Genomic DNA, 55,448 nt, shown 5'->3' with positions numbered 1-55,448 from the left:
TCCGGACGGTGGACGTCGTCGCCGCACCCGAGAAGGACCCGCGCGGCGCGGCCCTGAACGCGAGCGTGCTGCCGCTGGCGCTGGCCGGCATGGCCGCGGGCGCGGTGGTGACCCTGCTCGGCCTGCGCGGGATCCGCGCCGCGCTCGCACTGGTCGGTGCCGCCGCCCTGGTGGGCATGGTCGCGGCGGCACTCGCCCACAGCTGGCTCGGCGCGCTCACCGGTGACTGGTGGGCGGAGGCCGCGACGTTCGGCCTGTCGACGCTGGCGGTGAGCGCGGCCGTGGCGGGGGCCGCCGCACTGATCGGCCCGGCGGGCATCGGCCTGACGGCGTTCGTGCTGATGTTCATCGGCAACCCGTTCTCCGGGGCGGCCTCGGCCCCGCAGATGCTGCCCGAGCCGGCCGGCGCGATCGGCCAGTGGCTGCCGCCGGGCGCGGGGACGAGCCTGCTGCGCTCGGTGTCGTTCTTCGACGGCGCGGCGGCGACCGGCCCCGCCCTGACCCTCACCTTGTGGGCCGTGCTGGGCCTCGGGGCGATGCTGCTCGGCAGTGCGATGAAGACACGCGCGAAGAGCCCCGAACCGGACGCCGAGCGTCAGCCCGCACTCGCCGGCTGATCCTCCGGCCCCGGCCGACCGTGCATCCCCGCAGTAGCGGAGGGGGTGCACGGTCTTTCGCGTCCAGGCAGCGCGAGGCGCCCTAGGAGGGGCTCGACCCCCGATGCTCTGCCGCGATCCCGAACCGCTGCCGTTCGCGGGGAGCGGACGCGACCTCACGGACGGCGGAGACCGAGCTGATCACCTGCTCCTCGGCCGGGGCGTCGAGCGCGTCGAGCCGCTCCAGGTCGGCGGCGGAGACGAGGGCGACGAGGGGCTTGCCGTGCCGTGTCACGACGACGCGCTCACCGCCGTACACCACGCGGTTGATCAGGTCGGCGAGTTCAGCCCTGGCTTGCGTCACCGGAATCTCGTAGGCCATGACCCCATTCTAACGTCACGTACATCCTGTACATTTTTTACAGACGCAGAAGGAGGGGGTTCCCATGACCCGACCGTCCGCACGCCACGTCCTGCCCGAGTTCACCGAACGCACGAGTTCCGGGCACCGGACGCTGGATCCGTACTCCAAGCTCCTGGAGGAGCGGATCATCCTGCTGGGGACGCCGATCGACGACATCGCGGCGAACGACGTGATGGCCCAGCTCATGTACCTGGAACACCGCGACCCGGACCGGGACATCTCGCTGTACATCAACTCCCCGGGCGGCTCGTTCAGCGCGATGACGGCCGTCTACGACACGCTCCGGTACGTCACCTGCGACGTGGAGACCCTCTGCCTGGGCCAGGCCGGCTCGCCCGCTGCCGTGCTGCTCGCCGCCGGCACGCCGGGCAAACGGCACATGCTGCCGGGCGCCCGTGTGGTGATCCGCCAGCCGGCACTCCCCGAGCCGATCGAGGGCCAGGCCAGTGACCTGGCCATCCAGGCCGAGGAGTTGCAACGCACCCGCGCCCGCCTGGAGGAGATGCTCGTACGGCACACCGGGCGCGGTCCGGAGCAGGTGAGCGCGGACATCGAGCGCGACCGGATCCTCGACGCGCGGGAGGCCGTGGAGTACGGGCTGGCGGACCGGGTCGTCCCGGACCGCCGGTTCCCGGATGGCGCGCCGGGCGTGAGGTGAGCCGCCGATGCTGCCTCCCGAGCTGCCGCCACTGCCCGCCCTGACGCGGGCCGAGGCCGAGTTGATCGACCGTTATCTGGAGGTGGTCGACCTGCTGGGCCGGATCAACCCCGCCCGCCACGGCGACACCTACCGCGGACTGCGCGCCGCCCAGGCACTGGTCGGCAAGACGATCGCACTGCGGGACGCGCTGACGCTGATGCACCAGCGCGGCGAGAGCGAGCTGCACGCGCCGACGCTCGCGCGGGCGCTGCGCGTCCTGGACGGGGAGCGCCGCACGGCGCGCGTCACGGTGCCGCCGCTCCCCGACAGTTGACGCACGGGCGTCCGGTCCGGACGGTGTTCGCCATGAGCGTGACGTCCGGACCGGAGTTGAAACGGACCGAATGACGTACCCACGTTCGGCGTAGTCGCGGCTTCTTTTTCCAGGCCACAGAGGTTGCGCAATCGGCGTAGCCTGGGCGTGGAATGTGGGGTTCCGGTGCTGGTCCGGGGCCTTTCGTCACCTTGACATCTGACCGAACATCAGGGTGTCCACCCGAACGGGTGAGTGGTGAGTAACCCCACAAATCCCCGGTTGCGTTGGGATTTTCGGACATCGGTGAGCCAAGATCCCTGTCTGACGACAAGCCCCCGCCACAAGCGGCGGGGCGGTCCGGGCGGACGCCGAGTCCTGCCGCCGCCCGGATGACCGGTCGACAGAAGTGCATCGGCAGGAGTGGAGGACCCAAGCACGACGGGTCGCCGGAACGGTCGACTCCTCAGGGAGGCGCCGGGCCGAGCAGCCCTTGGGGTGAAGCCGCAGCAGCGGCCGGGCAACTTTGTCAGCCCGAATCCGACAGGTCATCCTTCACAGGCGGCTGACGAAGGGTTGCGCATGACTGCGCTCAATCGTGTCCCGTCGCTCATGGCCCGGGCCGGTACGGCCTCGGCCTTCGCCATCGCCGCTGTGGGCGGCTCGATCGTGGTCCCGGGTGTCGCCGGCGACGCCGCGGCGGCCACCCCCGCGACGAAGGCGCTCCAGGTCGCGGCCTCCAAGAAGGGCTCCCCGTACAAGTACGGGGCTGCCGGGCCGAGCAGGTTCGACTGCTCCGGGCTCACGCTGTACTCGTACAAGAAGGCGGGCAAGAAGCTGCCCCGTACGGCTGCCCAGCAGTACAACAAGACCCGCCACATCTCGGCGAGCAACCGCAAGGCCGGAGACCTGGTGTTCTTCCACTCGGGGTCGAACGTCTACCACGTCGGGATCTACGCCGGTAAGGGCAAGATCTGGCACTCGCCGAAGACCGGGGACGTGGTCAGGCTGCAGAAGATCTGGACCAAGAGCGTCTGGTACGGCCGGGTCAAGTGACCCTCCGGGGCGATGGCGGCGTTCCTGACGCCACCACCGCCCCGCCCTCTTCCTCGCAGCAGGGTGAGTCTCTGCCGGTGTCAGGGGTCCTGCTGCCCCGTCGTCGCCACCGGCTCCGCCGGTAACGTCCACGGCAGTTCGATGAAGACGGTCTTGCCGCCCTCACGGGTCGGGCGGACGCGAAGTCTTCCTCCGCACTCCGCGGTCAGCCAGCGGATGATCACCATGCCCCGGCCGTTGTCCTGCTGGACGGCGGCCGGCAGGCGTTTGGGGAAGCGCGGGTGGCTGTCGGTGACGCCGATGCGCAGCCGTTCGTCACGGTGGAGCACGAGGTCGACCGTGAAGGTGGGGGACTGCCCGAGGGTGTGCTGTACGGCGTTGGTGGCGAGTTCGGAGACGATCAGCCGGATGGTGTCGGCCACCTCCGTCTCCGCCGGCAGCCCCCACTCCCCCAGGGTGGTCAGTACGAACGCGCGGGCCGTGGACACCGAGGCGGGATCGCTCGGCAGAGTGACGGATGCTTCCAGGTGGTCTGCCATGGCGAGGTCGTCCCTTTCCCACGGGACCGGAGTCCGACACGGTGCGGATGGTTCGAGTACGGTCCCGGACTGGTGCTTCGCCGCCAGACTGCCATCACCGCGCCGGTCACGGCTGGCGATCCTCCAACATGTGCATATATCTGTCGCTCGATGCGGTGAACTCTGCTACGGCAGAGCGTATTTGGACGGCTCGTAGGGAGTAAGGAGCACTCCATGCAGCACGGTCCCGCGGTGCGCCGCCGGAAACTGGGCGCCGAGCTGCGGGCCCTGCGTGCCCGTGCGGGGCTCACCAGCGGCGAGGCGGCCCGGCTCGTGGGCTGGCACCAGTCGAAGGTGAGCCGGATCGAGACCGGCACCAGCAGTACGAAACCGGCCGATGTGCGGTTACTCCTCGACGCCTATGGCGTCACCGATCCCCGACTGCGCGAACTGATGCTGGCGTTGGCGGGATCCGCCGGCAGCGGCGGACGGGACCACTGGGTGCACGCCTATCGCGGGGTTCTGCCGCCCGCCTACCGGGACTTCATCAGCCTGGAGTCGCAGGCGAGCGCGATGCGGACGTTGGAGACGACCGTGGTCCCGGGGCTGCTCCAGACACCGGAGTACGCCCGGGCGGTCACGCGGGCCGCCATGGAAGGCGTCGACGAGGAGCAGCTGGACACGCTGGTGGAGGTGCGGCTGGCCCGCCAGGACGTGCTGCGCGCGCACCCGCCGCTGGAGCTGAACGCGGTGCTGGACGAGGCGGTGCTGCGGCGGGAGGTGGGCGGCCCCGAGGTCATGGCACGGCAGCTGGAACGGCTCATGGAGGCGGCGCGGCTGCCCCAAGTCCGGCTTCAGGTGCTGCCGTTCACGGCCGGTGCGCATATCGGCGTCACCGGCCCTTTCGTTATCTTCTCATTTTCGAGCACTTCTGATCTTGACGTGGTTGTTCTCGACCACTTGACGAGTAGCCTCTACCTCGAGCGGAAAGAAGACCTCCAGGCCTACACGGAGGCCTTCAACGCCCTTCGGGCGCACGCCCTTTCGCCCGAAGACACCCTGGAATACATCGCCGCGACAATCTGACGGCGCGCGTAAGGAGGCACCATGACCGCACTGCCTCGCAACGTTCCTTCCAGCACCGACCTGCACGATCTCCACCACCCGCGGGGTCTGCGGTGGCTGCGCAGCAGCTACAGCACGGGAGCCAACAACTGCGTCGAGACGGCCCGCCCGGCCTCCGGGCCATGGGCCGGTCTGCTCGCCGTACGCGACTCCAAGGACCCGTCCGGACCCGCCCTGCTCTTCTCCCCCGAGAGCTGGTCGGGCTTCACGGCCGCGTTCCGCTGACCCCTGGCCGTCCACCCGTCCACCCGACCGCCGGGTGTACGGCCGTGTCACGCCGACTCATGGGCGTGCCCCGCCGATCACCCGTACAGCGCGTTCGATCTGTGCCTCGGAGAGGTCCGCGCGGGCGGTCAGCCTCAGACGTGAGATGCCGTCGGGCACGGAAGGAGGACGGAAGCAGCCCACGGCCAGGCCTGCCGCACGGCAGTCCGCCGCCCAGCGCACGGCCTGCTCCGGGGACGGAGCCCGCACGGAGACGACCGCGGCGTCCGGACGCACCGCTTCCAGACCCGCGGCCGTCAGACGCGCATGCAGCTCGCCCGCCACCGCACGCGCGCGTGCCGCGCGTTCCGGTTCGCGGCGCAGCAGTCTCAGAGCCGCCAGGGCCGAGCCGGCCGCCGCCGGGGCGAGGCCCGTGTCGAAGATGAACGTCCGGGCCGCGTTGACCAGGTGGTCGACGACGCGCGCGGGACCGAGCACGGCGCCGCCCTGGCTGCCGAGCGACTTGGACAAGGTGACCGTGACGACGACGTCGTCGGCGCCCGCGAGGCCCGCCGCGTACGGCGCGCCCCGGCCGCCGTCCCCCAGGACGCCCAGCCCGTGGGCGTCGTCGACGACCAGCCCGGCGCCGCGCTCCCGGCACGCCTCGGCGAGGGCGGCCAGCGGGGCCGCGTCGCCGTCGACCGAGAAGACCGTGTCGGAGACCGCCACGGCCGGGCCCTCGTGCGTGCCGAGCGCCTTGCGCACGGCGTCCGGGTCGGCGTGTGCGACGACCTGGGTGGCGCCGCGGGCCAGCCGGCAGCCGTCGATGAGCGAGGCGTGGTTGCCCGCGTCGGAGACGATCAGGGAGCCGTGCGGGGCCAGCGTGGTGACCGCGGCGAGGTTGGCCGCGTAGCCGGACGAGAAGACCAGGGCCGCCTCGAAGCCGCAGAAGTCCGCCAGTTCCCGCTCCAGTTCCGCGTGCAGCTCGGTGGTGCCGGTGACGAGCCGGGAGCCGGTCGCGCCGCCGCCCCAGGTCCGGGCGGCCCGGGCCGCGCCCTCGGTGACCTCGGGATGGCGGGCCAGGCCCAGGTAGTCGTTGCTCGCGAGGTCCAGCAGCGGCGAGTCGGCCGGACGGGGGCGCAGGGTCCGTACGAGTCCCGCGCGGCGGCGCAGCTCCGCCTGCTCGTCGATCCAGCCGAACGCCATGGGTCCTCCAGGGCTTTTGTAGGTAGCGGACAGACACTAGCCGGACGACCGGCCACCCATGGTGTGGCAATACCCACACGTCGATGTGGGTGTGTTGTGTGATCCCTACCTTGGCCCGGGGCGGGTCGGTAGGACAGGATCGGCTCTCATGGACCTGCTGAACACGCTGGTGGACAAGGGGCTTCGGCGCGAGCTGCCGACCCGCGAGGAAGCGCTGGCCGTGCTGGCCACCTCCGACGACGACCTGCTCGATGTGGTGGCCGCGGCCGGCAAGGTGCGCCGGCACTGGTTCGGGCGACGGGTGAAGCTCAACTATCTCGTCAACCTCAAGTCGGGGCTGTGCCCCGAGGACTGCTCCTACTGTTCCCAGCGGCTCGGCTCCACGGCCGGGATCCTGAAGTACACCTGGCTCAAGCCCGACGAGGCCTCCCAGGCGGCGGCCGCGGGGCTGGCCGGCGGTGCCAAGCGGGTGTGTCTGGTGGCGAGCGGGCGCGGTCCGACGGACCGGGACGTGGCCCGGGTCTCCGACACCATCAAGGCCATCAAGGAGCAGAACGAGGACGTCGAGGTGTGCGCCTGTCTCGGGCTGCTCTCCGACGGCCAGGCGGAGCGGCTGCGGGAGGCGGGCGCCGACGCCTACAACCACAACCTGAACACGTCCGAGGGGACGTACGCGGACATCACGACCACGCACACGTACGCCGACCGGGTCGACACGGTCCGCAAGGCGCACGCGGCGGGCCTGTCGGCCTGCTCCGGTCTGATCGCCGGGATGGGCGAGAGCGACGAGGACCTGGTGGACGTGGTCTTCTCGCTGCGCGAGCTGGACCCGGACTCGGTGCCGGTCAACTTCCTCATCCCGTTCGAGGGGACCCCGCTGGCCAAGGAGTGGAACCTCACCCCGCAGCGGTGTCTGCGGATCCTGGCGATGGTGCGGTTCGTCTGCCCGGACGTCGAGGTGCGCATCGCGGGCGGGCGCGAGGTCCATCTCCGGACGATGCAGCCGCTCGCGCTGCACCTCGCCAACTCGATCTTCCTCGGGGACTACCTCACCAGCGAGGGCCAGGCGGGCAAGGCGGACCTGGAGATGATCGCGGACGCCGGGTTCGAGGTGGAGGGCGCGGACCAGGTGACGCTGCCGGAGCACCGGGCGGGTGGGGGCTGCGGGTCCCACGAGAGCGCGGGGTGCGGGTCGCGGGAGGGCGGCGGCGCGTGCGGTTCGTCGGCTCCTTCGCCGTCGAGCGAGCCCCGTTCGGACCTGGTCGCCGTCCGGCGCCGGGGTGCCGGGACGGACCTCGCGCCCAATGCCTGAGCCGGCCGTGTCCGAGCTGCTGGACCTCGACCGGCGGCATGTGTGGCATCCGTACGGGCCGATGCCGGGCCGGGTCGAGCCGCTCGTCGTGGAGTCGGCGAGCGGGGTCCGGCTGAAGCTCGCGGACGGCTCGGGCGAGCTGGTCGACGGCATGGCGTCCTGGTGGTCGGCGATCCACGGCTACAACCACCCGGTGCTCAACGAGGCCGCGCGCGAGCAGCTCGGGCGGATGAGCCATGTGATGTTCGGCGGGCTCACCCACGAGCCCGCCGTACGGCTGGCGAAGCTCCTTGTCGACATGTCGCCCGACGGGCTGGAGCATGTGTTCCTCGCCGACTCGGGGTCGGTGTCGGTCGAGGTCGCGGTCAAGATGTGCCTGCAGTACTGGCGTTCGCTGGGCCGCCCCGCCAAGCAGCGGTTGCTGACCTGGCGCGGTGGCTACCACGGCGACACCTGGCAGCCGATGTCCGTGTGCGACCCCGACGGCGGGATGCACGAGCTGTGGACCGGGGTGCTGCCCCGCCAGGTCTTCGTCGACCCGCCTCCGGTCGAGTACGAGGAGGCCTACGCCGAGCAGGTGCGCGCGGCGATCGAGCGGCACGCCGACGAGCTGGCCGCGGTGATCGTCGAGCCGGTGGTGCAGGGCGCGGGCGGGATGCGCTTCCACTCCCCCGCGTATCTGCGGGTGCTGCGCGAGGCGTGCGACGCGCATGACGTGCTGCTCGTCTTCGACGAGATCGCGACCGGGTTCGGGCGCACGGGCGCGCTGTTCGCGGCGGAGCACGCGGCGGTGGCGCCGGACGTGATGTGCGTGGGCAAGGCGCTGACCGGCGGCTACATGACGATGGCGGCGACGCTGTGCACGTCACGGGTGGCCGAGGGGATCTCGCAGGGCGAGGTGCCGGTGCTCGCCCACGGCCCCACCTTCATGGGCAACCCGCTGGCGGCGGCCGTCGCCCGCGCCTCCCTCGAGCTGCTGCTCGGGCAGGACTGGCTCGCGGAGGTCAAGCGGATCGAGGCGGGCCTGCGGGAGGGGCTCGCTGCGGCTCGTGAGGTGCCGGGCGTGAAGGACGTACGGGTCCTCGGGGCCATCGGTGTCGTCCAGCTCGACCACGCCGTCGACATGGCGGCGGCGACGCGGGCGGCCGTACGCGAGGGCGTGTGGCTGCGGCCGTTCCGCGACCTGATCTACACGATGCCGCCGTATGTCACCGGCGACGCGGACGTGGCGCGGATCGCGCGTGCGGTGTGCGCGGCGGCACGGGAAGGATGAGCATGCCGATCCTGGTGATCACGGGGACGGGCACGGAGGTCGGCAAGACCGTCACCACCGCGGCCGTCGCCGCGTCGGCCCGCGCGGCCGGCCGTTCGGTGGCCGTGCTGAAGGCCGCGCAGACGGGTGTACGGCCGGACGAGCGCGGGGACGCCGACGAGGTCGCGCGCCTCGCCGGCGCCGTCACAACGGCCGAACTCGCCCGCTATCCCGACCCGTTGGCCCCGGCGACGGCAGCTCGACGTGCGGGTCGCGAACCGGTGCGCCCCCACGAGATCGCCGAGGCCGCCGCCAAGCTGGCCACCGAGCACGACCTGGTCCTCGTCGAGGGCGCCGGCGGGCTGCTCGTACGGTTCGACGAGGCGGGCGGAACCCTGGCCGACGCGGCGGAGCTGCTGCGGGCGCCGGTGCTGGTGGTGGCCTCGCCGGGCCTGGGCACCCTGAACACCACGGAACTCACGGCTCGTGAACTCCGGTCCCGGAAAGTCGAGTTGCTGGGCGTGGTCATCGGCAGCTGGCCCGACTCCCCTGACCTGGCGATGCGTTGCAACGTCACCGACCTGCCGGATGTCGCCGGGGCGCCCCTGCTGGGGGCGCTGCCGGCCGGTGCCGGTTCACTCACGCCCGCCGACTTCCGTGCCTCGGCACCGGCTTGGCTGGCGCCGCGGCTGGACGGGACGTGGGAGGCGGAGACGTTCCGGAGGAGCACGGCGCCCGGGGCTTGACCGTCGCCGCGCAACCACCGGAAGCCGACCGGCAGCGCTGCCGACGAGAGCCTCAGGTCACGTCCGCCGGCCTCGCCGACGGCGGAGCCCGGTGGAACACAGCCCAGCTGCACCGACCACGGGAAACCGAGCCATGCAGGAGGAGCAAGGCGCCCAAGGCTTGACCGTCGCCGCGAAACCGCCGGCAGCCGGCCGTCCCCGGCCGCCGGCGAGCACCCGAGCGCCCACTCCCGCCGGTCGTCGGTCTCGTCGCAGCCCCGTCGGGCGCAGCCCGGCCGCGCCGGCCCCAGGTGGCCGAGCCCTTGGTGGCCGAGCTCCTGGTGGAGGTCAGCGGCGCCCGGCCTGGCCCTCGTCGGCCTCCGCGAGCAGGCGGACCAGTTCGATGCGGGAGCGGATGCCGAGGCGGGTGAAGACGCCTCGTAGGTGGTGGTCGATGGTGCGGGGGCTGAGGGCGAGGCGGGTGGCGATCTCGCGGTTGGTGGCGCCGTCGGCGGCCATGCGGGCGACTCGGAGTTGCTGGGCGGTCAGGTGGGTCGTGGGACTCTCGGGGGCGCGCCGGGAGGCGGGTGCGCCCAGCGCGCGGAGTTCCGCGCGGGCGCGGTCCGCGCGGTGGGGGGCGCCGAAGGCCTCGAACGCCTCCAGGGCCGCGTGCAGGTGCTCGCGGGCCTCGGTGCGGCGGCGCAGGCGACGCAGGGCGCCACCGAACAGCAGTTCCGTGTGGGCGCGTTCGAAGGCGCGGCCGCCCTGGGCGTGCAGGTCGAGTGCGGTGCGGTAGTGGTCGACGGCGTCGGCGCCCGGGGTGAGCAGGGCGCGGCAGCGGGCGCTGAGCGCCAGGTCGTCCGTGCTGCGGACAGCGCGGGCCCAGCGGTCGTAGTCGGCGTGGGCGGCGCGGGCGACCCGGGTGTCGCCGGTACGGACGGCGGCCTCGACGTAGTGCGGGGTGGCCAGGTGGCGGATGGCCCGGTGGCCGTGGCCGGGGCCGAACCCGGCGAGGGCGCGCAGCCGCGCCGCGGCGGCGTCGTGGCGGCCGTGGCCGAGGTCGAGGAAGGCCAGCGCCCACTGGGCGAGTGCGGCGGGCAGGCCGAGTCCGTGGGCGAGGGCGTAGGAACGGGCGGCTGCGGCCCGTTCGCGGCACAGGTCGGCGTCGCCGGTGAGCGCCGCGAACATCGCGAGGGCGGCCTGCAGATGGCAGGCGCCGTTGTCCTGCCCGGTGGAGTACGCCTGGCGCAGGGCGTCCAGGGCGGCGGCCTCGGCGGCTCGGCTGCGGCCGGTCCAGAAGTCGGCGTAGGCACGGAACTCCATGGCCTGGGACACGACGGGTGTGACGCCTCGGATGCGGGCGGCGGCGGCCGCCCGGACGGTGGCGGTGGCGGCGCGGGTGTGGTCGCCGAGCATCAGGGCGGCGATGGCCCCGTGGACGAGGAGGGTGGGGTCGCCGCCCGGGCCGCACCGTCCGGCGGTCGCCTCCAGGAGGTCCCGCGCGTCCTCGTACCGGCCGTCGACGGCCGCGGCGAGCCCGCCGAGCACGCCCGGCGGCGCGATGCCCAGCCGCACGGCCACACGCACGGCCTCGCGGCAGCGGCGCAGGTCGCCCGTGTAGACGGCGGCTTCTGCGGCGCGGGCGAGGAGGTGGCGGGGGTCCTGGTGGGACCTCGCCGTCACCGCGTGCGTCAGCGCGGCGCTCGCCCCTGGGGGAACCGCTCCCGCAGACGGGGACACGACAAGCCCCTCCAGCGCACCCGCCCCCGCAGACGGGGACACGGCAAGCCCCTCCAGCGCACCCGCCCCCGCAGACGGGGACACGGCAAGCCCCTCCAGCGCACCCGCCCCTGGTGGAGACGCCCCCGCGGACGGCGACGCCACACCCGCGCCCGGCAACATGGCACGCCCGTCGGCATCACCCGCCCCCACAGCCGACGCCCCAGCACACCCGGCCGCACGACCAGCCCCCGCGCACGGCAACGCCACACCCGCGCCCCCCGTTTGAGCCGCCCCCTCCACCAGCGCGTCGAACGCCTCCCCCGCGTGCCCCGTTCGCAGGGCGAGGATCCCGTCCAGGGCCTCGGCGGGGGTGCGGGCGGAGAGAAGGCGGGCGTGGTTGCCGTCGCCGGAGTTCCAGGCGTCGGCGGCGGCCTCGGCGAGGAGGCGGGCTCGTGCGCGGGGGTCCGGGGAGAGGGCGGCGGCGCGTTCGGCGAGGGCGGTGGACAGGGCCGGGTCGCCGGCGGCGCGGGCCTGTGCTGCGGCGGCCGTCAGCTCCGTCGCGAGCCGCCCGCTGGGGCCGAGGGCGCCCGCTCCCCGGTGCCAGGACCGCCGGGGCGCCTCGCCCGCGCCGTGCAGGACGCGGGCGAGCAGCCGGTGGACGTCGCGCCGGTCGGTCGGGCCGGCCGCGTCGTACACGGCGATCCGGGTCCAGGGGTCGACGAAGCCGACCCCGCCGGCAGTGGCGTGGGCGAGGCCCACGGCCTCGGCGGCCTCCAGGGGTCGTGTGTCGAGGCGGGTGGCGGCGACGGCCCGCAGGAAGGCGTGGGTGGCGACCGGGTACTGGTCGGCCGCGGCGAGCAGGAGCAGCAGCCGTGTCTCGTCCGGCAGCGCCCGCACCGCGCGGCGGCGGGCGGCGAGCAACCCGGGGGCGAGCCGGGCGGGTTCGACCGGGAGCGGATCGAGGCCGGCCGCCTGGCGTTCGGTGAGCCGCGCCGCGAGTTCGGCGGCCGCGCGCGGATCGCCGTACACCAGGCGCAGCACCCGTACCCGGACGCGTTCGGGAAGCGCGAAGGCCGGGCGCGGCCACGCGTCGGCGAGCGGCGGTGGCGAAGTGCGGTCAAGAGGTGGGGGGTTCACCGGAGTCACCACACAAGTGACGTTACCGATGGGTTACTTGAACCGTAAAGACCGGCGATTTCGCCGATGCGGCGCGCGTAGACCCCACCGGACACTCCTGGCGACCCCACCCGTTTCAGGAGGCATCATGCAGCGCCACAAGCGTCGCATCGCCGCGGCCCTCTCGGCCGTGGCCTCTTCGCTCCTTCTGGCACTCTCCTTCTCCGCTCCCCCGGCCCAGGCGGCGACCCACAACCCGGTCGTCTTCGTGCACGGCATCAGCAGTTCCTCCAGCAGCTGGACCGACTGGGTCGCGAACTTCAAGGCGGACGGTTACACCGCCGCCGAGCTGGACGCCTGGTCGTACAGCTGGTCCCAGTCGAACGTCACCACCGCCCGGCAGCTGGCCACCGAGATCCAGAACGTGCTCGCGCGGACCGGCGCGAGCAAGGTCGACCTCGTCGTCCACTCCATGGGCGCGCTCAGCTCCCGCTACTACCTCAAGAACCTCGGCGGAACGGCGTACGTGGACGACTTCGTCTCGGTCGCCGGCACCAACCACGGCACGTCGGTCGCCTCGCTGTGCGGGTGGCTGTACACCTCGTGCGCCGAGATGCAGACGGGCAGCTCGTTCCTCACCGCGCTCAACTCCGGCGACGAGACCCCGGGCAGCGTCTCGTACGCCACGTACTGGTCGAACTGCGACGAGGCGATCAACCCCGACTCCTCGGCGCTGCTGAGCGGGGCGACCAACGTCGGCGTCGGCTGCGTCTCGCACACCGACACGAACAACGACTACGGGATCTACGAGCAGGTGCGCGACTTCGTCCAGTGACTCGTCCGGTGACCCGTTCCGTGATGCATTCCGTCGTGCATCCGGTGCGGGGCAGCGGGGGTGCGACGGGTCCGTTCGGGGGAGAATCCCGGTAGGCCCGTCCTTCCCGGGAGGTCGCCATGCCGCCACGGTCCGCCACCGGCTCCGGCAAGGTGCCCGGCGATCCCGTCCACCACCCGCTGTTCGCCCGTTGCTACGCCCGGCTCAGCGTGGCCGCGGAGACCCGTGCCGGTCTGGGCGGTCTGCGCGGCCGGCTGCTCGCCGGGCTCTCCGGCCGGGTCATCGAGATCGGCGCGGGCAACGGCCTGAACTTCGCGCACTACCCGGGTACGGTCTCGGAAGTCGTCGCGATCGAACCGGAGCGCCATCTGCGGCAGTTGGCGCGGGAGGCGGCCGTGCGGGCCGCGCTGCCCGTCGATGTCGCCCCGGGCGCGGCGGAGGCGCTGCCCGTCAAGAGCGAGGCCTTCGACGCGGCGGTGCTGTCGCTGGTGCTGTGCAGCGTGCGGGACGTGCCGCGGGCCCTCGCGGAGCTGCGGCGGGTGCTGCGGCCCGGGGGCGAGGTGCGGTTCCTGGAGCACGGCCTGGGCGGCGGGCCGGCGATGACCTTCACCCAGCGCGCGCTGGACCGGACGGTGTGGCCGCACCTGAGCGGTGGCTGCCATCTGTCCCGCGACCCGGTGCGCGCGCTGCGCGACGCCGGGTTCGAACTCGGCCCGTACCGCAGGCTGGTGCTGCCGGAGAGGGGACCGAGGCTGCCGGTGTCCTACTGCGTGCTGGGCACGGCGTGGCGGCCGGTCACGGACGGGAGCTGAGCCTCACAGGCTCCGGCCGAAACCTCCCAGGCCCCGAGCCGAGCCTCACAGGCTCCACTGGCGCAGCTCCTGCGCGATGTCGTGTACCGACGCCTCGCCGCTCTTGACCAGGCGGGCCAGGTCACGGACCTGTTCGGGTGAGGTGACGACCTTCGCCCCGCTGGCCACGAGGTAGGCGTAGGCGACGGAGCAGGCGAAGAGGGCGTTCGAGCGCTCCAACGCGGGGACGTGGAGGAGCAACTGCAGCAGCGATGCCGCTCGGGCGTGCGGGGTGTCGTAGACGGGGACGTCGAAGATCTCGGCTTGATGGCGTGCCACAGCCGCCACCAGGGCTCCCCAGTCGGTGACTTGGGGATCTCCCGGTGTCTTCTGTTCGGCGAGCATCAGGAGCCAGGCGAGGTCGATGCTGAGGTTGTCCAAGGGTTCAGCGGCGACCTTCGCGCGTGCCGGGGTGCGTGCCCTCGCGTGCCGGGCCGAACTCCTCGGCGAAGACGTTCTCGTACTGCTTCATGAAGTCGGCGGCGGCCTCCACGAAGGTGCGGCCCGCCTCCCCGGTGTCCTGTCGGACCAGTTCCTCGATGTAGCGGTTGACGCTCATGCCGCGCGCGGTGGCACGCTCGCGGGCGGCCCGGGCCGTGCCCTCGTCGACGCGTACGTTCAGCTGGGTCTTCGCCATACCTCGACGCTAGCGCCGCGCCGCTAGCACCGGCAAGGGCGGCCTCGTACCGAAAAGGGATACCGAGTGTGGGCCCGGTCACATTACTCTCGGCCGGACAGGCATGTCGGCACGTCCACGCGAGCCAGGAGGCACCTTGTCCCCATCAGCTGCGCAGCCCGCCCCGGACCTGGCCCCGGCCGACGGCGTGGCGGCCCGCGCCCGCGGCCTGACCAAGGCGTACGGCTCGGGCGAGACCACCGTGCTCGCCCTGGACTCGGTGGACGTGGGCATCGTGCGCGGGCGTTTCACCGCGGTCATGGGGCCGTCGGGCTCCGGGAAGTCCACGCTGATGCACTGCCTGGCCGGGCTCGACACCGTCTCGGCCGGACAGGTGTGGCTCGGCGACACCGAGATCACCGGGCTGAAGGAGCGGGAGCTGACCCGGCTCAGGCGGGACCGGATCGGGTTCATGTTCCAGTCGTTCAATCTGATCCCGACGCTGAACGCGCTCGAGAACATCACCCTGCCCATGGACATCGCGGGGCAGAAACCCGACCAGAAGTGGCTGGACCAGGTGATCGACACCCTCGGGCTGCGGAACCGCCTCAAGCACCGGCCGTCCCAGCTCTCCGGCGGCCAGCAGCAGCGTGTGGCCTGTGCCCGGGCGCTCGCCTCCCGCCCGGAGCTGATCTTCGCGGACGAGCCGACCGGCAACCTGGACTCGCGGGCCGGCCTGGAGGTGCTCGCCTTCCTGCGCGAGGCCGTCGACAGTCTGGGCCAGACCGTCGTCATGGTCACCCACGACCCCGGCGCCGCCGCCCACTCCGACCTGGTGCTCTTCCTGGCGGACGGGCGGATCGTGGACGAGATGGGGCAGCCGACGGCGGAGGCGGTCCTGGAGCGCATGCGCCTTTTCACCGGGGGGAGCCCCCAGGTCTCCGACGCCGACGCGGTCCGCGGGCAGGCCGGCCCCGCCACCGAGGAGGACTGAGCCGGTGCTCAAGGCGACGCTGCGGAGTTTCCTCGCCCACAAGGGCCGTCTGCTGCTGTCCGCCCTCGCGGTCGTGCTGTCGGTGGCGTTCGTGGCGGGCAGTCTGATCTTCTCCGACACGGTGACGCGCACCTTCGACCGTCTCTTCGCCTCCACGTCCGCCGATGTGACGGTGCAGCCGAAGGAGGATCTGAACGCCTCCGTGCCGACCGGCGCGGTCCAGACCGTGCCCGCCGCCCTCGTCGACCGGGTGGCCCGCGTCGAGGGGGTGGCCTCGGCCCACGCGGACGTGGGCGTGGAGAACATCACGGTCGTCGACATCAAGAACAAGTCCGTCGGACCGACCACCGGCGCACCCACCATCGCCGCCGACTGGTACGTCACCGACCGCAGCTCGGTGGAGCTGACCTCCGGCGCCGCCCCGCGCGGCGCCGGCGAGGCCGTGCTCGACGCCGACACCGCCGACAAGAAGGGTGTGGAGATCGGTGACACCCTGACCGTGATGGCCCAGCCGGGTTCGTTCAAGGTCAGGATCGTCGGCATCGCCACCTTCAAGACCACCAACCCGGGCGCGGCCCTGGTCTTCCTCGACCCCGAGGTCGCCGCCGGACAGCTCCTGGGCTCGGCCGACAAGGCCACGGGCGTCTCCGTCGAGGCGGCGCGGGGCGTGACCGACGCCGAGCTGAAGCGCCGGGTCGCCGCCGCGCTCGGCTCCGGCCCCTACGACGTGAAGACGGCCGACGAGCAGGCGAAGTCGGCGGCGGAGCAACTCGGCGGGTTCCTCGACATCATCAAGTACGTGATGCTGGGCTTCGCCGGGATCGCCGTCCTGGTGGGCGTGTTCCTGATCGTCAACACCTTCTCGATGCTGATCGCCCAGCGCACACGCGAACTGGGCCTGCTGCGCGCCCTGGGCGCCGACCGCCGCCAGGTGCGTCGCTCGGTCCTCACCGAGGCGGTGCTGCTCGGTCTCGTCGGCTCGACGCTGGGTCTCGCGGCCGGGATCGGCCTGGCGGCCGGCCTGATCCGGCTGATGAGCGCGTTCGGCATGAACCTGAAGACCACGGAGATGGCCGTCGGCTGGGTCACCCCGGTGACGGCGTACGTCGTCGGCGTCGGCGTCACCTTCGTCGCCGCCTATCTCCCCGCCCGGCGTGCGGCGGCCGTGTCCCCGATGGCGGCCCTGGCGGACGCGGACATCGCGGGCGTGGGACGGCCGCTGAAGGTGCGCGCGGTGGTCGGGGCGGTCGTCGGCGCCCTCGGTGTGGCCGCGCTCGTGGGCTGCGTGACCGCGTCGGCGACGGCGTCCGCGGCCTCCCTGCTGGGCCTCGGCGTCGTCCTCACCCTGATCGCGACCGTCATCGCGGGACCCCTGCTGGTGCGCCCGGTGATCCGGGTGCTCGGGGCGGCCTTCCCGGCCCTGTTCGGCTCGATCGGCCGGATGAGCCAGCGCAACGCCCTGCGCAACCCCCGCCGCACCGGCGCCACCGCCGCCGCCCTCATGGTCGGCCTCGCCCTGGTGGGCGGCATGTCGGTGGCGAGCGCCTCCATGTCGAAGTCCTTCGACCAGCAGATCGACAAGACACTCGGCGCCGACTTCGTCATCCAGAACACCAACTTCACCCCGTTCTCCCAGGAGGTCACCGACCGGGTCCACGCCACCGGGGGTGTCGGCACCGTCGTACGGCAGCGGTTCGCGCCGGTCGCCGTACGGCTGCCGGACGGCAGACGGATCGAGACGACGGCCGCCGGGTACGACGACCAGGTCGACGAGGTCGCGCATGTGACGTACGCGCAGGGCGACACGGCGGCCGCGCTGGCCGGCGGTGCGCTCGGCATGGACGTGGACTTCGCGAAGGATCACGGCGTGCGGGTCGGCAGTGTGCTCCCGGTCGAGTTCCCCGGCGACCGGACCCTCTCGCTGAAGGTCGGCGCGCTCACCGACCAGGACGCCGCCGAGGGCTTCGGCATGCAGGGCGGGCTGTTCCTCGGTATCGCGACCGTCGAGAAGTACGTGCCCGGCGGGCAGGACTCCGTGCTGTACGTCAACACGGACCCCGGCGTGAACGCCGACGGCCTGCGGCCCCGGCTGGAGAAGGCGCTCGACCCGTATCCGCAGGTGCAGGTGCGCGACCAGGCCGACTACAAGGACCTGGTCCACGACCAGATCGCGGTGCTGCTGTACCTGGTGTACGCGCTGCTCGGGCTCGCGATCGTCATCGCGGTGCTCGGTGTGGTCAACACGCTGGCGCTGTCGGTGGTGGAGCGGACCCGGGAGATCGGGCTGCTGCGGGCCATCGGGCTGGCCCGGCGGCAGTTGCGCCGGATGATCCGGCTGGAGTCGGTGGTGATCGCGGTGTTCGGCGCGGTCCTCGGGCTGGCGCTCGGGCTGGTGTGGGGCGTGTGCACCCAGCAGGTGCTCGCCCTGCAGGGCATGAAGGCGCTCGCGATCCCGTGGGGCACGATCGTCGCGGTCGTCGTCGGGTCGGCGGTGGTCGGCGTCGTGGCGGCGCTGCTTCCGGCGTTGCGTGCCTCCCGCATGAATGTGCTGGCGGCCATCGCGCACGAGTGATGGAATCACGGCGGAAACTCGAGTCGCTTCCAGCTGAGGAGAGTTCATGCCGCGCCCGTTCCGCTTCGGAGCCAGCCTGATCGAGCCCGCGCCCGCCGAGGAGTGGCGCGCCAAGTGCCGCCGGGTCGAGGAACTCGGCTACGACGTGCTGCTCGTCCCCGACCACCTGGGGATGCCGGCGCCGTTCCCCGCCCTGGTCGCGGCCGCCGAGGCCACCGAGCGGCCGCGTCTGGGCACGTTCGTGCTCAACGCCGGTTTCTGGAACCCGGCGTTGCTCGCGCGTGAGGTGGCCACGACGGACGCGCTGACGGGCGGGCGTCTGGAGCTCGGGCTCGGCACCGGGTACGTACGGGCGGAGCACGAGACGGCGGGGCTGCCGTGGGGCTCGCCCGGTGAACGGGTGGCGCATCTGCGGCGCACGATCGAGGAGCTGGACCGGCTGCTGGGTTCGCAGGAACACAGACCCGGGCCGGTGCAACAGCCGCGGGTGCCGCTGCTGATCGGGGCCAACGGCGACCGGATGCTCGAGCTCACCGCCGAGCACGCGGACATCGCGGCCTTCACGGGTGCGCGACCGGCGGCGCAGAGTCCGACGGGCCTGACGCCGATCACGGCCGACGAGCTCGACGAGCGCGTGGGGCGCTACCGGGAGCTGGCGCAGGGCCGCGAGGAACCGGCGGAGCTCAACCTGCTCATCCAGATGGTGATCGTCACCGAGGACCGCGAGGCGGCCGTCCGGCCCCTCCTGGAGCGGGCGCCGCACCTGACCCTGGCGCAGGCGCTGGAGCTGCCCCTGCTGCTGATCGGCACGTTCGAGGAGATCGTCACGCAGGTGCTCGCGCAGCGGGAGCGGTACGGATTCTCGTATCTGACGGTGCTGGAGCCGTACATCGAGGCGTTCGCGCCCGTGATCGCGGAGTTGAAGGGACGCTGACCGGGGCCGGGGAACGGGACGCTTGTCCGGATGCTGGAATTCCGCCTCCGGACGCACCGCCCGTGATGGGATCGACCCATGTCTGATCTGCGGATATGGGCCGCGACGCCCGACGACCTCGACACCGTGCTGGCCTTCTGGAAGACCGCCGCCGAAGGGACGAGCATCAGCGACGACCGGGACGGCGTGGAGCGGCTGGTCGCCCGCGACCCCGAGGCGCTGATCCTGGCGGAGAAGGACGGCGAGCTGGTCGGCACGGTGATCGCCGGGTTCGACGGCTGGCGCTGCCATCTGTACCGGCTGGCCGTGCACCCGGAGCGCCGTCGGCAGGGGATCGGTTCGGCGCTGCTGGCCGCCGCGGAGGAGCGGTTCGCGCGGCTCGGCGGGCGGCGCGGGGACGCGATGGTGCTGACGCACAACGAGACGGCGCACCATGCGTGGCGCGCGGCGGGGTACACGCCTCAGGAGCAATGGCGGCGCTGGGTGAAGCCGTTCACCGGCTGAGCCGGCCCGCCGACCGTCCGCTTTGCCGATCCTTTACCATTGGGGGACCGTACGGACAGTACGGTCCTCCTATCGGTTCATGAAAGGTGTGAGCGTCCGCCCATGGGCGAGCCTCCCAGTACGCGACATCGCGCGCTCCTCCCTGCCCTGTCCGACCATGGGACGGAGGTGACCCGATGATGGAAGTGCTCCTGCTGCTGGTGGCGATCCTGTTGTCGCTCGCGTGCGGCGCCTTCGTCGCGGCCGAGTTCTCGCTGACCACGGTGGAGCGTGGCGAACTGGAGCGGGCCGTCGCGCGGGGCGAGCGCGGCGCGGCCGGCGCCCTCAAGGCCGTCCGCAACCTCACCTTCCAGCTCTCCGGCGCCCAGCTCGGCATCACCGTCACCAACCTGGTGGTCGGCATGCTCGCCGAGCCGTCGATCGCCAAGCTGATCTCCGGGCCGCTGGAGTCGGTCGGCTTCTCGCCCGCCGCGGCGAGCTCGGTCGCGCTGGTGCTGGGTACGGCCCTGTCGACCGTGTTCCTGATGGTCGTCGGCGAGCTGGTGCCGAAGAACTGGGCGATCTCCGCCCCGTTGATGATGGCCAAGCGGGTGGGCAACGCGCAGCGCTGGTTCAGCGCCGCCTTCCGCCCCTTCATCACCCATCTGAACAACACCGCGAACCGTGTGGTGCGCCGCTTCGGTCTGGAGCCCGCCGAGGAGCTGGCCTCTGCCCGCAGCCCCCAGGAGCTGGCGGCGCTGGCCCGGCACTCCGCCAAGCAGGGCGCCCTGGAGGCGGACACCGCCGAGCTGTTCGTGCGCACGCTGAACCTGGCCGACCTCACCGCGGAGAACGTGATGACCCCGCGCGTGCAGGTCATCGCCCTGGAGGCCCTGGCGACCTGCGAGGACGTGGCGAACGCCACCCGGGCGACGGGCCTGTCCCGCTTCCCCGTCTACCGCGGCAACCTGGACACGGTGGTCGGCACCGCCCACATCAAGGACGTCCTGGCGGTCCCCGCGGAGCGCCGCACCCGGGTGTCCGTCGCGGAGATCATGCGCGAACCGCTGCTGGTGCCCGAGTCGCTGACCGTGGACCGGCTGCTGGACCGGCTGTCCGGCAAGCGGACGATGGCCGTGGTCATCGACGAGTACGGCGGTACGGCGGGCGTGGCGACACTGGAGGACATCGTCGAGGAGGTCGTCGGCGAGGTCCGTGACGAGCACGACCCGCACGAGACGCCCGACCTGGCCCCCGCGGGCACGGACGACGACGGCCGTGTCCTGTACTCGGCCGACGGCGCCGCCCGCACCGACCAGCTCACGCGCGTGGGTCTGCACACCCCCGAAGGCCCGTACGAGACGCTCGCCGGCCTGGTCGCCACCGAGCTGGGCCGCATCCCGGCCGTCGGTGACAGCGTCGAGATCGCCGGCTGGCGCATGGACGTGGTGGACGCGTCCGGCCGCAGGGCCGCGCGGGTGCTGCTGCACGCGCCGCTCGAGGACCCGTCCGGACAGGAGGTCGGCAAGTGACCGCCGTCCAGTTGCTGATCGGCCTGGCGACCCTGGTCGTCAACGCCTTCTTCGTCGGCGCGGAGTTCGCACTGATCTCCGTACGCCGCTCCCAGATCGAGCCGTACGCCGAGCGGGGCGACCGGCGCGCCAAGAGCGTGCTGTGGGGCCTGGAGCATGTGTCCGCGCTGATGGCGGCGGCGCAGCTCGGCATCACCCTGTGCACCCTGGTCCTCGGTGTCGTGGCGGAACCGGCGATCGAACACCTGCTGGAGCCGGTGTTCCACGCGATCGGCGTGCCCGAGGGCGCCGGCCACGCGGTCTCCTTCGTGATCGCGCTGACCCTGGCGACGTATCTGCACATGCTGCTGGGCGAGATGGTGCCGAAGAACATCGCGCTCGCCGAGCCGGTGCGCAGCGCACTGCTGCTCGGACCGCCGCTGGTCGCGCTCTCCCGGGGGCTGCGCCCGGTGATCTTCGCGATCAACGCCTTCGCGAACGGCCTGCTGAAGCTGATGCGGATCGAGGCCAAGAACGAGGTCACGGCCACGTTCTCGGACGCGGAGCTGGCACAGATCGTCAAGGACGCCGGCGAGGCGGGGCTCCTCGACGACCGCGCCCAGGAGCGGCTGCACGACGCCCTGGAGCTGGGGCGCCGCCCGGTGCGGGACGTCGTCCTTCCCCTGGAACGCGTCGTCTACGCGCGCGTGGGCGTCACGCCGGAGGAACTGGAGCGGCTCGCGGGCGAGTCCGGGTTCTCCCGCTTCCCCGTCGTCGACGAGGGGGACCGGATCGTCGGCTACCTGCATGTCAAGGACGCGCTGGACGCCTCGCCCCGACACGTGCCGTTCCGGCTGCGGGATCTGCGGCCCATCGCGCGCGTGCGGGAGACGACGCCCCTGGACGACGTCCTCACCGCCATGCGGGGCAGCCGTACGCATCTGGCGGCCGTGCTGGGCGCCGACGGGCGGCTCGCGGGGCTGGTGACCATGGAGGACGTGCTGCGGGAGCTGTTCGGGCAGCGGGCGTGAGCGGACGCGGGGGCGCGGAGGGCGACCGACCGGCGGGTATGTGAAGGGGTTACCATCGCTGACGCCATGCAGACGAACACCACACCCCCGTACACCAGCCACACCAGCCTCGTCGCGGTCGGCGACTCCTTCACCGAGGGCATGTCGGACCTGCTGCCCGACGGCACCTACCGGGGCTGGGCGGACCTCCTCGCGGGACGGATGGCCGCCCGCACGCCCGGCTTCCGGTACGCCAACCTCGCCGTGCGCGGCAAGCTGATCAGGCAGATCGTCGAGGAACAGGTGCCCGTGGCGGCCGCGATGGGCGCCGACGTGATCACCCTCGTCGGCGGCCTCAACGACACGCTGCGCCCCAAGTGCGACATGGGCCGCGTCAAGGGCCTGCTGACGGAGGCGGTGGAGCAGCTGGCCCCGTCCTGCAAGCAGCTCGTGCTGATGCGCAGCCCCGGCCGGCAGGGCCCGGTCCTGGAACGATTCCGGCCGCGCATGGAGGAACTGTTCGCCTGCGTCGACGACCTCGCCGCCCGGCACGGCGCCCTGGTCGTCGACCTGTACGGCGCCCCGTCCCTGGGCGACCCGCGCCTGTGGGACGTGGACCGGCTGCACCTCACGGCCGAGGGCCACCGCCGCGTCGCCGAGGCGGTCTGGCAGACCCTCGGCCACGACCCCGAGGACACCGAGTGGCACACACCGATACCGGCGACCCTGCCGCCGGGCTGGGTGATGCGCCGCGTGGCGGACGTCCGGTTCGCCCGGCAACACCTGCTGCCGTGGATCGGGCGACGCCTGACCGGCCGCTCGTCGGGCGACGGCCTTCCGCCGAAGCGGCCGGAACTGCTGCCGTACGAGGGCCCCGCGGTCTAGGTGTACTGACCCGCAGCGTTGTTCACACGGCTGATCGGGAGTCGGCCTCCGAGGGCGGTGTGGCAGCGGTGGTGGTTGTAGGTGTGCAGGAAGTCTGCCAGGGCGCCGGTGCGTTCATCGTCGCTGTTGCAGGGCCGCAGGTGGGCCCATTCATCGAGCAGAGTGCGCGCCGGAACTCTGTCACGCGGACGTCCTGGCCGAGCTCGCGGAGTGCGGACGGTGACGCGGGTCTCGTAGGTTCCGCCGAATGGCCCCGCGGCGCTGGCCTGCAGGAATCGCCAGTAGAATCCGTACACGTGACTTCCGCTCCCGCCAAGCCCCGCATCCCGAACGTCCTCGCCGGACGCTACGCCTCCGCCGAGCTCGCCACGCTCTGGTCGCCCGAGCAGAAGGTGAGGCTGGAGCGTCAGCTCTGGCTCGCCGTGCTCCGGGCGCAGAAGGACCTCGGGATCGAGGTGCCGGACGCGGCGATCGCCGACTACGAGCGCGTCCTCGACCAGGTCGACCTGGCCTCGATCGCCCAGCGTGAGAAGGTCACGCGGCACGACGTGAAGGCGCGGATCGAGGAGTTCAACGACCTCGCCGGGCACGAGCACGTGCACAAGGGCATGACCTCGCGCGACCTGACGGAGAACGTCGAGCAGCTGCAGATCCGTCTCTCGCTGGAGCTGATGCGCGACCGCACGGTGGCCGTCCTCGCCCGGCTGGGCAAGCTGGCCGGGGAGTACGCCGAGCTGGTCATGGCCGGCCGCTCGCACAACGTGGCCGCGCAGGCCACCACGCTCGGCAAGCGTTTCGCGACCGCCGCCGACGAGCTGCTCGTGGCCTACGGGCGGGTCGAGGAGCTGCTCGGCCGCTACCCGCTGCGCGGCATCAAGGGCCCGGTCGGCACCGCGCAGGACATGCTCGACCTGCTCGGCGGGGACGCCACGAAGCTGGCCGAGCTGGAGGACCGGATCGCGCGACACCTGGGCTTCTCGCAGGCGTTCACCTCCGTCGGCCAGGTCTATCCGCGCTCGCTGGACTACGAGGTCGTCACCGCGCTGGTGCAGTTGGCGGCGGCGCCGTCGTCGCTGGCGAAGACGATCCGGCTGATGGCCGGGCACGAGCTGGTGACCGAGGGCTTCAAGCCGGGCCAGGTCGGCTCCTCGGCGATGCCGCACAAGATGAACACCCGCTCCTGCGAGCGCGTCAACGGCCTGATGGTCATCCTGCGCGGCTACGCGTCGATGACGGGCGAACTGGCGGGCGACCAGTGGAACGAGGGTGACGTGTCCTGCTCGGTGGTGCGCCGGGTCGCGCTGCCGGACGCGTTCTTCGCGCTGGACGGCCTGCTGGAGACGTTCCTGACGGTGCTCGACGAGTTCGGGGCCTTCCCGGCGGTCGTGTCGCGCGAGCTGGACCGCTATCTGCCGTTCCTCGCCACCACCAAGGTGCTGATGGGCGCGGTGCGCGCGGGCGTGGGCCGTGAGGTCGCGCACGAGACGATCAAGGAGAACGCCGTGGCCTCCGCGCTGGCGATGCGCGAGCAGGGTGCCGAGCGCAACGAGCTGCTGGACAAGCTCGCCGCCGACGAACGCATCCCGCTGGACCGTGCGCAGCTCGACGCGCTGATGGCCGACAAGCTGTCCTTCACGGGCGCCGCCGCCGACCAGGTGGCCGTCGTCGTCGGCCGGATCGAGGAGATCGTGAAGCAGCGGCCGGAGGCCGCCGGCTACACCCCCGGAGCGATCCTCTGACCCGCTTCACCCAGGCGGAACTGGAGGCCGCCCGCGACCGGCTCGTCCCGGACGTGGTCGCGGGCGGTCTCCGTGTGCTGTTCTGCGGCATCAACCCGGGGTTGATGACGGCGGCGACCGGTCATCACTTCGCCCGCCCGGGCAACCGTTTCTGGCCGGTGCTGCACCTGTCCGGTTTCACGCCGAGGCTGATGAAGCCGGCCGAGCAGCGGGAGCTGCTGTCGCACGGGCTCGGCATCACGAACGTGGTGGCGCGGGCGACCGCGCGGGCCGACGAGCTGACGGCGGAGGAGTACCGCGAGGGCGGGCGGCTGCTGGCGGAGAAGGTGGTCCGGCTGCGGCCCCGCTGGCTGGCGGTGGTGGGGGTGACCGCCTACCGGGCCGCGTTCGACGACCGCAGGGCCCGGGTGGGCCCGCAGGAGCGGGTCATCGGGGACACGCGCGTGTGGGTACTGCCGAACCCCAGTGGGCTCAACGCCCATTGGACGGCGGCGACGATGGCGGAGGAGTTCGCGCGGCTGCGGGTGGCGGCGGAGACGCCTCCGGCGGTCACGGGGGAGCCGTCTCGGTGACGACGGCGAGGAGCTGGAACGGCAGTTCCTTGTCCCACTGGGAGACGCCCAGGGCCATCCAGCGTGCCGTGCCCGGCAGTTGCCACAGGTGGACGTCCGGCACGTGCGCGCTGAGCGAACCCCAGGGCTCGGGTATGTCCTCGCCGTCCATGGAGCGTTCCAGAATGCTCGCCAGGCTGATGCGGTGCGGTGGGCCCCAGCGGTCGGTCAGCCGCTCCGTGAGACCGTCCCGGTCGGCGTCGTACTGTGCCTCCGTCTCCTCCCCCTGTGTCCCGTCGTCCTCCCAGAAGTCGTCGCTGGTCTGTAACTCGGCGACGAGATGACCGGGACCTCCCGTGCCCACGTCCGTCCTGCCGTACTCCGCGGGGAAGTCCCGGGTGCACAGCAGGTCGATGGTGTCGAGCCATCGCGCGATGTCCATGTGATCCAGTGAACCGGCCGCCACCGACAATTGGCCGGGCGTCAGGGACCGGGCGGCTCAGGCGTCCCGGCGTCGTATCCGCCACGCCCCCGCGGCGAGCGCCGCCGCCGTCCACAGGGCGGTCACCGCCAGGCCGGTCCACGGCCCCAGGGCGCCGTCCGGCGTGCTGTGCAGGACCACTTGGCCGGCCCGGTCGGGCAGGAGGTCCGCGATGCCGCCCGACATGTCGCCGACGACGAAGGACACGATCAGCAGGAAGGGGATGAGGATGCTGAGCGCGGCCACTCCGCTGCGCAGGACGGCCGTCAGGCCGGCGGCGAGCAGGGACATGAGCGTGAGGTAGATCCCGCAGCCGACGGCGGCGCGCAGACCGTCGGCCGTGCCGAAGCCGTCGGCCTTCTCCCCCAGCACCGCGCTGCCCACCGCCAGGGTCACGAAGCCCGTGGTCAGTCCGGCGGCCAGGACCGGCAGTGCGATCGCCGTCAGTTTCGCGGCGAACCAGCGCCCACGCTGCGGCACCGCGGCCAGTGACACCCTCAGTGCGCCGCCCTGGAACTCAGCCGCCACGGCTGTTGTCCCGAACGCGATCGCCGCGATCTGCCCGAAGCTGACGCCGAAGAAGGCGGAGAAGAGCGGATCGAAGTCCTCGCCGTCCGTGTCGGCGGCGGCGAGCGTGGCGAAGGCGACGGTGGCGAGCAGGATCGCGCCCAGGCCGCCGATCTGCGAGCGCAGCGTACGGATCTTGATCCACTCGGCGTGGAGAGCGGGCTGGAATGCCATGGTCAGGCCTCCTGCGGCTGGGCCGCGAACTCGGCGTCGGCGGCGGTCAGATCGAGGTAGGCCTGCTCCAGCGTGCCTTCCTCGGCGGTCAGTTCGAGCAGGGGGACTTCGGCTTGGGACGCGAGGCGGCCGATGTCGTCCACGCGCGCGTGGTGCACGGTCCAGTGCCCGTCGTCATGGACGACGGCGTCGTGGCCGTGGCGGGCCAGGGCCTTGCCGAGGGCGGTGGGGTCGGTGGTGCGGATCCGTACGCGGGGCTGCACGCGCGCGTCGATGAAGTCCCGCATGGGGGTGTCGGCCAGCAGGCGGCCCCGGCCGAGGACGACGAGGTGGTCGGCGAAGGAGGCGGTCTCGTTCATCAGATGGCTGGAGACCAGCACGGTGCGCCCCTCCCCCGCCAGTCGGCGCAGCAACGCGCGGATCCAGACGATGCCTTCGGGGTCCAGGCCGTTGGACGGTTCGTCGAGCACCACCACCTCGGGGTCACCGAGCAGGGCCGCGGCGATGCCCAGTCGCTGGCGCATGCCCAGGGAGTACGTCTTCACCCGGCGGCGCGCGGCCGGGGCGAGCCCGGTCTCCTCCAGCACCTCGTCGACCCGGCGGACGGGGATGCGGTTGCTCGCGGCCAGGGCGCGCAGGTGGTCGCGGCCGGTGCGGGAGCCGTGCGGGGCCTGCGCGTCGAGCAGGGCGCCGACGTGCCGCAGGGGTTCGCGCAGGGTGGCGTAGGCCCTGCCGTCGAGGGTGGCGGTGCCGGACGTCGGGCGGTCGAGGCCGAGGAGGAGGCGCAGCGTGGTGGACTTGCCGGCGCCGTTGGGGCCGAGGAAGCCGGTGACGCGGCCGGGCAGGACGCGGAAGGTGAGTCCGTCCACGGCCCGTCGGCGGCCGTACTCCTTGGTGAGGTCGCGGAGGTCGATGCTGCTCATGGCCCCAGCCTGGCGACCGACCCGGTGCACGGGCCTCCCCCGCCGGTGGAGTCCGTCTCCCCCGCTCGGGGGAGGCCCGTTGTCAGTGGCGGCTGTCACGATGGGTGCATGGGCCGCTTCCTGCGCCCGCTGCTGCGGGGGACGACGTACACACGACTGCTGCACCTGTGGGTGCCGGTGCTGGTCGTGAGTGTCTGGATGTACATCGACCCGAGGCGCCCGTGGGTGCCCCTGCTCCTGCTGATCCCGGTCGGGCTGATCCCGGCGGTGCGCAGGGGTGAGGGGGTGCAGGCGCACCTGCTGCTGACGCCCGGCGAGCCGGATGCGGGGTTCTCCGTGGCCCCGGCGACGGCCTGGCGGGACCGGCTGCGGACGGTGCTGTGGCTGGAAGTGCGCATGGCGCTGGGGGCGGTGGTCGCGGTCGGCTGTGTGTGGCTGCCGATCCTCGCGTTCGAGCTCGCCGCGACCGCGTGGGGGCGCGTGCCCGACGACATTCCCGGCCTCGCCGGCGTGGCATCGAAAGGGTGGTCGGCCCTCCTGGTGCCGCTTCCCCTCCTCGCGTTGTACGGACTCGTCGTCGGCCTGGGCGAGTTGGTCACGGTCCTCGCGCGACGGCTTCTCGGCCCGTCCGCCGCCGAACGGCTCGCCGCCCTGGAGGAGCGCACGGAGCAGCTCCTGGAGCGCAACCGCATCGCGCGGGAGCTGCACGACTCCATCGGTCACGCGCTGACCGTCGCCGTCGTCCAGGCGGGCGCGGCACGGGCGGCAGGAGATCCCGCGTTCACCGACCGGGCCCTGGACGCGATCGAGGAGACGGGCCGGGCCGCCCTGGAGGACCTGGAGCGCGTCCTCGGCATCCTGCGCGAGTCGGAGCAGCCGGTCAGCACTCGGCCGACGCTCACGCACGCCGACCGGCTGCTGGAGTCCGCCCGTGCCTCCGGGGCGAAGGTCGACGCCGAGCTGTCGGGGCCCGTGGACGCCGTGCCCGGCCCGGTCTCCCGCGAGGGCTACCGCATCCTCCAGGAGGCGCTGACCAACGTGCTGCGGCACGCGGGGTCCGTCCCGGTCCGGGTCCGCATCGACGTCGCGGACGACTCCCTCGCCCTCGAGGTCCGCAATCCGCTCACCGCCGACATACGCGGGCCCGGCCGGGGCAGCGGTCTGCGCGGGATACGCGAGCGCGCGGCGCTCCTCGGCGGCCACGCGCACACCGGCCCGCACGAGGGCGACTGGCAGGTGCGTGCGGAGCTGCCGCTGCGCTGATCCGGGCCTGCCCGGCGGACCAGGTCGGAGCAAAGCAGCGGCGCCTGTTGCGGGGGCGATGGGGGTGCCCCCGCGCGAGCGAAGCCGAGCGTGGGGGAGTCGGCAACCGACGGCAACCGACGACAACGCGGCAGAGGTGCGTGCCAGACCCCGCGTCTTGGTCCGCCGGGGAGGCCCTAGGCTGGCCGGATGCCGGTCACCGTACTCCTCGTCGACGACGAACCCCTGGTCCGCGCGGGTCTGCGGGCGGTGTTGGAGGCACAGCCCGACATCGAGGTCGTCGGGGAGGCGGCGGACGGGGCGGCGGTGATTCCGCTGGTGCGGCAGCTGCGGCCGGACGTGGTCGCCATGGACGTACGGATGCCGTTGATGGACGGGATCGAGGCCACGCGGGCGGTGCTGCGGACGGTGGCGGAGCCGCCGAAGATCCTCGTGGTGACGACCTTCGAGAACGACGAGTACGTGTACGAGGCGCTGCGCGCGGGCGCGGACGGGTTTCTGCTGAAGCGGGCCCGGCCCGCCGAGATCGTGCACGCGGTGCGGCTGGTCGCCGAGGGCGAGTCGCTGCTGTTCCCGGCGTCGGTGCGGCGGCTCGCCGCCGAGTACGGCGACGGGGAGCGGGGGAACCGCGCGGCGCGGGACGTGCTGGAGCGGGCCCGGCTCACCGACCGGGAGGCCGAGGTGCTGCGGCTGATGGCGCGCGGGCTGTCGAACGCGGAGATCGCCGCCCAGCTGGTCGTCGGGGCGGAGACGGTCAAGTCGCATGTGAGCGCGGTGCTGGCGAAGCTGGGGGCGCGGGACCGCACGCAGGCGGTGATCACGGCGTACGAGTCCGGGTTCGTGGGGGCGGGCTGAGCCGGTGCGGGAGGCCTGCCCCGGTGCGCGACGCCTGCGGCGCGCCGAGCCGGGGCCGGACGCCCGACCCAGCGCGGCGCTCAGCGGCACTCAGCGGCACTCACCGGGGCTCAGCGGCATGCCGATCCGGCGAGGGGCACACGACCGCGCACGGCACCCGGCGGCAGCGGAAGTCCCTTCGTGGCCATTCCGCACTCGCCGGGCTGAGCCGCGCCGAGTACGATCCGCCCCACACGCCCACGAGCTGGGAGGACGGACGTTGGGACGGCTGACCGGCGGGGATCCCTCGCTGCTGCGAAGGATCAACTCCGCGGTGGTGCTGCACGCGCTGCGCGCGGCGGACTGCGCGACGCTGACGGAGATCACCGGGGTGACCGGTCTGTCCCGGCCGACGGTAGAGGGGGTCGTGGAGGATCTCATCGGGGCCGGGCTCGTCGTCGAGAAGGCAGCCGACGAGAGTGTCGCCCGACGGCAGGGGCGGCCGGCACGGCGGTTCCGGTTCCGTGCGGAGGCCGGTCATCTGCTGGGCCTGGAGATCGGGGCGCACCGGGTGGCCGCGCTCCTCGCCGACCTGGACGGGCGGGTGCTGGGCGCACAGGCCAAGGACGTCGACGAGACGGCGCCGGCGGACGAGCGGCTGGAGCGGCTGCGTACCGCGGTCGCCGAACTGTTGCGCCGGGCGGGCGTCGCGCGCAGCTCGCTGCGGGCCGTGGGCGTCGGCACCCCCGGGATCGTCGAGGCCGACGGGACCGTACGGCTGGGCACGGCGCTGCCCGAGTGGACGGGGCTGCGGCTGGGTGAGCGGCTGAGCCGCTCCTTCAAGTGCCCGGTGCTGGTCGAGAACGACGCCAACGCGGCGGCCGTGGCCGAGCACTGGAAGGGGTCGGCCACGGAGTCCGACGACGTCGTGTTCGTGCTGGCGGGGCTGAGCCCCGGCGCCGGTTCGCTGATCGGCGGCCGGCTGCACCGCGGGTACGGCGGGGCCGCCGGGGAGATCGGCGCGCTGCACCTGCTGGGCCGGGAGGTGACCCCCGAGACGCTGCTGTCCACGACGGACGAGCCACTGCATCCGCTGGACGAGCAGGCGGTCGCCGACGTGTTCGCGCAGGCGCGCGAAGGTGACCAGCGGGCCCGGGCGGCCGTGGACCGCTTCCTCCAGCGGCTCGTCCACGACGTGGCCGCGCTGGTGCTGGCCCTCGACCCCGAGCTGGTGGTGGTCGGCGGCTGGGCGGCCGGGCTGGACGGCGTACTGGAGCCGCTGCGGCGGGAGTTGGAGCGGTACTGTCTGCGGCCGCCGAAGGTGGCGCTGTCACTGCTCGGCGAGGCGGCCGTGGCGACGGGGGCGTTGCGGCTGGCTCTCGACCATGTCGAGGAGCAACTCTTCGCGGTGGAGACGACGGTGACGGGGCGCTCGGCGGTGGGGCGTCCGTGAAACGCGCCGCGCCCCGGAGAAGTGGAGAAGTTCCGGGGCGCGGCGGACATGCGCGCTCGGTCGCGGCCTCGGTGGCTGGGTGCAGACCGTTCAGGAGCGTCGCTGATCGGGCTGGTGATCCCTGGTGCTGCTCAGGGAGGTGAGCCCATCGCCTTCGTGCCCTGGTGCTCAATGGCGGGAGCCGTCAGCCCTCGGGGCACGTCCCTCCTGAGGCTGGTCGGTGAGGTATCGCGACCTCACTGAGGAGGGTGCCCGACGTCGCCTGGACGCCGGGCGTGCACGTGACGGCCTGCCACCGGTTCGCCACGGATCGCTGAGCCGGCCGGTGAGCCTCAGGACGCCTGGCGCTCCTGACCGTGGTGGATCTCGACACCGCCCGACGCGCCGAACGTCAGCCGGCAGGTGTCCGCGCGGTAGGTGGCGACGGAGAGCGCAGCGGTGCGGCCCTCGGCGAAGAAGCGGGTCGTGACGACGAGCACCGGGGCACCGGGCAGCCGGTCGAGTTCCTTCGCGTCGTCCGCGCGGGCCGAGCCCAGCTCCACGGCACGGTCCTGCCCCTCCAGGGCCAGGTGCTGCAGCTCGCGCAGCACCGCACGCGCGCGTGCCGTACCGGACGGGGCGTCGATCGCGGTCAGGTCGGGCACCGACGACTGCGGGACGTAGAGGAGCTCGGCGGCGACGGGCCGGCCGTGGGACACCCGCGAGCGGCGCACGATGTGCACGGGCTCGTCGCGGTCGATGCCCAGGGCGTCGGCGACGGCCGCCGGCGGGGCGTCCACCGTGCAGTCGACGAGCTGCCACGTGTCACCACTGGCGCCCGGCCAGGTCCTGCGCTCCGTGCCCACGTCGACGCCCACGCGGGGCGGCGCGACGGTGGTGCCGACGCCGCGACGGCGCTGCAGCCGCCCCTCCAGTTCGAGCTGCTCCAGGGCCTGACGGAGCGTGGCGCGTGCGACACCGAAACGGGCGGCCAGTTCACGCTCGTTGGGCAGGATCTCGCCCACGGTGAACTCCGAGTCGAGTGCCTCACTGAGCACGGTCTTGAGATGCCAGTACTTCGGTTCCGGCACCGATTCCAGTTGCGTGGTCCCCACCCTGTCCTCCGCAATCGCCGTGGTCCGGCGGCGTTTTCGCGCCCTTGTTTATTAAAGGTTGTTGTACTTCTCTGCGACGATAGGACGGCCCCCACCCTTGGTCAAGACCAATCCTCGAACCCTCGCGGCGCCGAGGGACACCGGACAGAAAAGCGTTCACGAAGCGTTCGTAAGAGACCGTTTTCCCGACATGACGGCAAAGCCCCCGTCGTGAAACGGGGGCCGCGGTACCGGAGTTGGCGCTACGCGGTCAGCGTGCGCAGCTTGTCGGGATTGCGAATGACATAGACGGCCTGGACGCGGCCCTCGGCCACGTCGAGCTGGAAGACGGCGTCCGGTTTGTCCCCGGACAGGGCCAGCAAGGCGAGGCCGCCGTTGACCTCCAGGAAGCGGAAGGACAGGTCCGGGACGCTCTTGCGGGCCGCCCCGACGAGGAACCGGCCCACATGGTCGGCGCTCTCCAGGACCCGCAGCGGCGCCTTCGCCTTGCCGCCGCTGTCGCCGACGAGACGGGCGTCCGGAGCGAGCAGCGCCATCAGGCCCTCCAGGTCGCCCTCCGCCGCGGCGGCGAGGAACCGCTCGGTGAGCTCACGACGCTGGACGGGGTCGACCTCGTAGCGGGGGCGCCGCTCCTCGACGTGCCGGCGGGCGCGGCCGGCCAGTTGGCGCACCGCGGGCTCCGCCCGGTCGAGGACGGTGGCGATCTCGGCGTACGGGTAGCCGAAGGCCTCGCGCAGGACGAACACCGCGCGCTCCAGCGGGGACAGCGACTCCAGGACGACGAGGACGGCGAGGGAGACGGAGTCGGCCAGTACGGCCTGCTCGGCGCTGTCCTGGACGGTGTCGCCGAAGTGGGTGACGTACGGTTCGGGCAGCCAGGGGCCGACGTACGCCTCGTTGCGGGCCTTGACGCGGGCGAGGCGGTCGAGGGCGAGGCGGGTGGTGATGCGGACCAAGTAGGCGCGGGGTTCCCGCACGTCGGCGCGGTCGGCCGCCGACCAGCGCAGCCAGGCGTCCTGCACCACGTCCTCCGCGTCGGCGACGCGCCCTAGCATGCGGTAGGCGACGCCCAGCAGGAGCGGGCGGTGGTCTTCGAAGACGTCGGTCGCGGTGTCTGTGGTCACGGTGCCATCCCATCCGACACCTCTGCCGGTGTCCAGACGGCGCGCGAACAGGGGCTACCCGCGGGTAGCAATTGCTGACAAGCTGTCTACGCGGCGTCGGCCGGTCGCCCGGACCCCGTCAGCCCGTCAGCCCGTACAGACGAGGAGCACCCCCATGTCCGCCACCGTCTCCTTCACGGTCCCCACCCCCCGTGGCCCGCAGCCCGTCACCGTCTCCTACGCGCGCGCGGGGCGCGGCGAGCCGCTGCTCCTGCTGCACGGCATCGGGCACCACCGCCAGGCCTGGGACCCCGTGGTGGACATCCTCGCCACCGAGCGGGACGTGATCGCCGTGGACCTCCCCGGCTTCGGCGCGTCCCCGGCCCTGCCCGACGGGCTCGCCTACGACCTGCCCACGACGACCTCGGTGTTCGGCGCCTTCTGCGAGGCACTGGAGCTCGAACGGCCCCATGTCGCCGGCAACTCGCTGGGCGGGCTGCTGGCCCTGGAACTCGGCCGCGAGAAGCACGTACGGTCCGTCACCGCCCTGTCCCCGGCCGGGTTCTGGTCGGAGGCCGAGCGGCGGTACGCCTTCGGCGTCCTGCTCACCATGCGTCAGATCTCCCAGCGGCTGCCGCTGCCCCTGGTCGAGCGCCTGTCGCGCACGGCGGCCGGCCGCACGGCCCTGACCAGCACCATCTACGCCCGCCCGGGCCGCCGTTCCCCCGAGGCCGTGGTCGCCGAGACGCTCGCGCTGGCCCAGGCGACCGGCTTCGACCAGACCCTGCGGGCCGGTACGACCGTCAAGTTCACCGACGACATCCCCGGAATCCCGGTCACCGTGGCCTGGGGCACCCGGGACTGGCTCCTGGTACGCCGTCAGGGCGTCCGCGCCAAGCAGATCATCCCCCGGGCCCGCCTGGTCCGCCTGCCCGGCTGCGGCCACTGCCCGATGAACGACGACCCGGCGCTGGTGGCGCGGGTGCTTCTGGACGGGAGCCGCTGAGGAGGCAGCGACTCCCCTTTTTCCGCCAAGGCGACTCCGGCCTTGAGGGCGTCCGGCGTTCCGGCCGGGCTGGGAGGGACACGGTGCACGCGGTGGCGGCAGGGGGACGGGCCTCAGAGCCGGCCGCCGCGCGCCGCAGCGCTCCGCCGTATACCGCCCCGGACAGCCGCCCGGGCAAGACCCGCACGTCCGCGCCTCGACGGCGACGCCGCTCGCCTCGCCCTCCGGTGCGCCCACCCCGCGGCGGTTCCGCGACGGCATGCCGGCGACGACGGAGGAGAGCAGCGCCGGGGTCGGGCTACGTGCCTGCCTCGACGCCCCGTCGGCCCGCTCCTGGCCCCGTCCCCCGATCCGCCCAGCCCCTGCGCGTCCTTCTCCCCTCCTCACTCGCCCAGTTGTTCACTTGAGGTTTCCGTGTGCGCTGCGGCGTACCAGTAGTTGTGGCTGTGCACACCGGCCGGTTCGCGTCACAGGAGGCCCTTCCATGTCACTTCGTCCGCTCCCCGGGCGCCGCAGCGTCCTGCGCGGCTCGTTGGCCGCGTCGGCGGCCCTGACCCTGCCGACCGGTCTCGGCGCGGCGCCGGCCTTCGCCCTGTCCGGACGTCCCAAGGCGGGCTGGGGCGTGCAGACGGGGGACGTGACCTCCGACTCCGGGCTGGTGTGGGTGCGCTCCGACCGGCCGGCCCGGATGATCGTCGAGACGTCGGCCACCGAGTCGTTCCGCAATCCGCGCAGATGGCACGGTCCGCTGCTCGGCCCGGACACGGACTTCACCGGCACGACAGGGCTGCGGGGGCTGCCGCCGGGCGAGCAGATCCACTACCGGGTGCTGCTCGCCGACCCGGACGACCCGCGCCGCACCGGCGAGCCGGTCACCGGCACGTTCCGTACGGCCTCGGTCCGGCGGCGTTCCGGCGTGCGCTTCGTGTGGTCGGGCGACCTGGCCGGTCAGGGCTGGGGCATCAACCCCGACTTCGGCGGTTACCAGATCTACAACGCGATGGCCGCGCTGGACCCGGACTTCTTCCTCTGCAGCGGTGACAACATCTACGCCGACGGCCCGCTCTCGGCGTCGGTCACCCTGCCCGACGGCAGCACCTGGCGGAACATCACCACCGAGGAGAAGTCGAAGGTCGCCGAGACCCTGGCCGAGTTCCGCGGCAACTTCCGTTACAACCTGATCGACGAGAACCTGAAGCGGTTCAACGCGCAGGTCCCCTCCATCATCCAGTGGGACGACCACGAGGTGACCAACAACTGGTTCCCCGGCGAGATCTTCGCCGACAGCCGTTACACGGAGAAGAACATCGACGTCCTGGCCGCACGCGCCCGTCAGGCCTTCTCGGAGTACTTCCCGATCTCGACCCTGCGCCGCCCCGACGGCCGGGTGTACCGGACCGTTCATCACGGCCCGCTCCTCGACGTCTTCGTCCTGGACATGCGGACGTATCGCAACGCGAACTCGCCCGACGACCAGACCACCGACCCGCAGGGCATCCTCGGCCGTGAGCAGCTGGAGTGGCTCAAGCGCGAGCTGGCCCGCTCCCGGGCGGTGTGGAAGGTGATCGCCTCCGACATGCCGCTGGGCCTGGTCGTGCCGGACACCGGCGACGGGAAGCCGAACCTCGAGGCGGTCGCGCAGGGCGATCCCGGCGCGCCGCTCGGCCGTGAGCTGCAGATCGCCGAACTGCTGCGGTTCATCAAGCACCGGCGGATCACCGGCACGGTGTGGCTGACGGCCGACGTCCACCACACCTCGGCCCAGCACTACGACCCGTCACGGGCCGCGTTCAAGGACTTCGCGCCGTTCTGGGAGTTCGTCTCCGGACCGCTCAACGCGGGCGCGTTCCCGGCGAACACGCTGGACCGCACCTTCGGCCCGGACCGCGTCTTCGTCAAGGCGCCGACCACGGCCAACGTTTCCCCGGCGGGCGGCTACCAGTTCTTCGGCGAGGTCGACATCGACGACGACAGCGGGGAGCTGACGGTGCGGCTGCGTGAGCAGGACGGCACGGTGCTGTTCACCCAGGTGCTCCAGCCGGGCCGGGTCGGCCAGTAACTCCCGTACCCTCGAAGGGTGCTCCGCGCACCGGCGTCATCTCCCGGTGCGCGGTGCGGCCCCTGCACGACCTGCGGCTTCGCAGCCGTACCGAACCACGGCCCCGTAGCCGTAGAAGAGTGAACAAAACGGTCAAATGCATGCTTTACCCATCAGTCACAAAGCGTTCGTGATCACGCAACACCGTTCCTTCACAGTGGCTGCATGACTCGAGACATGTCTGATGTGACGCGCCGTAAACACGGGCGCCCGGTGCACCACTGGCGGCGGGACGTGGTGGAGCTCGCCGCCCTCTTCACGGCGGTCGCGGTGGCCGACGTGGTCGCGAACCTCGTGGGGCACGGCCCCGACGGCCCCGGACTGCTGGCCGTCTCCGCGGCCGGCCTGATCGCCACCGCGGGATTCCACGTCTGGTGGTCACGGCGCCACGGCCACGCACCGCCCACGAGTGATACCGATGCCCGGCCGCCCTCCCGCGAGGGGCAGGCCGGGCCGTCCGAACTCCCCGCCGGCGTCGCCGCGCAGAGCGCCCTGTGGCGGATGCGGACGACGGTGAGGGACGCGCCGGGGTCGCTGGCCGCGCTGTGCACGGCGCTGGCCGACCACCGGGTCGACATCCTCAGCCTGCAGACACATCCACTGGGTGAGGACACGGTGGACGAGTTCCTGCTGCGGGCCCCGGGCGCGCTCGCGGCGGCCGACATCACCCGGGCCGTGGCGCGGGCCGGCGGCGCGGGCACCTGGATCGAGCGGGCCGACGCCCACGATCTGGTGGACGCCCCGACCCGGGTCCTGGGCCTGGCCACCCGTACGGCGCTGGACGCGGCCGAACTGCCACTCGCGCTACGGCAGTTGCTGGGCCGGTGCACGATCCGCTCCCTGCCCGCCGCCACGAAGGGCGGCGGACGTGGGCCGGAGGCCGTGCCGGTGGAAGGGGTCCTGGAGGACACCATGATGCGCCTGCGGGCGCCGGAAGGCGGAGTGATCACCGTGGAGCGGCCGTATCTGCCGTTCACACCGACCGAGTTCGCGCGGGCACGGGCGCTGGTGGAGCTGGACGCCCGGCTGGGCCCGCGGGTCCCGGCCGGGCAGGACGTGCTGACGCTGCCCGAGGGCAACGCCATCACCGTGCGCCGGGCCGACACCGGTGACCTGGAGGCGGCGAAGGCCATGCACGAGCGGTGCTCGGCGCGCACGCTCGGCATGCGCTACCACGGGCCGGTCGGCGACGCCGACCGCTACCTCAACCACCTGCTCAGCCCGCGCTTCGGCCGCACCCTCGCCGTGCAGGCCCCCTCCGGGCGCATCGTCGGCCTCGGGCACCTGCTGTGGGACGGCGACGAGACGGAGGTGGCGCTGCTCGTCGAGGACGAGTGGCAGCGGCGCGGCATCGGCGCCGAACTGCTCGGCCGGCTGGTCGCGCTGGCCGTCGAGGCGGACTGCGAGAGCGTGTACGCGGTGACGCAGTCCTCCAACACCGGCATGGTCGCCGCCATGCGCGGCCTGGGTCTGCCCCTCGACTACCAGATCGAGGAGGGCACCCTCGTCATCACCGCCCGCCTCGAGAAGGCGGGGGCGCGAGTGGCACCGGGTGGGGACGGCGAGCGCATCGCTCGGGACTGATCCGCGCACACCGGACGGCCCGGCGGTGTCACACCGCCGGGCCGTCGTTTCGTACGGTGACAGGCCGTCGCGTCATACGGAGGCAGGCTGTCGCCTCATACGGGGCAGGCCGTCGCGTCATACGGAGGCAGGCCGTCGCGTCATACGGTGGCAGGCCGTCGCCTCACATGGTGGCAGGCCGTCGCCTCATACGGTCACAGGTCCCCGCTTCATACGGTGGCAGCTCCCCGCCCGGACAGGGGAACCGTTTCTCCCGCGCCGAGGGCCCCGTCCAGATCCCCCCAGAGATCCTCGACGTCCTCCAGTCCCACCGACAGCCGCAGCAGCCGGTCGCTCACCCCGGCGCCCCGCCGTTCCTCCGCGTCCACGATGCGGTGGCTGATGGACGCCGGGTGCTGGATGAGCGTGTCGACGCTGCCGAGGCTCACGGCGGGGGTGATCAGGCGGACGCCCGCGATCACCTCGTGCGGGTCGCCGTGGACCTCGAAGGCGATCATCGCGCCGCCGATGCGGGGGTAGTGGACACGGGCGACGCGCGGGTCGGCGGCCAGCCGGCGGGCCAGTTCGGCGGCGTTCGCGGAGGCGGCCCGCACCCGCACCGGCAGCGTCGACAGGCCCCGCAGCAGCAGATAGCCGGCCAGCGGATGCAGCACCCCGCCGGTGGCGAACCGTATCTGCCGCAGCCGTCCGGCGAACTCCTCGTCGCAGGCCACCACACCGGCCAGCACGTCCCCGTGTCCGCCTAGGTACTTGGTGGCGCTGTGCAGCACCAGCCGGGCCCCCTGCTGCGCCGGGCGCTGGAGGACGGGCGTGGCGAAGGTGTTGTCGACGAGCAGCGGGACGGAGCCGCAGGCGTGGGCGACCGCGCGCACGTCGACCTCGGCGAGGGTCGGATTGGCCGGGGACTCGACCATGACCAGGCCGGTGTCGGGGCGCAGCGCGTCGGCGATCCCGGCGGGGTCGGTCCACGTGACCTCGGAGCCGAGCAGTCCGGCGGTCAGCAGGTGGTCGCTGCAGCCGTAGAGCGGGCGGACGGCCACGACGTGCCGCAGGCCCATGGAAGCCCGTGCCAGCAGCACCGCGCTCAGCGCGGCCATGCCGCTGGCGAACGCGACCGCGCTCTCGGTGCCCTCCAGACGGGCCAGGGCGGTCTCGAAGCGGGCGACCGTCGGATTGCCCAGCCGCCCGTAGACGGGCGGTCCCTCCGGTTCGGTGCCGGTCGTGGCGAACGCGTCGATGCGGGCGGCCTCGGCGCGGCTGTCGTACGAGGGATAGGTGGTGGACAGGTCGATCGGCGGGGCGTGCAGGCCCTGCCGGGCCAGGTCGTCCCGCCCGGCGTGCACGGCCTCGGTGGCCAGTGCGCGGGGCGCTCCAGACGTGCGTACGTCGTCATACGCGTGCGTGCTCGCTGAGGCTGAGTCCATGGACCGCAGGGTGAACACCGAACGGGTGAGTCGGGGAGAGGTCCGTGCTACGTTCGGCGAATGACCGAATCCGTCGTACTGGACCCGGTGGATCTCCAGCTGCTGCGGCTGCTGCAGAACGACGCCCGGATCACCTACCGCGATCTCGCGGCGCAGGTCGGGCTCGCGCCGTCCACGTGCCTGGACCGGGTGACACGGCTGCGCCGGTCCGGGGTGATCCTCGGGCATCGGCTGCAGCTCGATCCGGCCAAACTGGGCCGGGGTCTGCAGGCGCTGCTGTCCGTGCAGGTCAGGCCGCATCGGCGGGAGCTGGTGGGGCCGTTCGTGGAGCGGATCCGGGCGTTGCCGGAGGCGCTGACCGTCTTCCACCTCACCGGGCCCGACGACTACCTGGTGCATGTCGCGGTGGCGGACATGGCCGATCTTCAGCGGCTGGTCCTGGACGAGTTCACGGCACGGCGGGAGGTGGCCCGGGTGGAGACACGGCTGATCTTCCAGCAGTGGGACTGCGGACCACTGCTGCCGTCGGCCACTTCGCCACAAACGCCGTGACGTGCGGCACCGCCTCGTACAGGATGGTGCGCATGTCACAGACCAAGAACCCGCTGCCCCGCGAGGTCGCCGACGCCTACGTCGACGAGCTCGTCGCCCTCGACCCGGTCACCGGTACCTACCTCGGCGTGAAGGAGAGTTCGAGCCGCCTGCCCGACCTCTCACCGGCGGGCCAGGAGGCGCTCGCGCAGCTCGCGCGGGACACCTTGGCGAAGCTGGACGAGGCGGAGCGACGGCCCGGCGCGGAAAGTGACATCGAGCGCCGGTGCGCGCGCCTGCTGCGCGAGCGCCTCACCGCCGAACTCGCCGTGCACGACGCCGAGGAGGGCCTGCGCGCGGTCGGCAATCTGGCCACGCCGGCGCACACGGTGCGCGAGGTGTTCACCGTGACGCCGACGGAGACCGACGAGGACTGGGCGGCGATCGCCGAACGGCTGCGCGCGGTGCCGACGGCGCTGGCCGGCTACCGGGAGTCCCTGGCGCTCGGCCTGGAGCGCAAGCTGTACGCGGCGCCGCGGCCGACCGCCACCTTCGTCGGGCAGCTCACCGAGTGGGCGGAGACGGACGGCTCGGGCCGCGGCTGGTTCGAGGACTTCGCCGCCGAGGGGCCCGAGGCGCTGCGCACGGAGCTGGACGAGGCGGCCCGGGCGGCGACCGCGGCGGTCGTCGAGCTGCGGGACTGGATGCGGGACGTGTACGCGCCGACCCTCGAGGGCGCCCCGAACACCGTCGGCCGGGAGCGCTACGCCCGCTGGTCGCGCTACTTCAACGGCACCGACCTCGACCTGGACGAGGCGTACGCGTACGGCTGGGCCGAGTACCACCGCCTCCTCGCCGAGATGAGGCAGGAGGCCGAGAAGATCCTGCCGGGCGCCGAGACGCCGTGGGTGGCGCTCGCGCACCTCGACCAGCACGGCAAGCACATCGAGGGCGTCGAGGAGGTCCGCGACTGGCTGCAGGGCCTGATGGACCAGGCGATCGACGCCCTGGACGGCACCCACTTCGAACTCGCCGAGCGGGTACGGAAGGTGGAGTCGCGCATCGCGCCGCCCGGCGGCGCGGCGGCACCGTACTACTCGCCCCCGTCGGAGGACTTCTCGCGGCCGGGCCGCACCTGGCTGCCGACGATGGGCGAGACCCGCTTCCCGGTCTACGACCTCGTCTCCACCTGGTACCACGAGGGTGTCCCCGGCCATCACCTCCAGCTCGCGCAGTGGGTGCACGTGGCCGAGAACCTCTCCCGCTACCAGGCCACCGTCGGCATCGTCAGCGCCAACGCCGAGGGGTGGGCACTGTACGCGGAGCGCCTGATGGACGAGCTGGGCTTCCTCACGGACGCGGAGCAGCGGCTCGGCTACCTGGACGCGCAGATGATGCGCGCGGTCCGGGTCATCGTCGACATCGGCATGCATCTGGAGCTCGAGATCCCGGCGGACTCGCCGTTCCACCCGGGCGAGCGCTGGACTCCGGAGCTGGCCGAGGAGTTCTTCAACGCGCACAGCAGCCGTCCGGCGGACTACGTGGAGAGCGAACTGACCCGCTACCTGACCATCCCCGGCCAGGCCATCGGCTACAAGCTCGGTGAACGGGCCTGGCTGCTGGGCCGCGAGAAGGCCCGCAAGCGGCACGGCGACGCCTTCGACCTGAAGTCCTGGCACATGGCGGCCCTCTCGCAGGGGTCGCTGGGGCTCGACGACCTGGTGGACGAGCTGGCGCGGCTCTGATCCGCGCGTGGGGCGGGCCCCGGAAATTCACTGTCGTCCGGGCCCGCCCGTGCGCCACCCTCGTCTGCCATGACCACCCGAACACTCTTTCTCTCCCCGCGCGTCACCGCGACCGGCCACGCCCTCGCGGACGCGGCCCGGCGGCGCGGGGCGCACGTGGAGACGCTGCGCGACTGGCGGGTGCCCGAGCAGTGGCGCCGCGCGGCGGGGGCCTCGCTGTACGCCGGTCCGCTGTTCGCGGACGCGGTCGCGCGGGAACTGGGGGTCGGGCTGCTGGAGGCACCGGAGGACTGGCTGGCCCGGCTGCCGTACGAACTCACCCTGCGGAACGTGGAGTTCACCACGATCGAGGAGGCGCGCCTGCTGCGGCGCCCGGCGTTCGTGAAGCCGCCGAACGACAAGAGCTTCCCGGCCCGGGTCTACCCGGACGGCAGCGGGCTGCCGGGGCCGGACGCGGTCGAGGGCGGGGAACCGGTGCTGGTGAGCGACATCGTGACGTTCGCCGTGGAGTACCGGCTGTTCGTGCTGGACGGTGAGGTGCGCACCGGCAGCCGGTACGCGACCCGGGGTGACCTCGATGTCGCCCCGCTGGCGGAGGACCCGCGCCGCGGCGAGGTGCTGGGGTTCGCCGAGCGGCTGGCCGGGACGGGGCTGCCGAGCGCCGTCGTCGTGGACGTCGGTCTGGTGGACGGTTCCGGGTGGGCGGTGGTGGAGGCCAACGCCGCCTGGGCCAGCGGGCATTACGCGTGCGACGCGGACGCCGCGCTCGACGTGGTGCTGCGCGCGGCCCGCCCCGAGGGGGAGTTCGGGGCGGCGGACCACCGCTTCCTGCGTCCCGTGCCGGAGGTCGTGCGGGACTGATGGGGCGACCTGGCTGTCAGCAGCCGCAGTTCTCGGCGTCCACGGGGGCGGTCAGCGGGTCGGCCGCGCGCCGCTCGCGGCCCTCCCAGGTCTCGTACGCGAAGCCCTCGCGCGCCCAGTACTCGAAGCCGCCGAGCATCTCCTTGACCCGGTAGCCGAGTTCGGCGAGGGCGAGGGCGGCGCGGGTGGCGCCGTTGCAGCCGGGGCCCCAGCAGTACGTCACGACCGGCACGTCCTTGTCGAGGAGCTGCTCGGCCTGCTCGGGGATGAGCGCGGTGGGCAGGTGGATCGCGCCGGGGATGTGGCCCTGGTCCCAGGCCTCGGTGGAGCGGGAGTCCAGGACGACGAAGCCGGGGTCGCCGCCGGCCGCGAGCGCCGCGGCCACGTCGGAGACGTCGGCGTGGAAGACGAGGCTCGCCCGGAAGTAGGCGGCGGCCTCGGCCGGGGCGGCGGGGGCGACGCGCAGGACGGGGTTCACCGCGGTGGCGGGGGTGGCGGTCATGGCTGGGCCTTTCCGTGGCTGTTGCGACCGGGGTCCGGCTGTTTCCCGATGACCAGAAATCTACGGTCGTTGATCCGCTCCCTGAAGGGGAATTCCACGGCCTGGATCTTGCTCCGCCGGGGATTCCCCTGCTATCCCTCGGACATGACCGCGTATTCCCCGGACGCCACCGACTGGCGCATCCTCGAGGTCCTCCAGCGTGAGGGCCGGGCCAGCTTCGCCGACCTGGCGCGGGCCGTGTCGATGTCGGCGAGCGCCGTGACCGAGCGGGTGCGGCGGCTGGAGGAGGCGGGTGTCATCCAGGGGTACGCGGCCGTCGTGGACCCCGAGCGGCTGGGGCTGCCGATCCTGGCGTTCGTGCGGCTGCGCTATCCCAACGGCAACTACAAGCCGTTCCACGACCTGGTGGCCGTGACGCCGGAGATCCTGGAGGCGCACCATGTCACGGGCGACGACTGCTTCGTGATCAAGGTCGCCGCCCGTTCGATGCGGCACCTGGAGGAGGTGTCGGGCAAGATCGGCGCACTGGGGTCGGTCACGACGAGCGTCGTCTACTCCTCACCACTCCCCCGGCGCCCACTGGGCCGGTAGCCCCGCTGCCGCACCACCGACCCCGATCTGCCCTTCACGACCTCCAGCTGCGCGTGGATCCGCCGCCGCAGATCGGCCACATGACTGACGATGCCGACGCTGCGGTCGCGCTCGCGCAGGGAGTCCAGGACGTCGAGGACCTCGTCCAGCGTCTGGTCGTCGAGGCTGCCGAACCCCTCGTCGATGAAGAGCGTGTCCAGCCGGACCCCGCCCGCCTCGTCGGTGACGACGTCGGCGAGGCCCAGGGCGAGGGCGAGTGAGGCGAAGAAGGTCTCGCCGCCCGACAACGTGGCCGTGTCCCGCTCCCGCCCGGTCCAGGCGTCGACGACGTGCAGTCCGAGCCCGCTGCGGCCGCGTCCGCTCCGGTCGTCGGAGTGGACGAGGGTGTACCGCCCGGAGGACATGCGCTGCAGACGGACGGTCGCGGCGGCGGCCACCTGTTCCAGGCGGGCGGCCAGGACGTACGACTCCAGGCGCATCTTGCGTTCGTTGTCGGCCGAGGTGCCCGCGGTGAGGCCGGCCAGGCGGGCCACCCGGTCGTACTCCTCGCGCAGCGGCGCGAGCCGCCGTACGCCGTCGGCCGCGCGCGCGGAGAGGCGGTCGAGTTCGGCGCAGCGGCGGGCGGCCGCGTCCTGGGCGGAGGTGGCCCGGCGCAGCCGTTCGGCCGCCCGGTCGGCGGCCTCCTCGGCCGCCGCGAGGTCGGCGGACGGCTGCTGAGCCGCGGCCACGGTGTCGGACTCGGCGAGGACGGCCCGTACGGCGGCCTCCTCGGCCTGCCAGGCGTCCAGGCGTCGTTGCAGCTCGCGGTGGGCGGCATCGTCGAGGAGGGCGTCGGCGGCGGCCTGGGGGGTGTCGAAGCCGGCCCGGAAGGCGGCCTCGTCGAGGCGTCCGTCGGCGGCCTTGAGACGTTCGGCGCTCTCCTCGGCGGCGCGGGCGGCGTCGGCCGCGTCGGTGAGCAGGGTGGTCTGCCGCTCCAGCTGTGCGGCCCGCGCGGCCACGCTCTCCGACGCGCCGCGGGCCTGCGTCAGCTCCTCCTCCAGCGCGGCCCGCTCACGCTCCAGCCGCTCCCGGTGGCCCACGCGGGACGCTGCCCGGACCTGGGCCTCGCGCTGCGCGGCCGTCCGCCGCTCGTGCTCCTGCTCGGCGCGGCGCAGCTCCTCGCGGGCGGGATGCAGCGCGGAGGCGTCCCGACGGGCCTGGGTGCAGGTCCGCTCCAGCTCGTCGGCCTCGGCGGCGAGCCGGTCCGTCGGCCCGTCGCCGGCCTCGGCGGTGGCGGCGGCGAGCGCCTCCCGGACGAGACCGAGGTCCCGCTCGGCATCCGCCCGTTTCCGCTCCGCGCTCTGGTAGGCGGCGAGGGCCCGCTCCTCGGCCTCGCGGTCGACGTGTCCGGCGACCTTGCGGGCGGGGGCGGGGTGGTCGGTGGCGCCGCAGACGGCGCAGGGCTCGCCGTCCTTCAGTGTGGCGGCCAGTTCGGCGGCGATGCCGTCGAGGCGCTGCTCCTTGAGGTCCAGCCAGTGCGTACGGGCCTCCAGCGCCCGCTCGCCCGAGGCGAGGACCCGCTGCTGGGCGTCCTCGGTGTCGCGGGCCAGCTGGTCGCGCAGCCGGGCCGCCGTCAACCGGCGCCGGGCGGGCTCGCGTTGCACGGCGAGCTGTTCGGCGCGGGTGGCGGCCTCCTGGGCGGACTCGATACGGGCCTGGAGTCCCGCGCGGGTGGCGTCCCACTCCGCGAACCAGCCCTCGGTCTCCGCCAGTACGTCCTCGTCGGCGCGCTCCTGCCGGTCCAGGCCGGCACGCTCCGCGAGCAGTTCGGCCAGCCGGCGTTCACCGCGGCGGGCCGACTCCAGCCCGCCCAGCTCCTCCGCGGCCCGGCGCGCGGCGGCGGCGAGACCGGCGGCATCGGCCTCTGCGAACCGCTGCGGCAACAGCGCACGCGCGTGTGTCTCGGCGGCGGCCGCCCTGCGGTGCTCGGCCTCGGCGGCCTCCCGCAGCTCCAGCGCCGGCGCCACCACCTCCGCCTTGCGCGCCCGCTCCATCCGCGCCTGCGCCTCCCGATGCGCCCCGGCCCGCTCCTCGAGCACCCGGGCCCGCTCCCGCGCCTCAGCGAACCGCCGCTGCAACCTCGCCAGTTCCCGTACGTCGGACAGGGCGCGCTCGGCGGCGGCCCGGGCGGACTCGGCGGCGAGGCAGCCGCACTCGGCGATCGCCAGCTGCTCGCGCGCGGTGCTGCGGGCGACGGCCGCGGCGGTCAGCACGGTCTCGGCCAGGCCCGGCTCGCCCGGTGCCAGCTCGGGCAGCTCCATGGCGTCGCCGGCGGCCTGCTGCATGCGGTGCGCGTCGGCGAGCAGCGCGGCGTCGCCCTCACGCACGCGTGCCTCGGCCGTACGCCGCCGCTCGGCGAGCCGCTTCTCGACCTCGGCGAACCGCTGGGTGTCGAAGAGGCGGCCGAGCAGCCGGCCGCGCGCCTCGGCGTCGGCGCGCAGGAAGCGGGCGAAGTCGCCCTGGGGCAGCAGCACGACCTGGCAGAACTGCTCGCGGCTCATGCCCAGCAGCTGGGTGATCTCCTCGCCGATCTCCTGGTGGGAGCGGCTGAGGTCCTTCCAGGCCTCGGCCACGGCGTCGTACTCGCGCAGCCAGCTCTGGGCCTTCTCGACGGTGGTGCCGGTGCCGCGTTTCTTGGGGCGCTCCCAGGGCGGCTGGCGGGTGACCTCCAACCGGCGTCCGGCGACGGTGAGTTCGAGGGTGACCTCGGTGCGCGTGCCGGGGGCGGCGTGGTCGCTGCGCAGGGTCAGTCCCTGGGCGCTCTGCCGGGCGCCCGGGACGGAGCCGTACAGCGCGTAGCACACGGCGTCCAGGACGGAGGTCTTGCCGGCGCCCGTCGGCCCGTGCAGCAGGAAGAGCCCGGCGGCGGACAGCTCGTCGAAGTCGACGCTCTGGGAGGCGCCGAAGGGGCCGAAGGCGGTGAGGCCGAGCCGGTGCAGCCTCATCGGGCCACCTCCCGCACGGCGTCGTCCGCGCGCACGGCGTCGAACGCGTCCCGCAGCACACCCCGCTCCAGCGCGTCGGGTCCCGCCCCGCGCACATGCGCCACGAAGTCCTCGGCGATCTCCTGGTCGCTGCGGCCGGCCAGTCGCCGGGCGTACGACACGTCGGGGTCGTCCGGCGCGCGCTCGGGGGCGAAGACCAGGCTCAGCGTGTGCGGGAAGCGCTCGGTGAGCCGGGCCATGGGGTCGGCCGGGCGCACGGCGTCGGTGAGCGTGGCCTCGACCCACGCCTCCTCGTACCGCGCGAGCCCGGGCTCGGCGAGCAGCTCATCCAGCGTGCCCCGGATGCGGGCCAGCGCGCGCGGTACCGGGCAGTCGATCCGCTCGGCGGCGAGCGAGCCGTCGGCCCCGAGGTCGACCAGCCACATGGTCTTGCGGTGCTCGGCCTCCGAGAAGGAGTACGGCAGCGGGGAGCCTGAGTAGCGCACGCGCTCGGTGATGGTCTGACAGCCGTGCAGATGCCCGAGCGCCACGTAGTCCACGCCGTCGAAGACACCGGCGGGCACGGAGGCGACCCCGCCGACGGTGATGTCCCGCTCGCTGTCGCTGGGCTCGCCGCCGGTGACGAAGGCGTGGGCCAGGACGACGGAGCGCGTGCCCCGCGCGCGGGTGGCGAGGTCGGCGCGGACGCGGTGCATGGCGGCGGCGAGCACCGTCTCGTGGCCCGCCTTCTCCGCGCCGAACTCGTCCTTCACCAGGGCGGGTTCGAGGTAGGGCAGGCCGTAGAAGGCGACGTCACCGTGGGCGTCGGCGAGCATCACGGGCATCCCGGCCGCCGAGGGGTCGGTCTGCAGATGGATGCCGGCGCGTCCGATCAGCCCGGCGCCCACGCCGAGCCGCCGCGCGGAGTCGTGGTTCCCGGAGATCATCACTGTCGGCACGCCCAGCTCGGCGAGCCGGTGCAGGGCGTCGTCGAACAGCTCGACGGCGGCCAGCGGCGGCACCGCCCGGTCGTACACATCGCCCGACACGACCACCGCGTCCACCTCGCGCTCACGCACGGTGGCGCAGAGATGGCCGATGAACTCGGCCTGGGCACCGAGCATGTTCACCCGGTGGAACGCCCGGCCGAGATGCCAGTCGGAAGTGTGCAGAAGCCTCATGATCCCCGAGACTAACGGGCGGGTCTGACATCACGGGCGGTTACTCCCGTACCGCACCGTCAGGCCGAATGCAGCACAGGGAGGTCACGGACAATTCACCACAACATCCCCCGCCGCGAGCCCTCCCGATCCCCAGTCGCCCGCCCGGCAGAACCCCCCGTCACGCGTCCCCGTACGCCTCCCCGCCCACCTCGAAGCCCGCCGTCCCCGCCGTCGCGTCCGCGAGCCAGGCGCGGAAGGTCTCCACGTCGGCGTCCGGCAGCCCGATCTCGATCGTGACCGCCTCGCCGTAGCGCACGTCACGCACCTCGCGGCCGGTGGCACGCAGGTCGTTCTGCACCTTGCCGGCCCGCTGGTGGTCGACCGTCACGGTGGCCAGGCGGAAGCGGCGGCGCGTGAGGGTGCCGAGGGCGTCGAGGGCCTCGCCGACAGCGCCGCCGTACGCGCGGATGAGGCCGCCCGCGCCGAGCTTGACGCCGCCGTAGTAGCGGGTGACGACGGCGACGACGTAGCGCATGTCGCGGCGCAGCAGCATCTGGAGCATGGGGACGCCCGCGGTGCCGCCGGGTTCGCCGTCGTCGCTGGCCTTCTGGACGGAGGCGTCGGCGCCGATGACGTAGGCCCAGCAGTTGTGGGTGGCGTCGGCATGCTCCTTGCGGACGGCCGCGACGAAGTCCTGGGCCTCCTGTTCCGTGGCCGCCGGGGCGAGGGCGCACAGGAAGCGGGAGCGGTTGACCTCGGTCTCGTGTACGCCCGCGTGGGCGACTGTGCGGTACTCGTCCTGCATCCGGCCAGCCTATGCGCCGGCGCCGGGGTCGCCGACGCGGGATGCGCGGACGGTGGTGCGCGCCGGCCGGCTCAGCCGCCCTTCTTCCCCCGCGGCACCGCCGTCCAGGTGAGGAGGGCCGTGCCCGGGGCCAGGTCCCGCCAGCTGGGGCCGTGCCAGGCCAGGACCGCGATGGCGGACGTCGGGAACTTCACCCGCACCCCGTCCAGGGCGTCGTCGAGGTCGTCCCCGGCCAGGTCCAGGATCAGCTCCTGGAGGCCGGGGTTGTGCCCGACCAGCAGCAGGGTCTCGACCTCTGGAGGTGTCTCCCGTACGACGTCCAGCAGCTCGTGCGAGTAGGCCGCGTACAGCCGGGGCTCGTGCCGGACCGGGGGCGGGGTGCCCCACTGGGCGCAGGCCAGCTCCCAGGTCAGGCGGGCGCGGACAGCGGTGGAGCACAGGGCGAGGTCGGGGAGGCAGTCGGCCTCGGCGAGCGCGCGGCCCGCGGCGGGCGCGTCCCGCAGGCCGCGCGGGGCGAGCGGCCGTTCGTGGTCGGGGACGCCGTCCGGCCAGGCCGACTTCGCGTGCCGCAGCACGACCAGCCGCCGCAGCGGTCCGGCGCCGGTGCGCGCGCTCACGCCGGGGCTCCCAGGTCACGGGTGAGTTCGAGGCCGAGGAGACGGTCGGCGTAGGCGTATGTCTCGAAGCGGGCGCCGTCCGGCAGCTCCGGCCCCGCCTCCTCCACGGACCGCAGCACGTTCAGCACCGCGGGCAGGTCCAGGTCGTCCTCCCAGGCGGTGCGGAGCCGGCCGCGCACCTCGTCGGGGACCGGCCGGGAGGGCCTTCGCGCCCAGCCGGCGACGGCGCGGCGCCAGCGGACGAGCGTGTCGTGGGCCTCGCGCAGGGCGTCCGCGTCGAGCGGGACGGGGTCGCGGTGGTGACGGGAGAGCAGGGCGAGGCGGAGGACGGCGGGGTCGGCGGCCGGCTCCGCGGGAGCCGCGGGAGCCGCGGGGAGTACCGGTGCCACGGCGATCCGGACCCCTTCGGGTTCTGCGTCGCCCTCCCTCACCACGTGCAGGGCCTGAGCCTCGCCGATTCCGGCGCGGAAGTCCCATCCGTCCTCGAAGGGCCGGATGCCGAGGGTGGTCCCGGCGCTCCGCAGTTCCGGCTGCTGACTCTCGCCGGTGAGCAGGGCCAGGACGGGCGTACCGCCGAGCTCCAGGACGCGGACGAGCAGGTCGGCGACGAGAAGGACACGGAGCGTGCCCGCGCCGTACCCCGAGGCGTGGGCCTCGACCCGGGTCAGGCCACGGCGGACGGGGGCGGCGGCGACGGGTTCGCCGGTTCGGGCGTCGATGATGCGCAGCACGTGGGCGAGCGTAGGCGGCCGGAGGGCCGTCCGCAGTCCGACGGCGCGGAATCATGACCGCTCGTACGCTGTTGAGCGGGTGAGCACCCTTCCCGTCAGTCAGAGGAGGCGCCGGTGTACGGCGACGAGGCAACGGTCCGCAAGATCCTCACGGAACTCGGCGACACCTGGGCGGTGGTGGGCCTGTCGACGAACTCGCGGCGCGCGGCGTACGGCGTCGCCGAGGTGCTGCAGCGCTTCGGCAAGCGGGTCGTGCCCGTCCACCCGAAGGCGGAGACGGTGCACGGGGAGCAGGGCTACGCCTCCCTCGCGGACATCCCCTTCGAGGTCGACGTGGTCGACGTGTTCGTCAACGGCGACCTCGCGGGAGCCGTCGCCGACGAGGCGGTCGCCAAGGGCGCGAAGGCGGTGTGGTTCCAGCTCGGCGTCGTGGACGAGGCCGCCTACGACCGCACGCGCGGCGCGGGCCTGGAGATGGTGATGGACCGCTGCCCGGCGATCGAGATTCCCCGCCTGCGCTGAATCCGCAGCAGTATTTCCGCGTTCTTTCGAATATCTCAGCAGCCGCTGAAGGGTTGTCCAGGAAACACCCGCACACTGGTCAAAGTTCTTCCCGCGCTCTTCAGTTCGACGATTACCGATTCCTAATCTGAGGCCTCTGCGACACGTCATACGACGGTCGCGTGAATTTCATGAGAGGCCCCTTAAGAAATGGTAAGCGTCGACCGAATTCCACAGGTCACGGGTAACCCGGGCGGCCTGCGACGGGACGTCGGACTGATCGGGCTGATGTGGGCGTCGGTCGGCTCCATCATCGGTTCGGGCTGGCTGTACGGCGCGGAGAAGGCGGTCGTGGTGGCCGGTCCCGCCGCGATCGTGTCGTGGGTCGTCGGGGCGGTGGCGATCGTGCTCCTCGCCCTGGTCCACGCGGAGCTGGGCGGCATGTTCCCGGTCGCGGGCGGCACCGCCCGCTATCCGCACTACGCGTTCGGCGGGCTGGCCGGAATGTCCTTCGGCTGGTTCTCCTGGCTGCAGGCGGCGACCGTCGCGCCGATCGAGGTCGAGGCCATGATCGGCTATGCCGGGCACTGGAGCTGGGCGCACGGTTTCCAGCACACCGACGGCACACTGACCGGGACCGGATTCGCGGTCGCCGTCCTGCTGATGGCGGTGTTCGTGGCCGTGAACTTCCTCGGCGTCCGGGCACTCGCGCACACCAACAGCGCGGCCACCTGGTGGAAGATCGCGGTACCGCTGCTCGCCATCTTCGTCATCGCGGCCGGCCACTTCCATCCGGGCAACTTCACCTCGGAAGGGTTCGCCCCGTTCGGCGCCAAGGGTGTGCTGAGCGCGATCAGTTCGAGCGGCATCATCTTCGCCCTGCTGGGCTTCGAGCAGGCGATCCAGCTCGCGGGCGAGAGCCGCGATCCGCAGCGGGACCTGCCGCGGGCGACCCTCGGTTCGGTCGCCATCGGCGCGGTCGTCTACGTCCTGCTCCAGGTGGTGTTCATCGCCGCCCTCCCGCACACCGCCTTCGCCGACGGCTGGGCGAAGTTGCACTTCGAGGGCATCAGCGGCCCCTGGGCGGGCCTGGCGACCCTGGTGGGCCTCGGCTGGCTGAGCGTGGTGCTCTACGTCGACGCGGTGATCTCCCCGGGCGGCACCGGTCTGATCTACACGACCGCGACCTCCCGGGTCTCCTTCGGACTCGCGCGCAACGGCTACGCCCCGAAGGTGTTCACCCGTACCGACCGGCGGGGCGTGCCGTGGTTCGGGCTGATCCTCTCGTTCGTGACCGGCGTGGTCTGCTTCCTGCCGTTCCCCAGCTGGCAGGAGCTGGTCGGCTTCATCACCTCGGCGAGCGTGCTGATGTACGCGGGCGCCCCGCTGGCGTACGGCGTGTTCGCGGACCGGCTGCCGCATCGCGAGCGCCCCTACCGGCTGTCCGGCGGCGCGGTCCTCTCGCCGTTGTCGTTCGTGGTGGCCAACCTCATCATCTACTGGGCCGGCTGGGACACGCTGTGGCGGCTCGGGGTGGCCATCGTGATCGGGTACGTGCTGCTGGGCGGGTACGCCTGGTACGCGGTCACCGCCGGACTCCCGAGCGCGCCCCGGCTGGACTGGAAGGCCGCGCGATGGCTGCCGGTGTATCTGCTGGGGCTCGGGCTGATCTCCTGGCAGGGCGGTTTCGGCGGGCAGGGGCATCTGGGCCTGTGGTGGGACATGCTGGTCGTCGCCGCGTTCTCGCTGGCGGTCTACTACTGGGCGAAGGCGTCCGCGTCCCGCGCCGAGGACATCGAGCGGAGCATCGAGGACGTCGCGGTGATGGACGCGCCGGCCCACTGACACCCCTGACGAGGGCACCCATAATGTGCGGGTGACCGCCGCCTCCCCCCACACCGACGCCCTCTCCCCACAGCACTTTCCGGTCGTGGTCGTGGGCGCCGGCCCCGCCGGGCTCACGGTCGGCGCCGTCCTGCGCGCCGCGCACATCGACTGCGTGGTGCTGGAGACGGAGACCCGCGCGTTCATCGAACACCGGCCCCGCGCCGGGGTCATCGAGGAGTGGGCCGTGCGCGGTCTTCAGCAACGGGGCCTGGCCACGACCCTGTTGGAGCGCGCCGAGCTGCACACCGCCTGCGAGTTCCGCTTCGGCGGCGAGCGCCACCGCCTCCCCTACGGCGAGCTGACGGGGCGTCACCACTTCGTCTACCCGCAGCCGTTGCTGGTGACGGACCTCGTGCGCGAGTACGTCGACGTGCGCGGCGGGGACGCCCGCTTCGCGGTGCGGGACGTCGAGCTGCACGACCTCGACACGGACCGACCCTCGGTGTCGTACACCTGCCCCGAGACGGGGCGACGCCGGGTGCTGCACTGCGACTTCGTCGTCGGCGCGGACGGGGCGCGCGGAGTCAGCCGGGCCGCGTTGGTGCCGCAGCGGGCGCGGATCGCCCGGCACGACTACGGCATCGGCTGGCTGGCACTGCTCGCCGAGGCGCCGCCGTCCTCGGACTGCGTGCTGTTCGGCATCCATCCGCGCGGGTTCGCCGGGCACATGCCCCGGAGCCCCGAGGTCACCCGCTACTACCTCCAGTGCCCGCCCGGCGACGACCCGGAGAACTGGCCCCACGAGCGCGTGTGGGCCGAACTCCACGAACGCCTCGGGGCCGCCGGCGTCCCGCCGCTCACCGAGGGCAAGCTGATCGAGAAGCGCGTGCTGGACATGCACGACTACGTGGTCGAGCCGATGACGTACGGTCGGCTGTTCCTGGCCGGTGACGCGGCCCATCTGGTCGCGCCCATCGCCGCGAAGGGCATGAACCTCGCGCTGCACGACGCCTTCCTGCTCGGCGACGCGCTGGTCGCACATCTGACGGAGGGCGACGGCAGCGGTCTGGACGGCTACTCGGAGGCGTGTCTGCGGCGGGTGTGGGACTACCAGGAGTTCTCGCAGTGGCTCTCGGAGGTCTACCACGGGACGGCCGCCGGCGACCCGTTCCGTGCCGGGACCACGCTCGCCCGGCTGCGCCGCCTGTTCACCTCGCCGGTCGCCGCCGCCGCGTTCGTGGAGCAGTACCTCGGGACGGCAGAGCGTTACTGAGCCGGGCGGAGCCTCACCGGCTCAGTCGTGCGCAGGCCGGTCGCTCAGCCGGTGGTCGGCCACGTTCAGCGCCTCGTCCACCAGACGGCGCAGATGGCCGTCGCGCAGTGCGTAGACCACCCGCCGCCCCTCCTTGCGGGTGGTGACCAGCCCGGCCAGCCTGAGCCGCGCCAGGTGCTGGCTGACCGCCGGCCGGGCCGCCCCGCACACCTCCGTCAGCGTCGTCACGTCCGCCTCGCCGGACGTCAGGGCGTGCAGCAGCGTGAGCCGGGTGCGGTCGCCGAGCAGGGCGAGCAGCTCGGCCGCGAGGGCGAACTGCTCCTCGCCCGGGCTGCGCGGGTGCGCATGATGCGCAGGTGATAGGTGCATGCGTGCGCTCATACGCACATAATGGCCTCGTGGACGGGCACGCGTCCACCACCCCGCACCGGAAGGGGACCGATGTGAGCGAGCGGCACGACCACGTCCACGGTCATGGGCACGAGCACGAGCACCACCAGGGTCACGGGCACGACCACCATCACCACGGTCACGAGCACCCGCACCGTTCCGCCTCCCCCGGCCTTCGCCATCGCCTCTCCCATCTCCTCACCCCCCACTCCCACGAGACCGCCGACAAGCTGGACCGGGCCCTGGAGTCCTCGGCCCGCGGTATGCGCGCGCTGTGGGTCTCGCTGGCGGTGCTGGGCGTGACGGCGGTGGCGCAGGCGGTCGTCGTGGCCGCCTCCGGCTCGGTGGCGCTGCTCGGCGACACGGTGCACAACGCGGCGGACGCGCTGACCGCCGTACCGCTGGGTATCGCGTTCGTGCTGGGACGGCGGGCCGCCACCCGGCGGTTCACCTACGGCTACGGGCGGGCGGAGGACCTGGCGGGAATCGCCATCGTGCTGACCATCGCCGCGTCGGCGGCCTTCGCCGGATGGACGGCGGTCGAGCGGCTGCTGAACCCGCGGCCGGTCGAGCACGTGCCCGCGGTCGCGGTGGCCGCGCTCGTCGGCTTCGCGGGCAACGAGTGGGTGGCCCGGTACCGCATCCGTGTCGGGCGCGCGATCGGCTCGGCCGCGCTGGTGGCGGACGGGCTCCACGCGCGCACCGACGGCTTCACGTCACTGGCCGTGCTGCTGGGCGCCGGCGGTTCGGCACTGGGATGGCAACTCGCCGACCCCGTCGTGGGGTTGGCGATCACCGCGGCCATCGCGCTGGTGCTGCGGGACGCGGCACGCGAGGTGTTCCGGCGGGTGATGGACGCCGTCGACCCGGCCCTGGTCGACCGGGCCGAGCGCGCGCTGCGGACGGTCGAAGGGGTGTGCGAGGTCGGCGAGTTGCGGCTGCGCTGGATCGGGCACCGGCTGCGCGCCGAGGTCGCGGTGGTCGTGGACGGCGAGGTGACCGTACGGGAGGCGCACGCGATCGCCGTGGACGCCGAGCACGTCCTGCTGCACGCCGTGCCGCGCCTGACAGCCGCCCTGGTGCACGCCGACCCCGCGCCGGTCCCCGGTGAGGCGGACCCGCATCTGAGGCTGGCCCACCACGCGAGGGCGTGACTCAGACGGTCACCCCCAGCCCCTCCAGCACGACCGCACCCGGCAGTTCGGCGAACGCCTTGCCCGGCACCAGCAGCTTCCCGCGCCGGCGGCCGCTGCCCACCAGGACGTACGGCAGGTCGACGACGGCCGAGTCCACCAACAGGGGCCAGGCCGCGGGCAGCCCGACGGGGGTGATGCCGCCGTACTCCATGCCGGTCTCCCCCACCGCCGTGTCCATGGGCGCGAACGAGACCTTTCGGGCGCCCAGGTGGCGGCGAACAACACCGTTGACGTCAACGCGGGTGGTGGACAGCACCACGCACGCGGCGAGGGTGGTCTCCCCGCCGCGCTTGCCCGCGACGACGACACAGTTCGCGGACTGCTCGAGCAGCTCCTGCCCGTAGTGCTCGACGAAGACGGCGGTGTCGGCCCACTGCGGGTCGCTGTCGACGTAGACGATCTGGTCGGCGGGGACGCTGCCGCTCCAGTGGCGTACGGCGTCGGCGACCGGGCGGGGCAGCTCGTCGAGGCAGTCGGGGGCGGGCGTGGCGGTGTCGAAGTGTCCGATGGGTGCGTCCATGACCGCACGCTAACAGCAGCCCGGCGGCCGTCGGGGAG

54 protein-coding genes, 1 pseudogene and 1 riboswitch (1 of these 56 only partly in view) are annotated in these 55,448 nt (G+C 72.9%); of the genes and pseudogenes, 34 read left to right on the top strand and 21 right to left on the bottom strand.

What is annotated here, in order from left to right:
* Positions 1-617, top strand: partial view of an ABC transporter permease gene (locus IE263_RS25095; protein WP_189940016.1) — the 3' portion only. 397 nt of this gene lie to the left of the window's left edge; 617 of the gene's 1,014 nt are visible here — the last part of the coding sequence; its start codon lies off the left edge, out of view; it ends in the stop codon at positions 615-617.
* Positions 618-699: 82 nt separating this feature from the next.
* On the opposite strand, the gene IE263_RS25090 is transcribed toward IE263_RS25095, so the two are convergent.
* Positions 700-978: a type II toxin-antitoxin system Phd/YefM family antitoxin gene (locus IE263_RS25090; protein ID WP_189940015.1), complete on the bottom strand. Its 279-nt coding sequence runs from the start codon at positions 976-978 to the stop codon at positions 700-702.
* A 64-nt stretch (positions 979-1,042) separates the two neighbouring features.
* On the opposite strand from IE263_RS25090, the gene IE263_RS25085 reads away from it, so the two are divergent.
* The 3 genes from IE263_RS25085 to IE263_RS25075 all read left to right on the top strand — a co-directional run bounded on the left by IE263_RS25085 (position 1,043) and on the right by IE263_RS25075 (position 3,029).
* Positions 1,043-1,678 (top strand): ATP-dependent Clp protease proteolytic subunit, encoded by a 636-nt coding sequence (locus IE263_RS25085; protein ID WP_189940014.1) that lies wholly within the window; start codon positions 1,043-1,045, stop codon positions 1,676-1,678.
* A gap of 7 nt (positions 1,679-1,685) precedes the next feature.
* Positions 1,686-1,994 carry a hypothetical protein gene (locus tag IE263_RS25080; protein WP_189940013.1) on the top strand — a complete coding sequence of 103 codons (309 nt, stop codon included), beginning with the start codon at positions 1,686-1,688 and terminating at the stop codon, positions 1,992-1,994.
* Between the two features lie 379 nt (positions 1,995-2,373).
* Positions 2,374-2,552, top strand: a riboswitch (cyclic di-AMP (ydaO/yuaA leader).
* Between the two features lie 3 nt (positions 2,553-2,555).
* Positions 2,556-3,029: a C40 family peptidase gene (locus IE263_RS25075; protein WP_189940012.1), complete on the top strand. Its 474-nt coding sequence runs from the start codon at positions 2,556-2,558 to the stop codon at positions 3,027-3,029.
* A gap of 80 nt (positions 3,030-3,109) precedes the next feature.
* Here the strand turns inward: IE263_RS25075 and IE263_RS25070 are convergent, their stop codons facing one another.
* A complete protein-coding gene (locus tag IE263_RS25070; RefSeq protein WP_189940011.1) occupies positions 3,110-3,568 on the bottom strand; it encodes an ATP-binding protein in 459 nt (152 codons plus the stop codon).
* 213 nt (positions 3,569-3,781) lie between these two features.
* Between IE263_RS25070 and IE263_RS25065 the strand changes: the two genes are divergently transcribed.
* Positions 3,782-4,633 (top strand): helix-turn-helix domain-containing protein, encoded by an 852-nt coding sequence (locus IE263_RS25065; RefSeq protein ID WP_189940010.1) that lies wholly within the window; start codon positions 3,782-3,784, stop codon positions 4,631-4,633.
* A 21-nt stretch (positions 4,634-4,654) separates the two neighbouring features.
* The gene (locus IE263_RS25060) at positions 4,655-4,897 is read left to right on the top strand and encodes a DUF397 domain-containing protein (RefSeq protein ID WP_189940009.1); all 243 of its coding nucleotides are present in this window, start codon (positions 4,655-4,657) and stop codon (positions 4,895-4,897) included.
* Positions 4,898-4,954: 57 nt separating this feature from the next.
* Here the strand turns inward: IE263_RS25060 and IE263_RS25055 are convergent, their stop codons facing one another.
* Positions 4,955-6,082: an 8-amino-7-oxononanoate synthase gene (locus IE263_RS25055; protein WP_189940008.1), complete on the bottom strand. Its 1,128-nt coding sequence runs from the start codon at positions 6,080-6,082 to the stop codon at positions 4,955-4,957.
* A gap of 148 nt (positions 6,083-6,230) precedes the next feature.
* On the opposite strand from IE263_RS25055, the gene bioB reads away from it, so the two are divergent.
* The 3 genes from bioB to bioD are packed head-to-tail and all read left to right on the top strand — an operon-like array spanning position 6,231 to position 9,392.
* Positions 6,231-7,394 (top strand): biotin synthase BioB, encoded by a 1,164-nt coding sequence (bioB, locus tag IE263_RS25050; protein ID WP_189940007.1) that lies wholly within the window; start codon positions 6,231-6,233, stop codon positions 7,392-7,394.
* Complete coding sequence (locus IE263_RS25045) at positions 7,387-8,667, top strand: adenosylmethionine--8-amino-7-oxononanoate transaminase (RefSeq protein ID WP_189940006.1); 1,281 nt, start codon at positions 7,387-7,389, stop codon at positions 8,665-8,667. The genes bioB and IE263_RS25045 overlap by 8 nt, the downstream gene beginning before the upstream one ends.
* 2 nt (positions 8,668-8,669) lie before the next feature.
* The gene (gene bioD, locus IE263_RS25040; RefSeq protein WP_189940005.1) at positions 8,670-9,392 is read left to right on the top strand and encodes a dethiobiotin synthase; all 723 of its coding nucleotides are present in this window, start codon (positions 8,670-8,672) and stop codon (positions 9,390-9,392) included.
* 327 nt (positions 9,393-9,719) lie between these two features.
* Here the strand turns inward: bioD and IE263_RS25035 are convergent, their stop codons facing one another.
* Complete coding sequence (locus tag IE263_RS25035) at positions 9,720-12,242, bottom strand: helix-turn-helix domain-containing protein (protein WP_229911139.1); 2,523 nt, start codon at positions 12,240-12,242, stop codon at positions 9,720-9,722.
* Positions 12,243-12,357: 115 nt separating this feature from the next.
* Here IE263_RS25035 and IE263_RS25030 point away from each other — a divergent pair, with 115 nt between their 5' ends.
* Positions 12,358-13,044, top strand: a complete 687-nt coding sequence (locus IE263_RS25030) for an esterase/lipase family protein (RefSeq protein WP_189940004.1) — start codon at positions 12,358-12,360, stop codon at positions 13,042-13,044.
* A gap of 119 nt (positions 13,045-13,163) precedes the next feature.
* Positions 13,164-13,856 (top strand): class I SAM-dependent methyltransferase, encoded by a 693-nt coding sequence (locus IE263_RS25025; protein ID WP_189940003.1) that lies wholly within the window; start codon positions 13,164-13,166, stop codon positions 13,854-13,856.
* Between the two features lie 45 nt (positions 13,857-13,901).
* Here the strand turns inward: IE263_RS25025 and IE263_RS25020 are convergent, their stop codons facing one another.
* On the bottom strand, positions 13,902-14,276 hold the full coding sequence (locus IE263_RS25020) for a fic family toxin-antitoxin system, toxin component (RefSeq protein WP_189940002.1): 375 nt from the start codon (positions 14,274-14,276) through the stop codon (positions 13,902-13,904).
* A 4-nt stretch (positions 14,277-14,280) separates the two neighbouring features.
* Positions 14,281-14,532 (bottom strand): toxin-antitoxin system HicB family antitoxin, encoded by a 252-nt coding sequence (locus IE263_RS25015; RefSeq protein ID WP_189940001.1) that lies wholly within the window; start codon positions 14,530-14,532, stop codon positions 14,281-14,283.
* Between the two features lie 136 nt (positions 14,533-14,668).
* On the opposite strand from IE263_RS25015, the gene IE263_RS25010 reads away from it, so the two are divergent.
* The 7 genes from IE263_RS25010 (at position 14,669) to IE263_RS24980 (ending at position 22,900) form a co-directional block, all read left to right on the top strand.
* The gene (locus IE263_RS25010; RefSeq protein ID WP_189940000.1) at positions 14,669-15,505 is read left to right on the top strand and encodes an ABC transporter ATP-binding protein; all 837 of its coding nucleotides are present in this window, start codon (positions 14,669-14,671) and stop codon (positions 15,503-15,505) included.
* A gap of 4 nt (positions 15,506-15,509) precedes the next feature.
* The gene (locus IE263_RS25005; protein WP_189939999.1) at positions 15,510-18,077 is read left to right on the top strand and encodes an ABC transporter permease; all 2,568 of its coding nucleotides are present in this window, start codon (positions 15,510-15,512) and stop codon (positions 18,075-18,077) included.
* A 46-nt stretch (positions 18,078-18,123) separates the two neighbouring features.
* Positions 18,124-19,011 carry an LLM class F420-dependent oxidoreductase gene (locus IE263_RS25000; RefSeq protein WP_189939998.1) on the top strand — a complete coding sequence of 296 codons (888 nt, stop codon included), beginning with the start codon at positions 18,124-18,126 and terminating at the stop codon, positions 19,009-19,011.
* Between the two features lie 78 nt (positions 19,012-19,089).
* Positions 19,090-19,515, top strand: coding sequence for a GNAT family N-acetyltransferase (locus IE263_RS24995; protein WP_189939997.1), 426 nt, complete (start codon positions 19,090-19,092; stop codon positions 19,513-19,515).
* A 176-nt stretch (positions 19,516-19,691) separates the two neighbouring features.
* On the top strand, positions 19,692-21,026 hold the full coding sequence (locus IE263_RS24990) for a hemolysin family protein (RefSeq protein ID WP_189939996.1): 1,335 nt from the start codon (positions 19,692-19,694) through the stop codon (positions 21,024-21,026).
* Entirely contained in the window at positions 21,023-22,036 is a 1,014-nt protein-coding gene (locus IE263_RS24985; protein WP_189939995.1) for a hemolysin family protein, read from the top strand. Before IE263_RS24990 ends, IE263_RS24985 begins: the two co-directional genes overlap by 4 nt.
* A 66-nt stretch (positions 22,037-22,102) precedes the next feature.
* Positions 22,103-22,900 carry an SGNH/GDSL hydrolase family protein gene (locus IE263_RS24980; protein WP_189939994.1) on the top strand — a complete coding sequence of 266 codons (798 nt, stop codon included), beginning with the start codon at positions 22,103-22,105 and terminating at the stop codon, positions 22,898-22,900.
* Here the strand turns inward: IE263_RS24980 and IE263_RS24975 are convergent.
* A pseudogene (locus tag IE263_RS24975) lies at positions 22,897-23,106 on the bottom strand (IS481 family transposase); the annotation flags it as partial. The gene IE263_RS24980 and the pseudogene IE263_RS24975 sit on opposite strands and share 4 nt — an antisense overlap.
* Before the next feature lie 90 nt (positions 23,107-23,196).
* On the opposite strand from IE263_RS24975, the gene purB reads away from it, so the two are divergent.
* Both purB and mug read left to right on the top strand, forming a co-directional pair.
* Positions 23,197-24,639: an adenylosuccinate lyase gene (gene purB / locus IE263_RS24970; RefSeq protein WP_189939993.1), complete on the top strand. Its 1,443-nt coding sequence runs from the start codon at positions 23,197-23,199 to the stop codon at positions 24,637-24,639.
* Complete coding sequence (mug, locus tag IE263_RS24965) at positions 24,636-25,211, top strand: G/U mismatch-specific DNA glycosylase (protein WP_189940148.1); 576 nt, start codon at positions 24,636-24,638, stop codon at positions 25,209-25,211. Before purB ends, mug begins: the two co-directional genes overlap by 4 nt.
* Here mug and IE263_RS24960 read toward each other — a convergent pair.
* The 3 genes from IE263_RS24960 to IE263_RS24950 are packed head-to-tail and all read right to left on the bottom strand — an operon-like array spanning position 25,189 to position 27,335.
* The gene (locus tag IE263_RS24960; RefSeq protein WP_189939992.1) at positions 25,189-25,632 is read right to left on the bottom strand and encodes a hypothetical protein; all 444 of its coding nucleotides are present in this window, start codon (positions 25,630-25,632) and stop codon (positions 25,189-25,191) included. The genes mug and IE263_RS24960 overlap by 23 nt on opposite strands.
* Before the next feature lie 57 nt (positions 25,633-25,689).
* On the bottom strand, positions 25,690-26,412 hold the full coding sequence (locus IE263_RS24955) for an ABC transporter permease subunit (protein ID WP_189939991.1): 723 nt from the start codon (positions 26,410-26,412) through the stop codon (positions 25,690-25,692).
* Between the two features lie 2 nt (positions 26,413-26,414).
* Positions 26,415-27,335, bottom strand: a complete 921-nt coding sequence (locus IE263_RS24950) for an ABC transporter ATP-binding protein (RefSeq protein WP_189939990.1) — start codon at positions 27,333-27,335, stop codon at positions 26,415-26,417.
* 108 nt (positions 27,336-27,443) lie between these two features.
* Here IE263_RS24950 and IE263_RS24945 point away from each other — a divergent pair, with 108 nt between their 5' ends.
* From IE263_RS24945 to IE263_RS24935, 3 genes are all read left to right on the top strand, one after another.
* Positions 27,444-28,598 (top strand): sensor histidine kinase, encoded by a 1,155-nt coding sequence (locus IE263_RS24945; protein WP_189939989.1) that lies wholly within the window; start codon positions 27,444-27,446, stop codon positions 28,596-28,598.
* 189 nt (positions 28,599-28,787) lie between these two features.
* On the top strand, positions 28,788-29,453 hold the full coding sequence (locus tag IE263_RS24940) for a response regulator (RefSeq protein ID WP_189939988.1): 666 nt from the start codon (positions 28,788-28,790) through the stop codon (positions 29,451-29,453).
* A gap of 259 nt (positions 29,454-29,712) precedes the next feature.
* The gene (locus IE263_RS24935; RefSeq protein WP_189939987.1) at positions 29,713-30,885 is read left to right on the top strand and encodes an ROK family protein; all 1,173 of its coding nucleotides are present in this window, start codon (positions 29,713-29,715) and stop codon (positions 30,883-30,885) included.
* A gap of 332 nt (positions 30,886-31,217) precedes the next feature.
* On the opposite strand, the gene IE263_RS24930 is transcribed toward IE263_RS24935, so the two are convergent.
* Together IE263_RS24930 and IE263_RS24925 are read right to left on the bottom strand one after the other, a co-directional pair.
* The gene (locus IE263_RS24930) at positions 31,218-31,979 is read right to left on the bottom strand and encodes a GntR family transcriptional regulator (protein WP_189939986.1); all 762 of its coding nucleotides are present in this window, start codon (positions 31,977-31,979) and stop codon (positions 31,218-31,220) included.
* A 242-nt stretch (positions 31,980-32,221) separates the two neighbouring features.
* Positions 32,222-33,103 carry an RNA polymerase sigma-70 factor gene (locus IE263_RS24925; protein ID WP_189939985.1) on the bottom strand — a complete coding sequence of 294 codons (882 nt, stop codon included), beginning with the start codon at positions 33,101-33,103 and terminating at the stop codon, positions 32,222-32,224.
* Positions 33,104-33,257: 154 nt separating this feature from the next.
* Between IE263_RS24925 and IE263_RS24920 the strand changes: the two genes are divergently transcribed.
* From IE263_RS24920 to IE263_RS24910, 3 genes are all read left to right on the top strand, one after another.
* Positions 33,258-34,088 carry an alpha/beta fold hydrolase gene (locus IE263_RS24920; protein WP_189939984.1) on the top strand — a complete coding sequence of 277 codons (831 nt, stop codon included), beginning with the start codon at positions 33,258-33,260 and terminating at the stop codon, positions 34,086-34,088.
* A 484-nt stretch (positions 34,089-34,572) separates the two neighbouring features.
* Positions 34,573-36,147 carry an alkaline phosphatase D family protein gene (locus tag IE263_RS24915; RefSeq protein WP_189939983.1) on the top strand — a complete coding sequence of 525 codons (1,575 nt, stop codon included), beginning with the start codon at positions 34,573-34,575 and terminating at the stop codon, positions 36,145-36,147.
* A gap of 252 nt (positions 36,148-36,399) precedes the next feature.
* Positions 36,400-37,770: a GNAT family N-acetyltransferase gene (locus IE263_RS24910; protein ID WP_189940147.1), complete on the top strand. Its 1,371-nt coding sequence runs from the start codon at positions 36,400-36,402 to the stop codon at positions 37,768-37,770.
* Positions 37,771-37,979: 209 nt separating this feature from the next.
* Here IE263_RS24910 and IE263_RS24905 read toward each other — a convergent pair whose 3' ends face one another.
* The gene (locus IE263_RS24905; protein WP_189939982.1) at positions 37,980-39,194 is read right to left on the bottom strand and encodes a trans-sulfuration enzyme family protein; all 1,215 of its coding nucleotides are present in this window, start codon (positions 39,192-39,194) and stop codon (positions 37,980-37,982) included.
* A gap of 60 nt (positions 39,195-39,254) precedes the next feature.
* On the opposite strand from IE263_RS24905, the gene IE263_RS24900 reads away from it, so the two are divergent.
* The 3 genes from IE263_RS24900 (at position 39,255) to IE263_RS24890 (ending at position 42,331) form a co-directional block, all read left to right on the top strand.
* Positions 39,255-39,746 carry an Lrp/AsnC family transcriptional regulator gene (locus IE263_RS24900; RefSeq protein WP_189939981.1) on the top strand — a complete coding sequence of 164 codons (492 nt, stop codon included), beginning with the start codon at positions 39,255-39,257 and terminating at the stop codon, positions 39,744-39,746.
* 32 nt (positions 39,747-39,778) lie between these two features.
* Complete coding sequence (locus IE263_RS24895) at positions 39,779-41,470, top strand: DUF885 domain-containing protein (protein ID WP_189939980.1); 1,692 nt, start codon at positions 39,779-39,781, stop codon at positions 41,468-41,470.
* Between the two features lie 69 nt (positions 41,471-41,539).
* A complete protein-coding gene (locus IE263_RS24890) occupies positions 41,540-42,331 on the top strand; it encodes an ATP-grasp domain-containing protein (protein ID WP_189939979.1) in 792 nt (263 codons plus the stop codon).
* Positions 42,332-42,347: 16 nt separating this feature from the next.
* On the opposite strand, the gene IE263_RS24885 is transcribed toward IE263_RS24890, so the two are convergent.
* Positions 42,348-42,833, bottom strand: a complete 486-nt coding sequence (locus tag IE263_RS24885) for a rhodanese-like domain-containing protein (RefSeq protein ID WP_189939978.1) — start codon at positions 42,831-42,833, stop codon at positions 42,348-42,350.
* 144 nt (positions 42,834-42,977) lie between these two features.
* On the opposite strand from IE263_RS24885, the gene IE263_RS24880 reads away from it, so the two are divergent.
* Positions 42,978-43,424, top strand: a complete 447-nt coding sequence (locus IE263_RS24880) for an Lrp/AsnC family transcriptional regulator (protein WP_189939977.1) — start codon at positions 42,978-42,980, stop codon at positions 43,422-43,424.
* On the opposite strand, the gene IE263_RS24875 is transcribed toward IE263_RS24880, so the two are convergent.
* The 5 genes from IE263_RS24875 to IE263_RS24855 form a co-directional block, all read right to left on the bottom strand.
* Positions 43,385-46,408: an AAA family ATPase gene (locus tag IE263_RS24875; RefSeq protein ID WP_189939976.1), complete on the bottom strand. Its 3,024-nt coding sequence runs from the start codon at positions 46,406-46,408 to the stop codon at positions 43,385-43,387. The two genes, IE263_RS24880 and IE263_RS24875, sit on opposite strands and share 40 nt — an antisense overlap.
* The gene (locus IE263_RS24870; protein ID WP_189939975.1) at positions 46,405-47,568 is read right to left on the bottom strand and encodes an exonuclease SbcCD subunit D; all 1,164 of its coding nucleotides are present in this window, start codon (positions 47,566-47,568) and stop codon (positions 46,405-46,407) included. Before IE263_RS24870 ends, IE263_RS24875 begins: the two co-directional genes overlap by 4 nt.
* 160 nt (positions 47,569-47,728) lie before the next feature.
* Positions 47,729-48,355, bottom strand: coding sequence for a YigZ family protein (locus IE263_RS24865; RefSeq protein WP_189939974.1), 627 nt, complete (start codon positions 48,353-48,355; stop codon positions 47,729-47,731).
* A 71-nt stretch (positions 48,356-48,426) separates the two neighbouring features.
* Complete coding sequence (locus IE263_RS24860) at positions 48,427-48,972, bottom strand: SixA phosphatase family protein (RefSeq protein ID WP_189939973.1); 546 nt, start codon at positions 48,970-48,972, stop codon at positions 48,427-48,429.
* Entirely contained in the window at positions 48,969-49,703 is a 735-nt protein-coding gene (locus IE263_RS24855) for a hypothetical protein (RefSeq protein ID WP_189939972.1), read from the bottom strand. The genes IE263_RS24860 and IE263_RS24855 overlap by 4 nt, the downstream gene beginning before the upstream one ends.
* Positions 49,704-49,817: 114 nt before the next feature.
* Here IE263_RS24855 and IE263_RS24850 point away from each other — a divergent pair, with 114 nt between their 5' ends.
* The 3 genes from IE263_RS24850 (at position 49,818) to IE263_RS24840 (ending at position 53,304) form a co-directional block, all read left to right on the top strand.
* On the top strand, positions 49,818-50,225 hold the full coding sequence (locus IE263_RS24850) for a CoA-binding protein (RefSeq protein ID WP_189939971.1): 408 nt from the start codon (positions 49,818-49,820) through the stop codon (positions 50,223-50,225).
* A gap of 189 nt (positions 50,226-50,414) precedes the next feature.
* A complete protein-coding gene (locus IE263_RS24845; protein ID WP_189939970.1) occupies positions 50,415-52,049 on the top strand; it encodes an APC family permease in 1,635 nt (544 codons plus the stop codon).
* A gap of 31 nt (positions 52,050-52,080) precedes the next feature.
* Positions 52,081-53,304, top strand: a complete 1,224-nt coding sequence (locus IE263_RS24840) for a 4-hydroxybenzoate 3-monooxygenase (protein ID WP_189939969.1) — start codon at positions 52,081-52,083, stop codon at positions 53,302-53,304.
* A 21-nt stretch (positions 53,305-53,325) separates the two neighbouring features.
* Here IE263_RS24840 and IE263_RS24835 read toward each other — a convergent pair whose 3' ends face one another.
* A complete protein-coding gene (locus IE263_RS24835; protein ID WP_189939968.1) occupies positions 53,326-53,685 on the bottom strand; it encodes an ArsR/SmtB family transcription factor in 360 nt (119 codons plus the stop codon).
* A gap of 62 nt (positions 53,686-53,747) precedes the next feature.
* Between IE263_RS24835 and IE263_RS24830 the strand changes: the two genes are divergently transcribed.
* Complete coding sequence (locus tag IE263_RS24830) at positions 53,748-54,848, top strand: cation diffusion facilitator family transporter (RefSeq protein ID WP_189940146.1); 1,101 nt, start codon at positions 53,748-53,750, stop codon at positions 54,846-54,848.
* Between the two features lies 1 nt (position 54,849).
* Here IE263_RS24830 and IE263_RS24825 read toward each other — a convergent pair whose 3' ends face one another.
* Positions 54,850-55,410, bottom strand: coding sequence for a YbaK/EbsC family protein (locus IE263_RS24825; RefSeq protein ID WP_189939967.1), 561 nt, complete (start codon positions 55,408-55,410; stop codon positions 54,850-54,852).
* Positions 55,411-55,448 lie beyond the last annotated feature (38 nt).

Source organism: Streptomyces aurantiogriseus (assembly GCF_014649375.1).
In the GTDB taxonomy this organism is placed as follows: domain Bacteria; phylum Actinomycetota; class Actinomycetes; order Streptomycetales; family Streptomycetaceae; genus Streptomyces; species Streptomyces aurantiogriseus.
The sequence above is the reverse complement of the archived record's forward strand: the minus strand, read 5'-3'. Positions and strand labels throughout refer to the sequence as shown.

Coding starts and splice junctions, on each gene's coding strand:
- IE263_RS24955 (WP_189939991.1), bottom strand. CDS start 26,412: ATGGCATTCCAGCCCGCTCTCCACGCCGAGTGGATCAAGATCCGTACG.
- IE263_RS24945 (WP_189939989.1), top strand. CDS start 27,444: ATGGGCCGCTTCCTGCGCCCGCTGCTGCGGGGGACGACGTACACACGA.
- IE263_RS24880 (WP_189939977.1), top strand. CDS start 42,978: ATGACCGCGTATTCCCCGGACGCCACCGACTGGCGCATCCTCGAGGTC.
- IE263_RS24890 (WP_189939979.1), top strand. CDS start 41,540: ATGACCACCCGAACACTCTTTCTCTCCCCGCGCGTCACCGCGACCGGC.
- IE263_RS25000 (WP_189939998.1), top strand. CDS start 18,124: ATGCCGCGCCCGTTCCGCTTCGGAGCCAGCCTGATCGAGCCCGCGCCC.
- IE263_RS24915 (WP_189939983.1), top strand. CDS start 34,573: ATGTCACTTCGTCCGCTCCCCGGGCGCCGCAGCGTCCTGCGCGGCTCG.
- IE263_RS25015 (WP_189940001.1), bottom strand. CDS start 14,532: ATGGCGAAGACCCAGCTGAACGTACGCGTCGACGAGGGCACGGCCCGG.
- IE263_RS24980 (WP_189939994.1), top strand. CDS start 22,103: ATGCAGACGAACACCACACCCCCGTACACCAGCCACACCAGCCTCGTC.
- IE263_RS25080 (WP_189940013.1), top strand. CDS start 1,686: ATGCTGCCTCCCGAGCTGCCGCCACTGCCCGCCCTGACGCGGGCCGAG.
- IE263_RS24960 (WP_189939992.1), bottom strand. CDS start 25,632: ATGGACATCGCGCGATGGCTCGACACCATCGACCTGCTGTGCACCCGG.
- IE263_RS24940 (WP_189939988.1), top strand. CDS start 28,788: ATGCCGGTCACCGTACTCCTCGTCGACGACGAACCCCTGGTCCGCGCG.
- IE263_RS25065 (WP_189940010.1), top strand. CDS start 3,782: ATGCAGCACGGTCCCGCGGTGCGCCGCCGGAAACTGGGCGCCGAGCTG.
- IE263_RS24865 (WP_189939974.1), bottom strand. CDS start 48,355: ATGCAGGACGAGTACCGCACAGTCGCCCACGCGGGCGTACACGAGACC.
- IE263_RS24920 (WP_189939984.1), top strand. CDS start 33,258: ATGTCCGCCACCGTCTCCTTCACGGTCCCCACCCCCCGTGGCCCGCAG.
- IE263_RS24845 (WP_189939970.1), top strand. CDS start 50,415: ATGGTAAGCGTCGACCGAATTCCACAGGTCACGGGTAACCCGGGCGGC.
- IE263_RS24885 (WP_189939978.1), bottom strand. CDS start 42,833: ATGACCGCCACCCCCGCCACCGCGGTGAACCCCGTCCTGCGCGTCGCC.
- IE263_RS25045 (WP_189940006.1), top strand. CDS start 7,387: ATGCCTGAGCCGGCCGTGTCCGAGCTGCTGGACCTCGACCGGCGGCAT.
- bioB (WP_189940007.1), top strand. CDS start 6,231: ATGGACCTGCTGAACACGCTGGTGGACAAGGGGCTTCGGCGCGAGCTG.
- IE263_RS24900 (WP_189939981.1), top strand. CDS start 39,255: ATGACCGAATCCGTCGTACTGGACCCGGTGGATCTCCAGCTGCTGCGG.
- IE263_RS24870 (WP_189939975.1), bottom strand. CDS start 47,568: ATGAGGCTTCTGCACACTTCCGACTGGCATCTCGGCCGGGCGTTCCAC.
- IE263_RS24990 (WP_189939996.1), top strand. CDS start 19,692: ATGATGGAAGTGCTCCTGCTGCTGGTGGCGATCCTGTTGTCGCTCGCG.
- IE263_RS24875 (WP_189939976.1), bottom strand. CDS start 46,408: ATGAGGCTGCACCGGCTCGGCCTCACCGCCTTCGGCCCCTTCGGCGCC.
- IE263_RS24895 (WP_189939980.1), top strand. CDS start 39,779: ATGTCACAGACCAAGAACCCGCTGCCCCGCGAGGTCGCCGACGCCTAC.
- IE263_RS24995 (WP_189939997.1), top strand. CDS start 19,090: ATGTCTGATCTGCGGATATGGGCCGCGACGCCCGACGACCTCGACACC.
- IE263_RS25075 (WP_189940012.1), top strand. CDS start 2,556: ATGACTGCGCTCAATCGTGTCCCGTCGCTCATGGCCCGGGCCGGTACG.
- IE263_RS25090 (WP_189940015.1), bottom strand. CDS start 978: ATGGCCTACGAGATTCCGGTGACGCAAGCCAGGGCTGAACTCGCCGAC.
- IE263_RS24905 (WP_189939982.1), bottom strand. CDS start 39,194: ATGGACTCAGCCTCAGCGAGCACGCACGCGTATGACGACGTACGCACG.
- IE263_RS25085 (WP_189940014.1), top strand. CDS start 1,043: ATGACCCGACCGTCCGCACGCCACGTCCTGCCCGAGTTCACCGAACGC.
- IE263_RS25070 (WP_189940011.1), bottom strand. CDS start 3,568: ATGGCAGACCACCTGGAAGCATCCGTCACTCTGCCGAGCGATCCCGCC.
- IE263_RS24835 (WP_189939968.1), bottom strand. CDS start 53,685: ATGAGCGCACGCATGCACCTATCACCTGCGCATCATGCGCACCCGCGC.
- IE263_RS24950 (WP_189939990.1), bottom strand. CDS start 27,335: ATGAGCAGCATCGACCTCCGCGACCTCACCAAGGAGTACGGCCGCCGA.
- IE263_RS25060 (WP_189940009.1), top strand. CDS start 4,655: ATGACCGCACTGCCTCGCAACGTTCCTTCCAGCACCGACCTGCACGAT.
- IE263_RS25025 (WP_189940003.1), top strand. CDS start 13,164: ATGCCGCCACGGTCCGCCACCGGCTCCGGCAAGGTGCCCGGCGATCCC.
- bioD (WP_189940005.1), top strand. CDS start 8,670: ATGCCGATCCTGGTGATCACGGGGACGGGCACGGAGGTCGGCAAGACC.
- IE263_RS24825 (WP_189939967.1), bottom strand. CDS start 55,410: ATGGACGCACCCATCGGACACTTCGACACCGCCACGCCCGCCCCCGAC.
- IE263_RS25055 (WP_189940008.1), bottom strand. CDS start 6,082: ATGGCGTTCGGCTGGATCGACGAGCAGGCGGAGCTGCGCCGCCGCGCG.
- IE263_RS25030 (WP_189940004.1), top strand. CDS start 12,358: ATGCAGCGCCACAAGCGTCGCATCGCCGCGGCCCTCTCGGCCGTGGCC.